We start from the raw sequence: 57,671 nt of genomic DNA on the forward strand, positions 1-57,671 counted from the left end.
GGCACAATGTAGTCGAACGCAGTCTTGCGTTGGTGATCGCCGCCCTGCTGTTATATGTGCCGGCCAACTTTTTACCCATCATGCAACTCAATCTGCTTGGGCAGTCCTCCCAGGACACCGTCTGGAGTGGCGTAGTGGGTCTGTTCGATACCGGCATGCAAGGCGTCTCGGTAGTCGTGTTCCTGTGCAGCATGGGCATTCCGTTACTCAAGTTGCTTTGTCAGTTGGCTGTGCTGCTGACCATTCGCCTGGACGTTGGCCGTAGCTACGGTTTGTTGCTGTACCGCATTTATCACCATCTACGGGACTGGGGAATGCTCGAGGTCTACCTCATGGGCGTGCTGGTGGCCATCGTCAAGTTGGCAGACATGGCAGCCATCACCGTAGGCCTTGGCTTGGTGTGTTTCATCAGTTTGTTGCTGGTCCAGGTCTGGCTGGAGGTGGTGATGTCACCGCATCAGATCTGGCAGGCGTTATCAGGAGAAGATGCCCATGCGGGCGATTGATGCCGGCATTCTGGTTTGTACGGAATGCCATGAATTGAATCGGCAGGACGCTGAGGCCGACAAACAAACCTGTACTCGCTGCGGCGCGCTGATCCATCCCCGTCGCCCGAACAGCTTGATGCGAACCTGGGCATTGTTGATCACGGCCGCGATTCTTTATATCCCGGCCAATATGCTGCCGATCATGACCATCAACTCACTGGGCCAGGGCGCCCCGAGCACCATCATGGCCGGCGTCATCGAGTTGGTTCACCACGGCATGATTCCTATCGCCTCCGTGGTGTTCATCGCCAGTATCCTTGTGCCGACCTTCAAGCTGGTGGGCATCGCTTTGTTATTGTTTTCCGTGCAGCGGCACCAGCCCATGTCGGCGCGGCAGCGCATTCTTATGTACCGTTTCATCGAGTTCATTGGTCGTTGGTCGATGCTGGATATATTCGTGATCGCCATTCTGGTGGCGGTGGTGAATTTTGGGCGGCTCGCCAGTGTCGAAGCCGGTCTCGGCGCGATTGCTTTCGCCAGCGTAGTGATTTTGACAATGATTGCCGCAGTAACCTTCGATCCCCGACTGATTTGGGATAACACGGAGTCGGATAACGACCATGACTGATTTGCCTACCGCTAAAACCCGACCGGCCTCGAACTGGTCAGCCATCTGGGTCTTGCCGCTGATCGCATTGATCATCGGCGGCTGGCTCGGCTGGCGGGCTTATACCGAGACCGGAATCGAGATCACTGTGCGCTTTGAGAGTGGTGAAGGCATCCAGGTCAACAAAACCGAAGTCGTCTACAAAGGGATGACGGTCGGTAAGGTGACGGCGCTCACACTCGATGACGAAGGCAGTTCCAAGGGCGTGGTCGCGACGGTCGAGATGAACAAGGACGTCGATCAGTATCTCAAGACCGGCACACGTTTCTGGCTGGTCAAGCCGAGCGTGAGCCTGGCTGGGATCACCGGTTTGGAAACCCTGGTGTCGGGTAACTATGTGGCGATCAACCCGGGTGAGGGGGAGTCGACCCGTAAATTCAAGGCCCTGGCCGAAGAGCCGCCGCTGTCGGACGCCAAACCGGGTTTGCACCTGACCCTCAAGGCTGACCGACTGGGTTCGCTGAACCGCGGCAGCCCGGTGTTCTACAAACAGATCCAGGTCGGCCAGGTGAAAAGTTACCTGCTGTCCGAGGATCAGAGCAAAGTCGAGGTCAAAGTCTTCATCGAGCCGACCTATGCCAGCCTGGTTCGTAAACACACGCGTTTCTGGAATGCCAGCGGCATCAGCATCGATGCCAACCTGTCGGGTGTGAAAGTGCGCAGCGAGTCCCTGGCCAGCATCGTGGCCGGCGGTATTGCATTCGCCACACCGGAAAGCCGCAAGGACAGTCCTCCAACGGATCCGAGCCTGCCGTTTCGTCTCTACGAAGACTTTGATGCGGCCGCTGCGGGAATCCGGGTGAAAGTCAAACTCAGCGACTTCGAGGGATTGCAGGCCGGGCGTACGCCGGTGATGTACAAAGGCATCCAGGTCGGCAGCCTGAAGAACCTCAAGGTCGATCCGGACCTGGCCAGCGCGACGGCTGAATTGACCCTGGACCCCTTGGCCGAAGATTACCTAGTCACCGGCACACAGTTCTGGGTCGTCAAGCCATCGATCTCCCTGGCAGGTATCACCGGCCTGGAAGCGTTGGTCAAGGGTAACTACATTGCCATACGTCCAGGCGATAAGGGCGGTGCGCCGCAACGGGAGTTCGAAGCCAGGGCGAAGGCACCGCCACTGGACTTGCGCTCGCCGGGGCTGCACCTGGTCTTGCTGACCGAAAACCTCGGATCGCTGGAGGTCGGCAGTCCGATTCTCTATAAGCAGGTCAAGGTCGGCTCGGTGCAGAGCTATCAGTTCTCCCGCAAGAAAAAGCAATTGATCATCGGTGTGCACATCGAGAAGGAATATGAAGGGCTGGTCAACGGTTCGACGCGATTCTGGAACGCCAGTGGCATTACCCTCACCGGTGGTTTGACAGGCGGGATCCAGGTCAAGAGTGAGTCCTTGCAAAGCCTGATGGCCGGTGGCATTTCCTTCGAGACGCCAGAACCCAATGTGCCGTTGAAAAGGCGCGTTCCACGGTTCCGTCTGTTTGAAGACCGCGAAGCCGCACAGCAGAGGGGCACGGTCGTGACGATCAAGGTCGACCGCGCCGATGGCTTGCGCAACGGTACGCCGATCCGTTTCAAAGGGCTGGATGTGGGCAAGATCGAAGAGGTCGATCTCAGCGCCGACATGCAATCGGTGTTGCTCACTGCGCGTATCACCGAAGTGCCGGAGCGTATCGCCCGGGTCGGGTCTCAGTTCTGGGTGGTCAAGCCTGAGTTGGGGTTGATGAAGACCTCCAACCTGGAGACGCTGGTCACAGGCCAATACATTGAAGTGCAGCCTTCGGCGAAAAACCTCGGGCCACAAAAAAGCTTCGTGGCCTTGGCCAACCCACCGGAAAGCGCTATACCCGAAGCGGGTCTGAGCCTGGTGCTGAGTGCGGCCCGCCGTGGTTCGTTGAAGATCGGCGTGCCGGTCACCTATCGTGAGATCACGGTGGGCAAGGTCACCGGTTATGAACTGGGCCAGACGGCGGACCGGGTGTTGATCCATATCCTGATCGAGCCCAAATATGCGCCACTGGTGCGCAGCGGCACACGCTTCTGGAACAGCAGTGGCTTCGGTTTGGACTTCGGTCTGTTCAAGGGTGCGACGGTGCGAACCGAGTCGCTTGAAACGCTGATCCAGGGCGGTATCGCGTTCGCAACGCCGGACGGTGAACGTATGGGCAATCCGGCCCGAGCGGAGCAGACCTTCCCGTTGTTCGATAAGTTTGAAGACGAATGGCTGACCTGGGCGCCGAAGATCAGTCTTGGCAAGTAGTTGTGGCGCTATCGCGAGCAAGCTCGCTCCCACAGGGATGCAGGATCGTTCATCCAGAAGCAGTCCAATGTGGGAGCGAGCTTGCTCGCGATGAGGCCATCCGTTGCACTGAAGACTAAAAACTGGAGCAATAAAAAAAGGCCGCGGTCCAAATGGACCGCGGCCTTTTTCATGCCCGGCTATTCACTTCACACCGGATCCAGCTCCGGCTCGTCGGCCTGCACATTCACCGTGGCCTTCACCGCATCGTGACGACGGATGTATTTCCAGTCCGCTTCGTCGATGTAGATGCCGTTCGGGCCGCTGCCGCCTTCCAGGTCGATGGCGACACTGGCGCAGACTTGCGGTTTCACACTGGCGAGGATCGGCACGAAGCCCAGTTGCAGGCTGGTTTCCAGCAGTGCCGCCTGGTTTTTCTCGTCGATGTCCGCCGCTTCGTCCAGGTAGTAAGGCAGGCGCACGCGGCCGGCTTGTTCGCGGTCCATCAGGTGCAGCAACAAGTACATGTTGGTCAGTGCCTTGATGGTCATGGTGGTGCCGTTGGACGCCGCGCCGTCGATGTCGGTGTGGATCACGGGTTGGCCGTTGACCTTGGTGATTTCGAACGCCAGTTCGAACAGGTCCTTGAGGCCGAGCTGGTTGTGATTCGCCGCCACCAGCCGCGCCAGGTACTCCTTGGCTTCTTCGTTCTTGTTGTCCTGCTCGGCGCTCTGGCTGAGGTCGAACACCGACAGCGTCTCGCCTTCCTCGTACTGGCCAGCGCTGTGGATGATCTGGTCGATGTGCTTGAGCGCTTCCTTGTTCGGCGCCAGGACGATGCGGAAGCTCTGCAGGTTGGACACCTGGCGCTTGTTGATCTCGCGGTTGAACAGCGCCAGTTGATGCTCGAGGCTGTCGTAGTCGCTGCGGATGTTGCGCAGGGTCCGAGCGATGTCGGTCACGGCCGCACGGCGCGCCTTGCCCAGGGTCAGGGCCTCGTCGGTGCGGTGGGCATAGGCGTTGATCAGCAGTTGCAGGCGCCGCTCCATGTCATCTTCGCTGTCGAACTTGGCCACGCCCTTGAGGCGCACCTGGGCATACAACGCTTCGATCTGGCCATCGACCCGCAGCAGCCCTTGCCAGCTGTCCTGGTAGTCGTTGAGCAGCGGCAGCAGGTTGTCCATGGAATCGTCGACCGGGTCCATGAACGGCGTGCCGAACGGCAGGTCCGCCGGGAGCAATTGACGACGGCGCAGGGCGTCGTCGAGGGTGCGTTGCTTGGCTTCCATGTCGGCGATCTGTCGGCCCACCAGTTGCAACTTGGCGGACAATTGCTGGACGCGTTCGGTGAAGGCATCGCTGGAGCGCTTGAGTTCGTCCTGGGCGGCTTCCATCTGCGCCAGTTGCTCGAGCTTCTCGCCTTCCTCGGCGCTCAGGGTCTGGCTGCGACGGAAGTCTTCCAAGGCTTTTTGCGCATCCAGTACCTGCTGGTACAGCGCCTCGGTCTGGGTCTTGCTCGCGGCGCGGTCGGCGGCCACGGCTTGCTGGGTCTTGAGCTGCTTGAGTTCTTTTTCCAGACGCTCCTTCTGGTCCCGCAGCGCGGCACGGTCGGCCAGGGCTTGCAGGGCGGGCGGCTCGATGTGGGACAGGTCGATGGACAGCCCCGGCACTTCGAAGCGCTCACCCTTGAAGCCGTCGAGGATCAGCTCCATGGATTTGACCCAATCGCCGTTCTCGTCCAGCGCGATGCCGTGTTCGCCCAGGGGCAGGCTGAACAGGGCGCTGTTGAACAAACGCATCAGGCGTTCGACATCTTGCTGCGAGAACTCCTCTCGCAGGCGGGCGTAGCTGTTGTTGTCGGCGTGATCGAGTTGCTGCTTGACCGACTTCAGGCGTTTTTCCAGGTCCCGCAGGCGCTCTTCCAGGTCTTCGGCGCTGAATTGCCGGGACTGGGCCAGGGCGCCGGCCAGTTCGTCGTGGGCGTCCTTGGCGGCGAGTAGTTGCTGTTCCAGGACCTTGACGTCATCCACCAGGGCAAAGCGATGCTTGAGCACCGACAGCTCGCCGAGCCAGCGCTGGATGCCGCTGATTTCCCGTTCCAGGCGCATCAGCTCCTGGGTGCCACCGCGCTGGTCGTTCTGCAGCGAGTCCTGCTCGTTGCGGTAGTGTTCGGCCTGGATAGTCAGCTCTTCCTTGCGCGCACTGGCGTAGTCCGACCAGGTGCCCAGCAACGAATCGAGCAATGGCGAGAGGCGATGCAATTTGCCGCGCAGGACATCGCGCTGCTTCACGCCATTGGCCAGGGCTTCCACCAGCGGGCCGGCGGCCACGAGGGAGTTGTAGTCCTGTTCCATGCGGCGTACGTCGCGGAAGGCTTCTTCGCACGCGGCGATGTAGTCCACGCTGCCGGAACGCAGGCTGTGCTCGAACGCATCGAGGAACAATTGCTTGAGCTTGGCCGCGGTGATTTCCCGCATGTGCAGCAGGTTGATGAACAGGGCACGGAAGGTCTTGAGGCTTTGTTCGCTGGTGGAACGCAGCGGGATCAGCGTCAGGTCCAGCGGGATCGAGGTGTGACCACCCACCAGCAGGCGTCGCAGTTCATCCGGCTTGAGTTCGTAGGCTTTCAGGCCTTCGCGCTCCAGGTTGGTGAACAGCTCTTTCTGCCGCAGGCAGGTGTCATTTTTCTGATAGTGGGCCAGGTCCAGTTTACCGGCATAGGCAAAGAACTGGTGCCCGAAACCGCCGCCGGGACCGCGACCGACCACGCCAATGACGTGCGGGCCGTGGGGCAGGGCGACTTCCACCAGGATGTAGCTGGTGTCCGAGGCGAAGTAGAAACGCCGGGACTGCTCCAGGCTGTACTTGCCGAAGCTCATGTCCGACATGCGCGCCAGGATCGGGAACTGCAAGGCGTTGATCGAGGCGGATTTACCCAGGTTGTTCGCACCGTAAACCGACAGCGGTTCTTCCAGCGGGAACAAGCCAAGGCTGTAGCCGGCGGTGTTCAAAAGGGCAAAGCGGCGGATGCCGTAGCGTTCCTTGCTCATGCGTCGGTCTCCTGTTCTTCGGCAATGGCGCGGGCCAGGGCGTCTTCTTCGCTTTCACCTTCGAATTCGCTGAGGTCCAGCGGATCATCGGTCTGCAGCAGTTTTTCGTCGCTGTCTTCGTCGATCAATACCGGTACTGGCAACGGCAGCACGCTGTGCAGGCTGGCGGCCAGGTCGCGGTCCTGCTGGACCGACAGGCAAACGTCGAGGAAGCGGTGCATCGGCGGCAGGAAGCGGTACACGCCGTTTTCTTCGCTGGCAAAACCCAGTTGGGTCATGCGACGCATGATTTTTTCTTCCAGCTCTTCCTGGGTCTGTACTTCGGCCTGGATGAACAGGTCGCGGTATTTTTCCAGCAGCGAAGGCAGCTCATCGCGGCCCAGGCTGCCGCCGTCGAGCACGGCAATCGGGTCGCGGCCCTGGTCGGCCAGGTGCTCGACCAGGATGAAGGTGAACAGGGCCAGGCGCTGGGCGGTCTTGTTCACCGCCGCGGCGGCCAGGTCCGGCACGAAGTAGTAGAAGCCACGGGTGTCGCACACCAGCTCGAAGCCCAGGGCCTTGAACAGCGTGCGGTACTGGTCCTGGAAGTTCGACAGCTGGGCGTACAGCTCCGGGTCGCGGCGGCTGACGTGGTAACCCTTGAACAGCTCGCGGAAGATCGGCGCCAGCTGGGACAGTTCGGATAGATCAAGATGCATGGGGGATGCTCGCAGAATCCTCGGCGGCGGTGTCGCCGGCCGAGAGCAGGGCGAAGGAGCGCAGGCTGACCTGATGCTCGTGAGTGTGGTAGTCGCGGCGCTCCAGGCGCTCGCGCTTGAAGCGTTTTTCCCGCGACAGGCGCGAGAACCAGTACAGCAATTCGTCGGTGGCGCCGTCCGGTTCCTGTTCCAGCAGCCAGGTCATCAGGTCCGGCATCGGCAGGGCGTCTTCGCAACGCTCGACCATCTCGCGCACGGTGCGTGGCGCACGCGGTGCTTCGCCACCCTTGTGGGTCTTGTGGGACTTGGGGAAGCGCGCCGGTTTCGGTTCGAAGCGGGCCAGGGCATAGACATAGGCTTCGACCTGGCTGGCACTGCCCAGGAAGGTGCTTTGCGGCCGGGTGAACAGCGGCATGGCGGCTTGTGGCACGGCGTCGATGCCTTTGCGGCGAATGGCGGCCAGGGCCAGTGCGGCGCCACGGGTCACGGCGTTGTGGCGGCGGGCTTCTTCGCGCAATGGCAGCAGCAGTTCGCGGGCATGGCGCAAGGTCAGCTGGGCGCTGGTCTGCATCTCGAGGATGCGCGCGTGGGTGCGCAGCAGCATGTCGTCGTCCACCAGGTGCCCGAGGCGCTGCTGTTCGGTGAGCATGCGCAACAGCACGTTCTCGACCTTGCGTACGCCTTGCTCGAAGGCGCCGTCGGCGTTCACCAATTGGATCATCGGCTCGACGTATTCGTCCCAGGTCGCCAACACTTCGGCGTAGCGTTGACGTAGCGGGATCTGTCGGTCGCTGGTCTTGGCCCGTTCGGCCACGGCCACCAGGGCCTGTTCGTCGTTGGCGAGTTTCTTGAGGACGTCGCGCACGCGCATGTCCAGCAGGCGCAACTGGCGGGCCAGGTCGTTGCCGTCGCGAATGTCGAAGGCGTCCTGGATGTAACCGGCCAGGCGCTCGAGGTGGCGCAGGTAGGCTTCGATTTCCAGGCACAGGCCCAGGCGGTGTTCGCGGCGCAGGTAGGCGAGGAAGTCGTGGATCTGGGCGTTGAGCTCGAAGCGGTTCGGGCTTTTCGCCACCGGTACGAGGATGTCCAGGCGGATCCACACGTCCAGCAGGTTGGTGATGTCCTGGGGCGTGCTGTCCAGTTGTTGGGCGGCCAGCTGTGAACGCAATTCGTTGAGGCTCAGGGTGCCCTGGTCGAAGTGCTCGCACAAAGGTTCCAGCAATGCCCAGTGTTCAGCGAGGGCGCGCAAGACGCGCTTGGGTTCGATCATCGCAATGGCCGTCGGGTTGGCAATTAAAAGCGGCGATTGTACTGCATCGAGCCGGTTGCGATTCACCCCTTGGACGGACTGTCGTTCGCTATCGATCAACAATTGCTCCAACAGGGAAGCGATCCGCGGCGAAGGGCGGTAGAATCGCTTCCACTTTCAGTTATCCACAAGTGGCCGACCCTTGCTTATCGAGTCCCGTCGCCGCGCCTATCTGACCGCCATGCAGGTGGTCAACTGGCTGCCGCGTACCGAATTGCCGTTCGCCGCCCCGTCGCGGCCCGAGCTGTTGGAAGCGCCCGAGCCCGAGTACATCGCGCCGGCCGTGACGGCGCCTGTGGCCAAGACAGTCGCCGAGCCGCCCGCGCCAGCCCCCGAGCGACCAAAAATCGAAGTGCCGCGCCCGAGCCTGGCCTCGACCCGCACCAATGCCAAGCCGGTGGAAGAGGTGGTCGAGGCGCCGCCCAAGGCTCCCTACGTCGCCCCACCGCGTTTCGCCCTGCAACTGCTGCGGGCCGGGCGTTGCCTGCTGTTGGTGGAGTTGCCCACGGGCGAGCCGTTCCAAAGCCGCGATCCGGCCTATTTGCTGCTCAAGGACATGCTGCGTGCCGCCGGTCTGCCGGACAGTCCGCAAATCATCGGCGAGCCGGTGCGTTGGCCGTTGTTGTCACGGGGCACCATGGGCCAGGGGCCGGAAGCGGCGCGGGATTTCGTCCAGGGCTTCGTTTCGGCTCGGCTCGAAGACGAGCCCTGCGTGTGCCTGTGGCTGATCGGCCTGCCGGCGGTGAAGTTTGCCGGTGAAGCGGATGCCGAAGCGTTCAATCGCGAACTGCAGGTCGAAGGCTTGGGCTCGGCCTGGGCATTGCCCGGGTTGGAACTGTTAATGGAGACGCCACAGCGCAAGGCTGATGTCTGGAAAGCCATGCGCCGGCTGATGGCGCGCTGGAAAGAATCGAATGAGTGACGCTGTATCGTTCCGCCCGATGACCGAGGCGGACCTCGACGCTGTACTGAAAATCGAATACGCGGCCTACAGCCACCCCTGGACCCGCGGGATATTTCTCGACGGGTTGGGCAAATACCAGATCTGGCTGATGTTCGAAGGCCAGCAGCAAGTGGGCCATGGCGTGGTGCAGATCATCCTGGATGAGGCGCACTTGCTCAACATTACCGTCAAACCGGAAAACCAGGGCCGTGGCCTGGGGTTGCGCCTGTTGGAGCACCTCATGTCCATCGCCTACAAGGCCGAGGCCCGGGAATGTTTCCTGGAGGTGCGCGACAGCAACCGCACGGCGTTCCGCTTGTATGAGCGCTATGGCTTCAACGAAGTGGGCCGACGTCGGGATTACTACCCGGCGGTGGGGGGCCGTGAGGATGCGGTGGTCATGGCGTGCACCTTGGTGGACTGACGCGCCGTGACCCCATGTGGGAGTGAGCTTGCTCGCGAAGACGGCGGTATATTCGACATCAATGCAAACTGATCCACCGCTATCGCGAGCGAGCTCGCTCCCACAGGGGCTTGGCGGTGTGCATCAAGTTTGTGATCAACACAAAACCATGTGGGAGCTTGCTCGCGAAGACGGCGGTACATTCGACATCGATGCAAACTGATCCACCGCCATCGCGAGCAAGCTCGCTCCCACAGGGGCTTGGCGGTGTGCATCAAGTTTGTGATCAACACAAAACCATGTGGGAGCGAGCTTGCTCGCGATGGCGATTGCCGGGTCAACGCTTGCCATCCAACGGGTCGATATCGGCCATCTCCGCTTCGTCCAGCCCATCGCCTCCACCGATGTCATTTTCGTGCACGATGCTCAGGTCCCAGTCAGCCCGTTCGTCGTCGCCGGCCTCAAAGGCATCCCGGGCGCCGTCTTCGTGGATGAGGGTTTCCGGGCTCATGTCGTCATCGGTCGGTTCGTGATCATCCGTCGAGGCGCCTGTCATGCCCGCTGCACGCACGCGTTCACGAGGCATCAGTTGTTCGCGTTCGTCTGGCGGCAATTCGTCGCCGATTTTCGCGCTGGGCTGCTCGTCGTCGAACTCCAACTCATGCATCGAGCCCATGCGATCTTCATTGTCGTCGATGGGTTCCGGTTGCGTCGCATCGAAAGGGCGTCGTGAATCATTCATGGCATTTCCTCATACTGTGGGCCTTACTGGTGTCGACCGACAGCGCAGCCAGGAATTCCAATGCATCGCCGACGTGACCTCGACCGGCGCTCGTCTGTCACAGTTGCGCACTCTCTATCGAGGCTAGACAGCATGAACGAATTACAAGATCTGATTGATAACAACGCGCGCTGGGCCGATGCGATCAAGCAGGAGGATCCTGACTTTTTCGCCAAGCTGGCTCGTCAGCAAACCCCGGAGTACCTGTGGATCGGCTGTTCCGATGCGCGGGTGCCGGCCAACGAGATCGTCGGCATGCTGCCGGGCGATCTGTTCGTGCACCGCAATGTGGCCAACGTGGTGCTGCACACCGACCTCAACTGCCTGTCGGTGATCCAGTACGCAGTGGACGTGCTCAAGGTCAAACACATCCTGGTCACCGGCCATTACGGCTGTGGCGGCGTGCGTGCCTCGATGCAGGACCGCCAACTGGGCCTGATCGACGGCTGGCTGCGCTCGATTCGCGACCTGTACTACGAGCATCGCGATGCGTTGGGCCAGTTACCGACCGAAGAAGAACGGGTCGACCGCCTGTGCGAACTCAACGTGATCCAGCAGGTAGCCAACGTCGGCCATACCAGCATCGTGCAGAACGCCTGGCACCGTGGGCAGAAACTGTCGATTCATGGCTGCATCTACGGCATCAAGGACGGACGCTGGAAGAGCCTGGACACCACGATCAGCGGTTTCGAGCAATTGCCGCCGCAGTATCGGCTGCGTCCGGTCGGCGCGCCCTGACGCCGGCTCTTCAGTCGCGGTGACACTGACGACGCCAGTGCCGTAGAAATGTCATTCCCTGCTCATTGGGCGGTTCGTCATAGCCGGTAATCCAGCCATGACAGTTGTACGAACCGCACCGGCAGGCGAATTGGCGATACAGTTTCTGTTCGGTACTGGCGTAGTCCATCGTCAGGCAGTCGCCTTCATCGATACGGGCCAGTGACCACAGCCACAGTTCGCTCATGTCGAGGAATACATTCGGGTTGCAGGAGTGCAGCAGCAATCCGGCGAAGCGTGGGTCATACATGTGCACGTCCGGCAGGATCTGCAACGTGTGCAGGCGCCGTCGGCTCACCAGCAACCCCGACACCCTGCACATCCTCGTCATGGGCGCGAAGGACTTGCGGGCGATGATGCCGTGGCCGCGCCCGTCGGTCGTCTGGTGCACTTCAAAATCGTGCACAGAGGGGTAGCCCAGGCGGGTGCTGAGTTGTTTTTCCGGATAGATGCAGTCCCGGTGTTGGGAACAGGTGTCATCGCGGATGAACAGGCTCATGACAGTCCTTGTCGGTGATAGACACTCGACTTGCTGGCGCCGGCGATCCTGCCGACGGTCGTTGAAAAAGCTTTTGATAGCTTCGCCCAAGTCCAGGGCCGTATCTACTGTCGAGTCTGACAGGAGCCAAAAGCGCTTTCCCGTGTCAGCGCAAGCTTACGCGGGAAGGCGCCTCAAGGTTTACACCGCCTCGGCAGGCAGCGGCATGGGCACTTTAAGTTGCGGAAGTTGCGACTTGATCGCTGGCGTTTCGCATTTTTTCGCTGCATCTGCCTCGCTCAGCTTGCGCACCGAGGTGTAGAACAATTCGCAGGTCTTTTCCTTTTGCGTGACCTGCCAGGTCTGCGTGCACTGGTTCAGCAGGGTGCTCGGGTCGGTGCCCGGCTTGCTGCCCATGCCGGCTTGCCAGCAGGCGGCGCTCAGGTCCTGGCCCATGACTTTCAAGCCGGCGGCATCGGCCTTGGCTTCGTCACCGTCGTAGTTTTCCTTGTCAGCGGCATACCAGATATAGCTCGGGTGGTTGGAGCCCAGGACCGGGACCTTGACCCCCGCGGTCGGCGTGATGGTCGCCAGGCCGAGCACGCCAACGGTCTGGCCGTACTGGGTCTTGATCCAGTTCCGAACGGGTGCTCCGAAGGCCACCATTGGCAATGCGGCGCCGCTGGCGGTTTGGGTGACCTGTGTGACCATGGTGGTCTGGTAATCGTTGAAGTAGCTGTAGAGCCCCTCCAATGTGCTGCCAGCATTGGACGGCGCTGCGATGGGCGCGATGTCGATGATGGTCTGGTAGGCCGGCGTCTGTTCAACGGCAATGCCGTTGACGGTCAGCAGCGTGGCCCAGCGATCAGTGGTCGCCGACTCCAGGTAATCCTGGGCCTGGGTCAGGGAGTAATCCGGCGGGAAGTGCAGCAACTCGACACTCTTGCGGTTTTCCAGGGCCATGCCCAGCGGCAGGAACAGGTACCAGTTGTAGGACCATTTCTTGTCGCTGTTGAGTTTCGAGGCACCGTTGTACGCCAGGTCCCCGGCGTCGAGCAGCGCCTTCAGCGGTTGGCCGTAGTTCTTGGGCACGCCGTCGATGCTGGCATAGACCTTATCGTTGTCGATGTTGACCTGGACCTTGGCGGTGTCGTAGCCGTCGCGCTGCACACTTTGGGTCAGGTAATGCTGGACGGTCTGCTCCAGGGTCCAGTCGCGAAAACAAATGACGTTGCAGTTGTTGGGGTAGGCAAAGAGGCGGGTGACGCGCTCGGTGCTGCCCAGCTGTACGTCGATCTTGGTGACGTCGGCGGCGTGGACGGTGGCGCTCAGGGTAAGGGCGGCAAGAGGGAGTACTGCGAGTTTGAACATGCTCAGATCCTTTTCAGCGTGAGGGACCCTCAAAAGCAGGGCGTATCCATACTGAAACAGACCGAGCCGAAGAAGAAGTGGGCCGATGGAAATATCGGCCCTTTTTTATGGCTTTATGGCATCACTGGCGGCAAATAACTCAAGGTCGTCCCCAGCGCCCACAGCAGCGCCAGCACCAGTGGTGTATGCACCAGCAACTGCACGAAGGAAAAACCGATCAAGTCCCTCGCCTTCAGCCCCAATACCCCCAACAGCGGCAGCATGTAGAACGGATTGATGAGGTTGGGCAGCGCTTCGGCGGCGTTGTAGATCTGCACGGCCCAGCCCAGGTGATAGTTCAGGTCGTTGGCCACCTGCATGACGTAGGGCGCTTCGATGATCCACTTGCCGCCGCCGGAAGGAATGAAAAAGCCCAGCACCGCCGAATAGACGCCCATCAGCAAGGCGTAGGTGTCATGGGAGGCGATCTGGACGAAAAAGGTCGAGATATGGTGGGCCAGGGTCTGGGCATCGCTGCCCTTGACCGTGGTCAGCAGCGCGGCGATCGAGCCGTACAACGGGAACTGGATCAACACGCCCGTGGTGGTCGGCACCGCGCGGGCCACGGCGTCGAGGAAGCTGCGCGGCCGCCAGTGCAGCAAGGCGCCCAGCATGATGAACAGGAAGTTATAAGTGTTGAGCCCGGAAATGGCACTGATCGCAGGCTTGGTCGAAAACTCGTGGAACAGCCAGCCGGCGGCCAGCAGTACGAGGGCGATGGTCAGCAGCGGACTGTGCTCCAGCCATTCTCCGGGGCGGGTACGGGGCTGCAACGCGGGCATGCTGAAACTCGGGTCGATCCCGCAGGCGGCGGCGTCACGGGCGCTGTTGGGGCCGGGAGCGGTGGCGTAGGCGACAATCAACGAGATCACGATCAGCGCCAGCAGCATCACGCCAGACTGCCAGAGGAAAATCGTCTGGGTGAACGGAATGACGCCGGTAATCGACAGGATCGAAGGTGGCAGGCTGGCCGGGTTGGCCTGCAGTTGCGCCGCCGACGAAGACAACCCCAGCGCCCACACCGCGCCCAGGCCCAGGTAGGCGGCGGCACCGGCGGCGCGGTAATCCATCTTCAGGTCGGTGCGGCGGGCGAGGGCACGCACCAGCAAGCCGCCAAACACCAACGACAGTCCCCAGTTGAGCAACGACGCGACCATGGAAATCAGTGCCACCCACGCCACCGCGGAGCGACCGTTGGTCGGAATGCGCGCCAGGCGATCGATCAATTTGACGGCGGGCGGCGAGCTGGCAACCACGTAACCGCCAATCACCACGAAGGCCATTTGCATGGTGAATGGGATCAGGCTCCAGAAGCCGTCGCCGAACGCCATGGCCGCTGCCGTGGGCGTGGCGCCGATGAATTGCGTCGCCACGGCGACCACCAGCACCGCCAGTGCGGCGAAGACCCAGGAGTCGGGGAACCAGCGCTCGGCGAAACTGGAACAGCGCAAGGCGAAGCGGGCGGAACGGCTGTCTTCGATGTCAGTGGTCACGGCAATTACCTCGTTTTTATGGTTATGGGGTATTGATGGCGGCAAGGCTCAAAGGTCAGGGCAACAGTAGAACAATCCAGTGACCGTGGAAGGCTTATCGGGTTCGAGGTCACCCGGGAATATTTTCAATGGGGCTCGCGGCGCTCTTTAGAAAAAAAATGCCGGGCCGATGGCAAGAGAACAGCCTACTAATTCTTCTGCTGTTCCTGGAGCTGCCCATGTTCAACAACCGCCTGAAGCAGGAGCTACTGGCTCTTCGCCAAGAACTGTCCAGCCTTATGCAAGTCAAGGAAAGCCTGGACCGTGAAATGCTTGGTCTCACCCTGGATGCCGATGGAAGGATTCAATCGGTCAATCAGAATTTCCTCGACGATATGAACTACAAGAGCCAGGACCTGATCGGCCGGTCTATGGATGAGTTGGTTCCCGCGTATTTGAAATCCAATGAATTCCAGGCTCGCTTCAAGGCGGCGCTGACCCGTGGCGAACACTTCTCCGGTGCCGTGCGCTTGCTGCGGGGCAATGGCCAGGAGGCCTGGCTGCGTTCGATCCTCCAGCCTGTACGGAATGCCGACGGGCGGATCCGCTTTTTTTCGATGTATTCCAATGACCTGACCCGCACCATCGAGGGTTCCCGTGAACATGAAAACCTCATCGGTGCGTTGGTGCGTTCAACGGCGGTGATCGAGTTCGATCTGGGCGGTCACGTACTGACGGCCAACGAGCGCTTCCTCAGTGCCATGGGCTATAACCTCGCGCAGATCAAGGGCAAGCATCACCGCATGTTTTGTGAGCCCGAGGAATACAACAGCGCGGAATATCAACAATTCTGGAAGCGGCTGAACAGTGGCGAGTTCGTGGCCGGGCGCTTCAAGCGCGTCGACAGCAACGGCCGCGAGGTCTGGCTGGAAGCCTCCTACAACCCGGTGCTCGATGCCAACGAGCGACTGTACAAAGTGGTCAAGTTCGCCACCAACATCACGGACCAGGTCAACCAGGAAAAAGCCGTCGCCGAAGCGGCCAACATTGCCTACAGCACCTCGTTGCAGACCGACAACAGCGCCCAGCGCGGCACGACTGTGGTGACCCAGGCCGTGGACGTGATGCGCGACCTGGCCCGGCACATGCAAACTGCTGGCGAAGGCATCGAGGCGTTGAACGAGCAATCCCAGGTGATCGGTACCATCGTCAAGACCATCAGTGGCATCGCCGAACAGACCAACCTGCTGGCGCTCAACGCCGCCATCGAAGCGGCCCGGGCCGGCGAGCAAGGACGGGGCTTTGCGGTGGTGGCCGATGAGGTGCGCCAACTGGCATCGCGTACCAGCCAGGCGACCGAGGAAATCGTCGGCGTGGTCCGCCAGAACCAGGACATGGCCCGCAACGCCGTGGCGTTGATGACCGACGGCCAGCACCAGGCCGAACATGGCCTGGCCCTGGCCGCCGAGGCGGGGACGGTGATCGTCGAGATCCAGGACGGGGCGAAGAAGGTGGTCGATGCCGTGAGCCAGTTTGCCAATCAGTTGTCCACGTAGAGAGAGTATTATTGTTTTTTACATATTAATTATTGTTTTGCGATAATTTAATGGCTATGTTTTGGGCTCCCTTATTCTATTGGAGCCTCACATGCACTCGAATCGTCTTGCGCTGTACAGCCAGCGGATGGCCGCCGTCACCCTTGTTTTCATGGTCGCGATGATGGTCGTCAACGCCGTGGCCTGGCTGTACCCTGAAGCGGCCTCCCGATACGGCCTGGGGTTTGCCCTGACCGAGCGGCAGCTGTCGAGCTTGCCTGAAGAGACGATGCGCTTGACGGGGTGGCAGCGCCTGGGCGGGATACTGTTGACGAGCATTCCCTTGCTGGCCCTGGCGGTCGGGCTCACCAACTTGCGCAGGCTCTTCAAGCACTACGCCCAAGGGCAATACTTTTCCACTGCAGCAGCGGTTTACCTGGGAAATGCGGGGCGCGCGGTGGCGTTGTGGGTGCTGCTGGACTTCATCTGCGAGCCGTTTCTCAGCCTGCTGGTGACGATCAATGCGCCGGTCGGCCAGCGATTGCTGACCTTCAGTATTACCGCACCGTCTTTCGTCGCTTTATTTCTTGCCGCCTGTATTGCGATCATTGCCCGGATATTGTCCCAGGCCAGTGAAATCGATTCAGAAAACAGAACATTCGTTTGAGATCCCCATGCCCATCGTTATTCAACTCGATGTGATGCTGGCCCTGCGCAAGGTCAAATCCAAGGACCTTGCTGCTGCAATCGGCATTACTGAAGCCAACCTTTCCTTGTTGAAACAAGGAAAGGTCAAGGGCATACGCCTGGCGACCCTTGAAGCCATCTGCAGCTATCTGCACTGTCAGCCCGCGGATCTGCTGGTCTATCAACCGCAGGGCGAGGGCGATCAGTCGCCCAGCGCTTGACCCTCGCGCCTTGGATCCGCACCGCCGGCCAACGAGGTTTTCCCTTGCGCGTCACGCACCCGGACAATCGCCTGGGTGCCGCTGTTCATGTCGATCTCGCTCACCTCATGGCCTTTGTCTTTCAGCGCCTGGATCAGTGCCGGGCTGAACTGTCCTTTCTCCAGTTCGGTTGGGCCGTTGCGGCTGCCGAAGTTGGGAAGGTTGATGGCGGTTTGCGGGTCGAGGTCCCAATCCAACAGGCCAATCATTGACTTGGCGACGTATTCGATGATCTGGGAGCCGCCGGGGGAGCCGACAGCGGCCACCAGTTCTCCCCGACGGTCGAAGATCAGCGTCGGTGCCATGGACGAGCGTGGGCGCTTGCCCGGTTCGACGCGGTTGGCGACTTTTTGCCCATTTTCTTCGGGGATGAACGAGAAATCGGTCATCTGGTTGTTGAGCATGAAGCCCTGGACCATCAAGTGTGAGCCGAACGCCGATTCCACGGTCGTGGTCATGGACACGGCGCCACCCTGGTCATCCACGGCCACCACTTGCGAGGTGGAAATACGCAGGGGTGAACGGTCCGGGGCGTAGGCCACCTGGATGCCCGGTGGTGTCCCGGGCTTGGCGACGCCCATGCTACGAGGGCCGATCAGGCTGGCGCGGCTGGCCAGGTAGCCGGCATCGACCAAGCCTTTGAGCGGCACGGCGACAAAATTGGGGTCGGCAATGTATTGGGCGCGGTCAGCATAGGCCAGGCGCTCGGCTTCGGCGATCAGGTGCACCGCTTCGGGGGTGGGTTCAATGCCGGCAGGCTTGGCGGTCTTGACCGGTTTCAAAGGCGCGAGGGCCGCGTGGCTGTCGCGCTGTTCCAGGGCTTGCAACGTCCCGAGGATCTGCGCCACGGCAACCCCGCCCGAAGACGGTGGTGGCATGCCGCAGACTTGCCAGCGCTTGTAGTCGGTGCACAACGCTGGTCGCTCCCGTGCGGTGTAGCCTTGGAGGTCATTGAGCGAAAGGCTGCCGGGGTTGGCGTGGTTTTGTACCTTGGCGACGATCTCCTCGGCGATCGGGCCTTTGTACAGCGCATCGGGGCCTTCGTTGGCGATGCGCTTGAGCACGCCGGCCAAGGCTGGATTCTTCAGCACCGTGCCAACCGCCTTCGGGCTGCCATCGGCATTGAGAAAGTAGGCGGCCATGTCTGGCGAGCCCGGCAAGGACGGGTCGGTAGCGATCAACGTGTGTAGGCGGGGTGAAATCGCAAAGCCTTGTTCCGCCAGCGTGATGGCTGGCTCGAACAGCGTCGCCCATTTGAGGCGGCCATGTTTGCGATGGGCCAGTTCCAGCCCACGCAACACCCCCGGTGTCCCCACGGAGCGACCGCCGATCTGGGCGGCGGTAAATGGCATGGGTTTGCCGTCGGCTTGCAGGAAAAGTCTTTCGGTGGCGCCAGCCGGTGCCGTTTCGCGCCCGTCGTAGGTGCGCACGGCCTTGCCATCCCACAGCACAATGAACGCACCGCCACCGATGCCGGAGGATTGCGGCTCCACCAGGGTCAGCACGGCCTGCATCGCGATGGCCGCGTCGATGGCCGAGCCGCCGCGCCGCAACATCTCGCGCCCGGCCTCGGCCGCCAAAGGATTGGCCGCTGCGGCCATGTGCTTCTCGGCGTAGCGGGTCTGCAGATCGGTGCGGAAGCCGGAAATGACCTCCGGTGGGGCGGGCAATGCCGGTGTCGCTGTGGAGGAGGGTGGCGCCTTACAGGCCGCGAGTGTTAGAGCGACAGCCAGCAGCGAAACGGCTGACAGGCGATGAAAATTCGGTTTGAGGTCTGTAGGCACGTGTCGCTCCATCCGTGGTGTGGAATATAGAGAACGACTGTAGCGATGGGAGGTGTAGGGCGCAAACCAGAAGCCGAATTGTTCACGCGCCATTCCCAGTCTTGGGGGCTCGACAGTGCATTTGCCACGCCGCAGTGTGGCGTGGCATCCAGGGCCGATGGGCCTAAGGGGCGGGCGTCAGTGTCAGGGTGCCTTGGGTATGCCGGGCCACGTCCGTCGATGAAAGGTACAAGGCCTGGTACTCGCCGCGCATGAAGGGCAGGACCTGATCCTCATAGTGGCTGTTGAACGGAACGCCGCTCTGGCCCACCGGGAGTATGCCGAGGGCTTTGTCCGGCGTGGCCAGGTCGATGACCCGTCGCGTCGAGGGACCGTAGGTGACCGACCAGGGCGCCGGACTCAGCGGTGCGGAGAAGTTGTTCGGCACTTCGTGGCTCCCGGGGGCCGGGTAAGGGCCTGCGTTGAGCAGCGGTGCCAGCCATTTCTGGCTGCCAAGCGGATGCGCCTGCGTCAGTTGATGCACCTTGCCCCATTGCCACTGCGTGGCGTCGTCACCCAGGGTGGCCCGCAGATGGGCGATGCTGGTGTTCCAGGCACGAACGATCACGTCGGCCCGGGTCTGCACGTCCGGTTGTGTCCTGTCCTTCCACCAGGGCGAGTACTCGTCGGCGACCAGACGCGGCAGTGCAGCGTCTATTACGCGGGTGCTCAACAGGTTCTGGAACATCATATCGCCCAGCTCATCGTGCAGGGCGCCATAGCTCAGGTCATAAAGGAACTGTGTGAACAGCGTGGCGTCGATCGAGTCCAGCGGGTAGTCGCCCTGCCACTGCGCAAGCTTCTCCAGCCACTGGCGTTGACGCGGGTCGGCAATCGCCGCGCGCAGGATCGGCAACACCGGTTGCAACACACGTTGGGCATAGCCGGTCTGGGTGTCGAGTTGCAGCCGGGTGCTTTTTTCGATGTTCCACTGATCGTCCCGGTCCAGTTGTCGGGTCAGGCGTCGACCTCGGTCGGGCAGGTTGTAATAACCGGGTATCGCCATGCCATCTGGCGAGACGGGCTGGGCGTTGGCGGAGACGATGTAGCCCCTGGCCGGGTTTTCTTCATGCGGGTTGGCGCTGAACGGGTAGTAGCCGTCCTTGTCGGCGTCGGGGGTGCTGCCGTCGAGAATGAAATCCGCGGTGACCTGGGACGGGCGCCTGGGCAATCGCGCAGCCGCCCACCAGGCGATGTCGCCTTGGGCATTGGCGTACACCACGTTGAGTCCCGGGGCCTTGATCAGTGACGCCGCCGTGCGAGCCTTGTCCAGCGTGTTGGCGCGGTTGAGCTGATAAAAGGCATCCACCACCGGGTTATCGCCGTCCAGGTACGACCACCAGAGGGCGATGGGCCGGCCAGGGGCATTGTCGCCCAGCGCATCATTGATGATCGGGCCGTGGGGGGAGCGGCGCAGGCGCAGCATGACCGGTTCGGCATCACGCACCTCGATACTCTGCTGTTCTTCCTGCATGGCGACCCAACGGCCCTGGTACCAGACTTCATCGGGGTTGTCGGGATTGGTGGTTTCGCCAATCAAGTCAATGTCATCGTTCTGGAACATCGTGAGGGTCCAGGCGAAGTCGTTGCTGTGCCCCAGCAAGGCGAACGGCACGAGGCTTTCGTAATCGCCGTAGAGTTCGAAACCGGGGGCGTTGAGGTGGGCTTCGTACCACACCGATGGTACGGAAAAACGGATATGCGGGTCACCCGCCAACAACGGCTTGCCGCTTTGCGTGCGCCGGCCCGAGACAACCCAGGCGTTGCTGCCCTCCATCTGCGGTAGCCCGGAATGGTTCACGGCCTGTTCGCTGAGCTGCGCCAGCGCCGCCATCGATTGCCAGTCGGTGGCGTTCAGTGCCTGGCTGCCAAGGGCGCCTCTTGGGTCCCAACTGCGATCGAAAATGGCCAGGTAGGGCGCCCCCAGCGTGTCCTTGACGTAGGTCAGCATGGGTTCGGTACGAAACGCAGCGGCGAAGCTGTAGGCCATGTAGCCGACCACGCTGTAGACGTCCTGGGCGGTGAACGGCCTCTTCTCAATACCGAGCAAGTCGAACTCTACAGGGCGTGGATTTTCCATCTGATAGGCGTTGATACCGTCCAGGTACGCCTGCAACGCCTGCCAGGTCGCGCTCTGGTGATCGGCATGCGCCACCTGCCAGTCTGCTTGTTCACGGATACGCAGGGTGCGGAACAGTCTGTCGGTGGGCAGCAGCTTGCTGCCCAGTACGGCGGCCAGTTCACCGCGGGCCAGGCGCCGGAGCATTTCCATCTGGAACAGGCGGTCCTGGGCATGCACGTAGCCCAAGGCTCGGTATGCGTCGGGCTCGTTGCCGGCAGTGATATGCGGTACGCCACGCTCATCGAACCGCACCTCGACTGGCGACTGTAGTCCAGGCAGGCTGGCCAGCCCCTGTCGCTGCGGTTGCTTGCCATAGAGGTAGATGGCGATCACGGTAACGCCGATCAGCAGCGCCGCCGCAACGAAGACGCCGATGCGCTTGAGCATGCGTGGTTTTGCAAGGGGCGTGGGGGGCAGGGGGACGTTGAGGGCGGTCATTGCACACCCAGCCTTTGGCGAGCGTGGCGCAACCGTTGCAGCAGGTTGAGCAAGGGGCCGGTCATGACTGTGGTGACCACGGTCATGATGACAAAAAGGGTAAAGAGCTCTTTGCCGATAATCCCCAGGTCGAGGCCGATTTTCAGTACCACCAGTTCCATAAGGCCCCTGGCGTTCATCAATACGCCGATGTCAATGGCGACCGGTGTCGAATAACCGGCGAAGCGGGCGCCCAATGCACCGCCCAACAGTTTGCCGGCGATTGCCACCAGCAGCACCAGGCCTAGCAGGCTTACACCGACGGCCGAAAACGTCGCAGCGGTGGTGTTGAGCCCGGCGAGGGCGAAGAAGCCGGGCATCAGCACGATGACCGCAATATGCTCCACTCGCTCGACCAGCATGTTCAGCAGCCGTTGGTCTCGCGGCAGGCACGCGCCGAACAGAAAAGCCCCGAACACGGCATGAACTTGCAGCCATTCGGTGATGCTGCCGTACACCAGCGCACCACACACAAGTACCGCGAGCAGGGTCAAGGTACGCCTGCCCTCAAGGTGGGCTATCCAGCGCCTCAACAAGGGACGTACGCACCAGAATGACGCGCCGCACAAGGCTGCCAGGCCACACAATCGCAGAGCCAACTCCTGCCATTGACGGTCCAATTGCAAACTCATCGCGGTGATCGCCAGCAACACCCAGGCACAGACATCACTCACGGCGGCAGCCATCAGCGAGAGCGCACCAACCTCACTGTCGAGCATCCGTCGCTCCTTCAGAATGCGCGCCAGGACCGGGAACGCGGTGACCGAAAACAGCGTTGCAATGAACAGGTTGAAGCCTAAGTGGGGGACGCCGGCAGGTGCGAAGGTACTGTAGAGAAGAGGGGCGATCGCAACGCCCAGAATGAAGGGCAGGGCAATGCTGCAGCCGGCGATCAGCAGCACTTTGCCATGGGCATAGGGGGCGTGCTGTTCAGGCATACGGAACTCGGCGCCGACGACAAACATGAACAGCAGAATACCGAGGTCGCTGAGCACCTTTAATTGTGTAACAGCGTCGCCCTTAAATAGTGCGTGGTGGAAGTCGGGAAAGAAAAAACCAAGTACTAAAGGGCCCAATACAAACCCGGCGATCATCTCGCCAACCACTTCTGGCTGCCCTAGTCTTTTTAGAAAGGCACCTGCAACCTTGGCCGTTAATATTATAAAAACGATTTGCAAGAAGAGCATGGGGTTACCTTGTCCGAGAATTGAGGGTACGCCGCCACCGGGCTCTATATAACGTGCTGGCAGTAGGCAGAGGATGTTAGCGGAGCGCGTAGGGATAAAAAAACTATCAGATCTGGTAGTATTTTTTGATGAGATGAACCTGTTAGATTTTCCTCGCTTCGTTGTTGTGCGGCTTGTTAGTCGTGCCCGACTCATGTTTGCCGATAATTCAGAAGGTCGATTATGAAAGACGCGATATTTACGATCATTCATCAAGCCCTGATTGAAGTTAATGCCACGCGTAAAGAGAAGATCGATTTGCAGAATATCGATACGTTGGCGCTTTATGGTACTACCGGGGTGTTCGATTCCATGCAATTGGTCAGCTTTCTGGCTGCGGTAGAAGAAGGCCTGGACGACGAACTGGATATTGAAATCTCGTTGACGTCGGAAAAAGCGGTGTCACAGACCGTCAGCCCGTTCAGCAGCGTTGCCTGTTTGATTGATTTCATTATCGCCGAGCAGCAGGTTCCTCAACTGGCCTCTGCCTGAATGAACGCCACGCAGGGAGCATCGACGTGAACGTGACGGTCCGTAAAGCGCTGAGCAGTGACATGTACCCGGTGTGCAAGCTGTTGCGCGAGTCCACCTTGAACTCCAACTGGATAGGCGTAAATGTGCGCAAGCGCATGTTTGCCGATATCTGGTCCGGGGGAGAGGACTACTTCGGCTATGTGATGCTCGACGGCGACGTGGTGGTGGGTTTTCTCGGTTTGCTGTTTACCACCCAGCCCTGCAACGGGCAGCAGCGCTTCTGCGAATTGCATAGTTGGTATGTACAGGTCGAGTACCGCAAGGAAAGCCTGAAGCTGTTGTTGCCGGTACTGTCGATGCGCAAGGTCACGCTGCTCAACTATACGCCCACGCCGGATGTGTACGAGATCAGCAAGAAGTTCGGCTTTATCGACCTGGAAACCGAGCTGGTGCTGATGTACCCCTTCCCCAATCCGCTGAAAATACGTCGGCGCTATCGCCTGGAAACCGATATCCATCGAGTCGCGGGCTGGCTGAGCGAGCAGGAAAGCGTGGTCTTCCGAGATCACGCGGGGGTCGAGTGTCGGCACCTGATGATCGTCGATTCAGTGACCGGCGAGTCCTGCTACCTGATAGTCAAGCGCATGACCCGGCGCTGGTTCGAGCCGATCGGTCGGGTACTGTTCATCGGCAACCCGCAGTTGTTTGCACGCAGTCTCGACAGTTGGCGATTGTCCTTATGCCTGCAAATGCGCGTTCAGTGCCTGGTGAGTAATGCGGCGGAACTGGCAGGGTATCCCCTGAGCGGTGTGCGGTTGATCAAGCGCGAAGTCCCGTCACTGGTAAAACCTGCTTCTGGCAGTTTGGCAAATGCACCGATAAAGCCGCTGTACAGCCTGCCGCTACTCATCGGATATAAGTTGCATTGATATGATTATATTGTTGACCGGTACCCGCAAAGGCGTTGGTAAAGAAGCGGCGCTGTATTTTCTGGAACAGGGCCACGTCGTCATTGGTTGCAGTCGCGGTGAAGGTTCAATTGAACATGAGCGCTACACGCACTTCTGTCTGGATTTGAATGACGCCAGTGCGGTCAGGAAAATGATCAAGCATATTCGCTTGAGTCATGCGCAACTGGATGTGCTGATCAATAACGCCGGTGAAGCCAATATGGCGCCTTTTCAGTTGACGCCTGCCGAGACGGTCCAGGGTTTATTTGCGAGCAATGTATTTGGCTTGATGAATGTTACCCGCGAAGCCGTCAAGTTAATGCAGAAGAACGAGCATCCGGGTGTCATCGTGAATATATCTACCGTGGCGACCCATTGGGCCATTCCAGGCCAATCGATATATGCCGCCAGCAAAGCCGCTGTCGAACAGCTGACCCGAACGTTGAGCAAGGAACTTTCGGTTTTTGGCATTCGCATCAATAACCTGGTGTTACCGCTGTACCGAAGCTCTTTGACCCGCACACTTCCTCAAGAGATCAGACAGAAGATGATTGAGCGCCAGACGATAGCCAGGCCCTGTGTGTTTACCGACCTGATCGGACCCTTGACGTTTCTTATCTCCAGCCAGTCGGCTTTTGTGACGGGTGAAACCCTCAGCCTGGGAGGTGTGCAATGAGCCGCGATGCCTTGCTGGCAACGCTGGCTGAACCGGGGCAGCGCGTGGCGCTGTTGCACGGCGAGCAGCAGTGCACCTACAGCGATCTGCATGCCAAGGTGCAGCAGTGCCTGGCCTGGCTGGTCGACCACGGCGTCAAACCGGGGGATGCGGTCATCCTCAACAGTGACTACAGCGTGTCTGGCGTCGCTGCGCTGCTGGCCTTGTACCTGAACCGCAATATTGTGGCGCCGCTGGTCGATCTCAGTGAGCGTTCCCTGCAAACCCTGCAAGGTGCCGCCCGGTGTCAGCATCGGATCGAGATCGTCGACGATGCCTGGGTGCATCACTCGCTGGCACAACCGGTCGCCGACGAAAGCCCTGAGTACTACAGCGCGCTGCGGGAGAAGGGGCGCTCAGGCCTGGTGTTGTTGAGCAGCGGCAGTACCGGCGCGCCCAAGGCGATCCTGCATGACCTGGATGACCTGATCGACACCAAGCTGGGCAAAGAGCGCAAGAAGCCCCTTTCGATCCTGATGTTCCTGTTGTTCGACCACATCGGCGGCTTGAACTCCTTGCTCAACACGCTGGCGGTGGGCGGGTGCGCGGTGATGCCGGTCGATCGGGCCCCCGAATCGATCTGCGCGCTGGTGGCGCGGCATGGGGTGAAGGTGCTGCCGGTCAGCCCTACCTTCCTTAACCTGATCCTGATGGGGCGGCATCACGAACAGCATGACCTGTCCTCGGTACGGCTGATCACCTATGGCACTGAAAGCATGCAGCAAAGCCTGCTCAAACGGGTCCAGCAGGCGTTCCCCAAGGCCAAGATGCTGCAAACATTCGGCACCAGTGAAACGGGTATCAGCGCTACGGTCAGCCAGTCCTCGGCCAGCACCTTTTTCAAGCTGGCCGATGCGAACACTCAGTACCGCATTGTCGATGGCGAGTTGCAGCTCAAGACCCGCAGCCAGTTTGTCGGCTACCTGAACCAGGACACCGATAACGTCACCGAAGATGGCTGGTTCCGTACCGGTGATCTGGTGGAGCAGAACGAAGAGGGTTATCTGCGGATCCAGGGACGGCAAAAGGAGCTGATCAACGTCGGGGGGCTTAAGGTGCTACCCACCGAAATCGAAGACGTGATGCTGCGCAGCTCGCTGATCGACGACTGCGTGGTCTACGGCGTGCCGAATGCGATCACTGGCCAGGCTGTACACATGGATGTCATGGCCGCAGGCGTGGAGAGCAAGAAGGCCCTCAAACAGCATGTGCTCGAGCATCTGGGCAGTTGCCTGGAAGCCTACAAGTTGCCCGTCAAAGTCAACAAGGTCGATGAAATCGCTTTTTCCAATCGGTTCAAGAAGACCCGGGCGGTGCTCTCATGAGCGATATCGTGATCCTCGGCGCCGGGCGCTTCGCGCTGGAACTGGCGACCTACCTGCAAGACATCGAGCCGTTGGCAGTGGTGCGTCACCTGATCGTGCCGGATGAGGCCGGGGGTGATGCCGCCCCTGCCGCGCCGTGGCCCGCCCAAGGCCTGGACCCGCGTTATCGCTACGTGCTGGGGGTGGCCGATATTGCCTTGCGCCAGCAACTGATCGACGCGTACTTCAGCGATGGCCGCTTGTTGGCGCCCAACTTCATCCACCCCAGCGTCCGTCATCGGTTGGACCTGCGCACCAGCCGCGGCAATGTCATCGCCGCCGATTGCCACGTGGGTGTCAACACCCGGATCGGTTCCTGGAACATGATCAATTACCACTGCAGCGTGGGCCACCATTCGCAGTTGGGCGACAACAACTTCCTGTCACCGCATTTCAATGCCGGTAACAGCGTGACCCTCGGTAATCGCTGCTTCATCGGGCTCAGTACCGTGGTCACGCCCCAGACGGTGATTGAAGACGATGTGACGATCCAGGCCGGTTGCACCCTCAGCGAGTGCATCCCGGCGCATTCGCACTGCACATCCACGGCCCGCCAGAAAATCCTTCAACTGGTCTAAAGGAGTAGTACCCGCATGAACAAGTCTGCACACGTCATTATCATGGGTGGTGGTCCTGCTGGCAGTATCGCAGCGTTGACCTTGCAAAAACTCGGGCACCAGGTGACGGTGTTCGAAAAAGAGAAGTTCCCGCGCTACCGCGTAGGCGAATCTTTCTTGCCGGGCACGTTGTCGATCCTGCACCGCCTCGGGCTGAGTGAAAAGATTGCGCAGGCCGGCTACGTGCTCAAGCCTTCCGCCACCTTCCTGTGGGGCAAGACCGAAGCGCCGTGGACCTTCTCGTTCAGCACGCCCAAGACCGAAGACTGGGTGTTCGACCACGCCATCCAGGTTCTGCGCTCGGACTTTGACCAGATGCTGCTCGACACCTGCCGTGAGCGCGGTGTGCGCGTGTTCGAGGAGGCGGCCGTCATTGATGTGGATGCCGAGCAGGCCGACAAAGTCAGTGTAACGGTACGGCACAAGGACGAGACCAGCGAATTCACGGCCGACTACCTGATCGACGCTTCAGGCAGCAATAGCCCGCTGGTGCGCAAGCTGGATCTGCGTGAGTACGATGAGTTCTACAAAAGCGTGGCCTTGTGGTCGTACTTCAAGACCCCGGACCCGTTCAAGAACGACCTCAATGGCACCACTTTCTCGATCACTTTCGAAGATGGCTGGATCTGGATGATCCCGCTCAAGGACGGTATCTACAGCGTGGGTACTATTGTCGACCAGAGCAAGCTGGCCGATATCAAGGCCATGGGGCTCAATGCTTTTTATGACAAGACCCTGGCCAAGAGCGAGCGAGCCCTGTCGATCCTCAACGGTGTGGAGCGTTGCGAGGATGTGAAGCTGGTGCGTGACTGGTCCTACGAAACCAAATACTTCTCCCGCAACCGCTTTTTCCTGTGCGGCGATTCGGCCTGCTTCACCGACCCATTGTTCTCCCAGGGGGTGCACCTGGCCTCGCAGTCGGCGGTCAGCGCAGCCAGCAGCATTGACTACCTGATGCAGCATCCGGAGCAGAACGAAAAGGTCCACGCCTGGTACAACCGCAGCTACAGCGAGACCTACAACCAGTACCACGAGTTTCTGGCGTCCTTCTACACGTTTGCCTCGTTCACTGAGCCGGAATCCGAGTTCTGGACCAAGCGTCGCATCAGCGAGTCGGCCGACGAACGTTTGAAGCGCAAGGAGTGGTTCGAGCAATTGGTCAACGGGGAAAAACAGAACCGCCCGCAGATTGGCGACTTCAAGGACCGCGCATCGACCATGATTGCCATCGGCCGGCACCAGCGCAATGAGTTGACCGACGAGTTCATGGATGCCGAGCTTAACCCGGCTCGCGTGCGCTGGATCTCCGACTTGACCAAACAGTTGAACCGCATCGCCAGCTTCAACTGGTTGGGCGACCGGGTCGAGACCGCCGACTATTTCAAGATCGAGCCCCTGAGCTTCAAGCTGAGCCTCAAGCGGATCCTGTCCAACGGGGCCGGCAAGGACATGACCAAGTACACCGTGAGCGAAGCCCTGGTGCAACTGTTCAAGGACCTCTACGAGCAGAAATTCGGCTACAAGGAGTTGATGGTGCGCCTCAACGAAGTGGGGGAGGTGAACTCCTCGCAGTTCGTGATCCGGCTGATGGAGGCCGGCTTGCTCGATGGTTTCGACAAGCATGGGCAACGAGTGCTGGTGCAGGATCGCCTGCGCTTCGATGGGGTAGGTGTCGAATATGAAGTATGACGAGGGGTTCAGTTGGCTTTTCCTGGCGGGCGTCGGCAACTCCGGTGATACCCACTGGCAGCGGCATTGGAACACCGAGCATCCCGATTCATTGTGGCTGGAGCACCGTGACTGGGATAACCCGGACTGCGAGGAGTGGGTCGCGGATTTGCAGGCGCTGTTGTCCGGGCAGCAGCGACCGGTGGTCGTGGTCGCCCATAGCCTGGGGTGCCTGTTGCTCCTGGAGTGGGCGGTGCGACATCGCTCGGACCTGATGCGCGGCGCGTTTCTGGTCGCGGTGCCGGACCCCAATGGCAAGCAGTTTCCGGAGCAGGCCCGTGGCTTCCGACCGGCCGACCAACTGAGCGTCGACTTTCCGGTCACGGTGATCACCAGCCAGAACGACCCCTACGGGGACCTGGATTACGTGCAGCGCAGCGCCCGCCAGTTGGGTTGCGGTTGCACCAACCTGGGCGAGCTGGGCCACATCAATGGGAAGTCGCAGTTGGGGTACTGGGATCAGGGCTACAACCTTTTGCAATCCTTTGCCCGGTCACTGAGTCACTGAGTGACGATTGAACACAGGCTGCCACGGCGGCCTGTATTTCTTTAAGCCATCAGGACGATGCTATGTCAGCTAATGCCGTGTCTGTGCTGCCGGGCGATGAGCTTGGCGCCGCATTATCGCCATCGGTTCGAGGGGTTGCGCAGGGGCAGTGCCACCGTATCCCGGTGCATGCCCGATTTGAAGGGCACAGTGTGCCGGCCACGTTGGCGGTCCGGGACGAGGCGCATTGCGTGCTTGAAGTGCCGGCCGGTCTCTACAGTGCCAACCCCGAGCCTTTCACCGTGACGCTGTGTTTCCAGCAGTGCCTGCATCGCCCGCAAGTGCCGGTGAACATGCAGGGACGGTGGTCAGGCAATGACCGACCCTGCCTGGAACTGGTGAGCTGCGGCTCCAGGCCGGCGTACTTGAATGAGCGCGATCGCGCCGACGCGTCACTCAGGGCGGCGGCGCGAAGCCCCATACTGTTCAATCGTCGCCTGACCGTACAATTGCATTACCTCAGCCCGCTCAACGGCGTGTTCGAGGTACTGGACCGAGATGTAGTGATCGTGCCGGGCATGGATCTGGAACTGCAGTTCAACTGTCCCTGGAGTGGCCTGGCCATGGTGCGTGTGCAGGTCCTGGGGCGTTTCGAGGACCAGGGCCGCTTCCTCTGTCATTTCCGGGTGCTGGACAAACCCTCGAGCACCGCGGTGGCGTTGATGCTGCTGTGCCAGCGTCGGCACTTCTCCTTCGACAGCCTGCCCGTGGCGCTACGCAAGAGTCCGGCCATCGATCGCCTGATCCATGTCGCGATTATCGAAGGGACCGGCGCCATGGACGATTTGCTGACGTGCCGCCTGGCTGCCAATCGTCACTACGGTCGGCTGGAGGACGTGCAGGATCCGCGAGTCTTGTGGGATGAATGGGACCCGTACGCCATCCAGGTCTGCGCGCGGCTGGGCAATAAATGTGTGGGGGCGGGGCGTGTCGTCGTCAACAGCGGCTATCGTGAGCGCTGCGAGATCGAGATGTCGACGCCCTTGCCTCAATGGTTGTGGGCGGGGGGCTTTGTCGAGATGTCCCGGGTCGCCATTTTGCCCGAGTACGCCGGGCATCACGTGATGCTGGCACTGCTGCGCGAACTGGGCAGGATTACCCTGCATTTGCAGAGCCGGTACATCGTGCTGGACGCCATCGATATCCTGGTGCCGATCTACACCCGACTAGGGGCGCAATGCCTGCCGATCAGCAAAAAACACCCCTACAGCGGTGAAACCGTGCGCGTGATGTATTTCGACGTTGGCCGTCTTCTGAGCCGTCTCGACTGGCATTTGCCCCAGTGGCTGTTTGTTTTCGGTCCGACCATCGGGCACAGCGTGCATCGCCAGCACATTAGCCAGCTGGCCGCTCAATTCCGGGTGTCGGCCACGGGAATACGGGTCAAGCGGGGGATCGCGCGTGCGCTCAAGAAACTCATGGGTTAACCCTTCGGTCGTGAGGCTTGTCAGCTCCACCGCGTCGGCCACCCTGTACGCCGGTTGGGTGGCATTCTGCGCCCGTCAGTTACCCTGGATGGCCATGGCGCAATCGGCCTTGGCGCAGTGGCTGCTCAGTTTCGCGGCTACTTTCGCGTTCTCGGCCTTTATCAGCCGCCGGATCGGCCGCAGCCCGCACCAGGCCGTGGCGGTGCGAGTGGCCGCTTGGGCGATGGTGATCTATGCGGCTGTGCTGCTGAGCGTGCACACGATGATCGGCACGCCGGACCCGGTGCTGACCCTGCTCCCGGTATTGGGCCTGGCGGGAGCCTATGCTTTGTTCTATGCCCGGTTGCAGGTCCGTCACAATGCCCGTGAACAATCTGCATGAGCGCGTTGCAGTTGGTTGTCTTCCCGGTCCATGCACAGGCTGATGCCGCTTGGCATGCCGTGCTGGATGCACAGCAGATGCGCCACGCCGCGACCTTGGGCGAGCGCCAGCGAGTTCGTTACCTCAACGCACGCATTGCCCTGCGCCTGACGGTGGCCGGGCTTGTGCAGTGCGATCCGCAACGAGTGGTGATCGAACAGCAGGCCTCGGGGCAATTGCGCATTTGTACCCATCCCCGGCTATTCGCCAGTGTGACTTATGCACAGCGCCTGGGCCTGCTGGCCGTAGGGTCGTCCCGTGTGGGCCTTGATTACGAGGACGGTGCCGCCCCGGTCTTCTGGCGCAGTGCTGTACGTCGATACTTTTGCGAGAGTGAGCGTCGCTGGCTCCAGAGTCGCGATGAGGGGACGCGGGAAGCCGACTTTGTGTGGTTGTGGACCCGGCGCGAGAGTCTGCTCAAATACCGGGGGAGTGGGATACGCGGTGATACGCGGTGCTTATGTCGCCCCGAAGATGCCGCCCCTTCCCAGCGCAGTTTCAGCCTGGCCGGAGGGGTCGGCACACTCACCGGTGAGGTGCTTACAGCCGATCTGTTGCCTTCACGGTTGGCCCTGTGCGGTGAGTGGTCGCCAGAACTCGATTTCAGCTGGCACCAGGCGCCTGGCCGGATGCCTTGCTGTGTCAGATCTGAATGAGGTGCATCGACAGGGCCTGGACAACGGCGGCGCTACGCGTCGTCACGCTGAACTTTCGGCGGATATTCTTGAAGTGATAGTCCACGTTGGCTTCCGAACAGCAGCAGATATTCGAGATCTCCCAACTGGTCTTGCCAAAGGCACTCCAGCGCAGTATTTCCTTTTCACGCCGGGTCAGCTTGACCTGGGTGACGGGTGCTGGCGGAACCATCAAGGCCAGGGCGGCTTGCAGGGCTGCGTCCCTGAGCATCGATAGCGTACCCATGTGGTGCCTGATCATCGCTTGCGCCTGATCAGCGTCGCGTGCCTGGAGATTGAGGCCCAATGTCCCGAACTGGCCTTGCGGGCCGTGCAGGGCGAAGGTGACGCCATGCTCCAGGCCGTGCGCCACGGCCAGCGCTCGCAGGCTGTGTTGTTGCGGTGAGCTGTACAGTCGCTCGGCCCAGACGATGGGCGTGACGTTATGCATGCAGTGCAACATGACCGGGTCGATCCTGACATAGCCTGCCTGTTCGTAGGCCTCATGCCAGGCTTGTGGGTAATCGCCAATAACCAGCTCGCTGCGTTCCCGTGCGTTTCTGTCTGGTTTGAGGCGCAGTTCATAGCGGCCAAAGCCCAGTTGCAGAACCGGTTCTTTCAAGCGATCGAACAGATCGCTGCTGGTCGAGATGCCGGGGCCGTCCAGAAGAAACTCAAGCGCTTGCGATAACATCATTCATTTCCTTTTCAATGATTGCCGGCTCAGCTCGCAGGATGCGGATCAACGGTTCATCAGCCAGATCGAAGCCGCGACCAACAGACCTCCAAGGCATTGCCAAACGGAGAGTTGGATATCCAGTACGGCCCAGGACAGCAGCACCGCGAACATTGGCGCCAGGAACAGCCAGCCACTGGTGCTGGTAGCGTCTGCCTGTTTCAGCGCGACGAACCACAGCCCGAACGAGCCGGTCGAGGCCGGTATGGCCAGCCAGGCAAACCAGCCCCACTGCTGGATCGAGAGGTGATCGGGCCAGTGTTCGCCGGCCAGGAGGGCGCAGGCGAGTGCCCCCAGGGCGCCGATGAACAGTTGCCAGAAACTCAAGGTCCACGTGCCGACCGCCACCGGGTTGCGCTTGATGATCAGTGTCGCGGTGGCCCAACTGACGGCGGCGCCCAAACCCAGCGTCACGCCGATCCAGGCGCCAGGCTGTGGGTCTTTTGCAACGTCAGCGCCAATGGCCAGCGCTACGCCGACCAAGCCTGTAACCAGGCCCAACAGGCGGTTGGCCTTGAGCGGTTGCGCGAAGAACAGTCGGTTGCCTACCGCGACCCACACGGGGTTGGTGAAAAGCAGGATCGCGGCCGTGGAGGCCGAGACGGTGCGCATTGCCAGGAACAGCAGGCTCATCACGGCCGTCGTCTGGGTAAGGCCGATGATGGCGATCACCAGCACCTGCCGGGCGTCCAAGTGGCGTGGGAGCAGGTTGGCACGCCAGGAACCACCTTGCATGAATACCAACGGCAAGGTTGCCAGCGCGGCCAGGAAGAACCGCCAGCCCACCAGCATCAAGGGATCGAATCCCTGCTCGAGCAATATCTTGCCCGACACGAAGCTTGAGCCCATCAGAAATGTGGACGCCAGGATCGTGACAGCGAAACCCAGTCGGCTATGGAGGCCCGTCGCCTCGCCAGCCACTGACAGGGCCATCAGCGGATCTCGATCCGCAGCGGCAGGGCCCGGCTCGGTAACAGGGGGGCGATGCGCCATTGGCCCAAGCGTTTGATGGTTTCCTGTGGCGCCGGCGCCAACGCAAGCTGCAGCACCCCGGTACCGTCGATCAGCGCTTTGCCCGCGCTCAACCTGAGGCTCTGGCTTTGCTCCAGGAGTATGTCGCGACCTTCCCAGCTCACCCAATGACTGCCGCTCAGGGCGTAAGCAATGATGTCCTGGCGCAAGTGCAACGACATCAGCTCGGTCGGGCGAAGATAGATGTAGACCCAGTCCGGCTCGCCGTCGGATGACCCCTGGGAATTGGCACTGAAAGAGACCGTTAACGTACGCACCTTGGTCTTCCTTCTGAAAAAGTCATTGGAAAATACATCTGCGCTTACATTAAATGGCCGGTTTCGGTAAAAACATCAGTAATTTCTTGAAGTAATTGTTAGCGGGGCTTACATGTCGGCGATCCCTCCCCTCAGTTGTCTGCGCAGTTTCGAAGCTGTCAGCCGCTTGTCCAGTGTCACCTTGGCGGCGACGGAGCTGCACGTCACTCATTCGGCGGTCAGCCAGCAGCTCAAGGTGCTGGAAGAGATGCTGGGTGTGACACTGTTCGTGCGCGAGGGACGTACCTTGCGCATCACTGAAGACGGTCGGTTGTACTCGTTGCAGGTGCGTGAGTCGTTGAAGAACATCGCCGATGCGACTCGCCAGGTTAAAGCGCAACCCAAGGCTTCGGAGCTGGTGGTGGCGGTCATGCCTTCCTTCGGCTTCTCCTGGCTGCTGCCGCGCATCGGTCGATTCCAGGCGCGTTACCCGCATATCACGGTGCGTCTGCAGGCCAGTCTCACCGTGACCAATCTGGCGCAGGAGGCGGTGGACGTCAGCGTGCGCATGGGGCGGGGCGACTGGGAGCAGGTGGAAAAACAGCTGTTGTTTCACGACGAAATGATCGTTGTCGCTTCCCCGGGCTTCAATGGCGGACAGCTACCGCATACGCCGGCGCAGATCGTCGCGAGCCCGATCATTTTCACCATGGACTCCTGGCAACCCTGGTGCGAGGCGGCGGGGCTGGACACCGAGGTCACGCGCAAGGGGCTGTGCAGCAACGATTCGAATCTGGTGCTGGAGGCCGTGCGACTCAAGCAGGGTATCGCGCTGGTGCGTCGCAGCCTGGTGCATGACGCCATCGGGCGGGGTGAACTGGTGCAGTTGAGCGAGCATGCGGTGCCGTATGCCTACCCGTATTGGCTACTGCTGCCGGACCGCGAGCGCGTCGAGGCCAAGCGGCAGCAGTTTGCCGAATGGCTGGGTGAGGAGGTTGCGTCGTATCTGCGAGAGCTCAGCCAGGTACGTCGACTGTCGGTCTGCTGAGCGATCCTTTTTTCGAGGCATAAAAAAACGGCCTATCTTTCGATAGGCCGTTTTTAGTACTTGGTGGCTACACAGGGACTTGAACCCCGGACCCCAGCATTATGAATGCTATGCTCTAACCAACTGAGCTATGTAGCCAAGTGGCGCGCATTATTCGCCGGTAACGAAGATGTGTCAAGCGTAAATCTGAAATATTTCTCTGCGCTTTCAACCGCTTAACAATCCCCGCCGCAAATCCCTGTCAGTTGAGCTGAAATCTCCCTGTGTTGGCACTCAAGGCCTTGCTTCCCTGGCTCAGGGTATCCGCCGCCACGTTCACGGCCCGTGCGCCTTCGAGCAAGCGCATGGCCGCCTGGTCGACCTGCTGGATATTGCCGCTGACCTCGTCGGCGGTGCTGGCTTGTTCATCCACGGCGGTGGCGATTTGCGCCAAGGTGTCGGTGACACTTTGCACGGCGCTGGCAATTTCTCCCAGCCGTTCGCCCAGGCCGGTGACGGCCTGGGCGTCGGTCTGGGCCTGGCCGCAGGCGGCTTCCATCAGGCTGACCGCTTCGTTGACCGTGGCACGCAGGCTGTCGACGGTGCCGGCAATCTGTTGCGTGGAGGACTGGGTGCGTTGCGACAGGCTGCGGACCTCATCGGCCACCACGGCGAAACCACGGCCCTGTTCCCCGGCGCGAGCCGCTTCGATGGCGGCATTGAGGGCCAGAAGATTGGTCTGCTCGGCCACGCCACGAATGGTATCGACCACCAGTTGGATCTGCTGCCCTTGTTCGCTGACGCGTCCCAGTGCGGCGGCGGTTTCGTTGAGTCGCTGGTTGAGCTGCTGGATGCTCGCCGTGGTGCGCTGGCTGTCGCGACTGCTGTCGGCGGCGATGCGGCGGGTCTGCTGGGCACTATCGGAGGCCTGTTCACAACTCTTGGCCACGCCCTGGGAGGTGGCGGCCAGTTGCGTCGCGGCGGCGGCGATCTGGCTGATCTGCATCTGCTGGGCCTCGACTTCTCCCAGGGCGCCGCTGGAGTGGGTATTGAGGGTGCGCACGGCATTGCTCAACTGCAACGTCTCGTGGTCCACCCCCAGCAGGCTGTTGCGCAACTGCACCACGGCGACATTGAGAGCGGTGCTGATGGCCGCCAGTTCATCGCGCCCTTGCACCGGCACTTGCAGGCTGAGATTGCCGTCGCGCAGGGCCTCGGCCAGCAGGGTGATGCCGCTGGCGCTGCGCCGGATCGACGCTTGCAGGCACACAAAAAGATACAGCGCCGCCAGCAGCAGGCAGCCCAGCACCGTCGCTACCAGGGTGAACTGGCGAATCGCCGAACCGTGGTAGTGATCCAGCCGCGTATCCAGTGCCACCAGTGATTGTTGCCGCAGGGTCGCCAGGTCGGTGAGGAGGGCGTCCATGTGTTTTTCGAAGTCTTCCGGCTTCAGGTTGATGGCGCCACCGAACACGCCGTCATCCAGCACTTTCAGGCCGGCGTCCAAGTGCTTGAGGCTGCCTTGGAATTGTCCGGCCCAGGTTTGCAGATCGCTGGGCAGGCGGGTTTCCAGCAATGCGCCGGTCTTGACCAGTTGGTCCCGGGCATCACCGATACGGCTGCGCAGGTCCCGCAGTTGCAGGCGACTCTGCAGCGTGAACTGCCCCGACACCACGGAGGCCTGGCCAACGCTGGCCAGCCGGCCGACCCGTTCGATCAGGTCCGGTGTCTGCTGGGTCGAAATCTGGGTCAGCAGGTAGGTTTCCAGCCAGGAGGCGAGGGTCAGGCGGTTGTCCATGACCATTTGTTCGCGCAAGGCTTGCAGGGCGCTGAGGGCCGCGGTGAAACGGTCGTAGCCGTCCGGCCACCAACCCACGCTGCCCAGGCTCTTGGAGTCCAGACCGTTGAGGCTGGTTTGCAGGGTTTGATAGCGGGCGAGGGTATCGGGTTCGACTCCTTCGGTTTGCAGGGTATTGGCCAGGTCACTGGCGGCTTGGTTGAGGGCGGGTTGCACCGCTTCGTACGCCGCCATGGCGGCCAGCGTCGCGGGTGTCGGCTGCCGATTGGTCTCGGTGGCGCGCCAGCGGGCGGCGCGGTTGCGCTGGGCGGTGAGCAGGTTGTCGAGATTATCCAGGGCCAGCAATTGGCGAACCCCGGCGCGTTCTCCGGAAATCAGGCTGAGCTTGTCGCGATAGTCCTGGCCGATCAGCCACAGGCTGCCCATGAGCGGCAGGATAAAAAGCAGGAACAGCAATTGGAATTTGCGGGCGAAGCCGAAACGCCCCAACAACCTGATTCCCGGTGATAGAAAAGCCTGCATGCCCATACTCCCCTGGATACCCCTGCACTGTTTTTGTGCGTTTTTTACACAGTGCTAAAACGGGTGCCCTTTTAAAAGGCCTCGAAAGTTTGTCCAAATCGGCTTGATAGGCCAGCTCTGTAGCGAAACTTCCCATTCTCGGTCTCCTTTGTAAGGAGCCGCGTTATAGCTCATTAACAAGGCAAGATTCAGACCATGGCGTTGGGCTATCACTTTGGAATTCGACAAATTTTTCAAGGTCGATAGCAAGCTAAGGGGATAGCCTTGTCGCACCGAAAAATGGCACATTGACGCACCTGCCCATGTGCACCCTCTGTCGTATGGAAACTCCCATGGCTATCAGCAATACCCAAGCCGCCACCCCATCCGTTGCCGCCCCGGCGCAAAGCAGCCCGTTGGTCATGCGCATCATCGGCGCCGTGGCGCTGGCGCACCTGATCAACGATTTGATTCAGGCCGTGCTGCCCTCGATCTACCCGATGCTCAAGGACAGCTATGGCCTGACCTTCACCCAGGTTGGCCTGATCACCCTGACGTTCCAGTTGACCGCATCTTTGTTGCAGCCCTGGGTCGGCTATCACACGGATCGCCATCCCAAGCCCTGGCTGCTGCCGGCCGGGACGGTGTGCACGTTGATCGGCATTGTGATGATGTCCATGGTCGGCAGTTTTGCCTTGATCCTATTGGCGGCGGCATTGATCGGTATCGGCTCGTCGACCTTCCACCCGGAAGCATCGCGGGTGGCACGACTGGCTTCGGGTGGGCGCTACGGGCTGGCGCAATCGACGTTCCAGGTGGGCGGTAACGCCGGCTCTGCCTTCGGCCCGCTGCTGGCGGCGGCGATCATCATTCCCTACGGGCAAGGCAATGTGGCCTGGTTCGGGTTGTTCGCCCTGTTTGCGCTGTTCGTGCTGTACCGCATCAGCCGCTGGTACGCCAACCACTTGAACCTGTTCAAGCTCAAGCAAGGCCAGGCGGCCACCCATGGCCTATCCAAGGGGCGGGTCTTGAGCGCGCTGGTGGTGCTGGGGCTGCTGGTGTTTTCCAAGTACTTCTACATGGCCAGTTTTACCAGCTACTTCACGTTCTATCTGATCGAGAAGTTCGACCTGTCGGTGGCCTCTTCGCAGTTGTATCTGTTCCTGTTCCTCGGCGCAGTGGCGGCGGGGACCTTTTTTGGCGGACCGATTGGCGACAGGATCGGGCGCAAGGCGGTGATCTGGTTCTCGATCCTCGGTGTGGCGCCGTTCACCCTGATTCTGCCTCACGTCGACCTGCTGTGGACCAGCATCCTCAGCGTGGTCATCGGCTTCATCCTCGCTTCGGCGTTCTCGGCCATCGTCGTGTACGCCCAGGAACTGGTGCCGGGCAATGTCGGGATGATCGCCGGCGTGTTCTTCGGGCTGATGTTTGGCTTCGGCGGGATTGGCGCCGCGCTGCTGGGGCATCTGGCGGACATCCGTGGCATTGAGTACGTGTATTGGTTGTGCTCGTTCTTGCCGTTACTCGGGGTGTTGGCGATTTTCTTGCCGAGGACTAAAAAAGTCTGATCCGCCTCCAGATAGCCGTTGAGTTTCATGCTGAAAAATCTTTTGATCAGAACGGTGACCGCCGCCATGGGTAAGCGTAAACGCAAGACACTGCCGAAGGATTTCGGTCAGTTGCTGGAACAGGCCTCGTTTGCCGAGCTGGTCGCCGTGTTCGAGGCGTGCGAGCTTGAAGCCACTGGCGGCTACAGCAAAAGCACCGCGCTGGGCTTTTACAACTGTCCCGACGCACTGGCCCGCTGGCTGGTGGAGCAGGGCGCCGATATCAATGCCCGTGACACTTACCAACGAACGCCCCTGCACCATCGCAGTTCGAGTTGGATCGGGGGTATCGATCTGCTGCTGGATTTGGGCGCCGATATCGAGGCGCAGGATTATCAGGGCTACACGCCGTTGCATGCCGCGGCCAACAGCCACAAAGCCGAGGCCATCGCGGCCCTGATCCGCCGTGGCGCCAATGTCGATGCCAAGAGTCGACAGGGGCACGGTGTCCTGCATATTGCCCTGGCCACTACCCGCAATGCCGATATCGAAGCCACCGCGAAAATCGCCCAGACGCTGCTGGCGGCAGGGCTGCAATGCGATGACGGTATGCTCGCTGAAGTGCAGCGCATCGGCCGTGAATTCGAATTTCACCGGGCCTCTTTCAACCCGGACTACCTCGAAGCAACGGACGCTGCCTTGACCCGTCTCTATCGCCTTTTCGACGTCGCGCCCGTTGCTTCTCGCAAGGTTCACGACGGTCAGGTCGCCATCGTCGTGACGGCCAGTGGCTGGCCAGACCAGCATCAGCAATTGTGGGAGCTGCTGGTGCCATCCTCAGGCGCCGCAGCGACGGCGCAGGGTGAGGTGATCCGCATCAGTGGCCGTATCTCCCGAGAGATTCACCACAACGGATCGGCCAACTGGGACGCCGATTTCAAAGCGATGTTGGTGGCTCTGGTTGACCATCTGGGCAGCGCCGTGCCCTTGCCTGAGGCCGACCTCGCTGAAGCCCGGGCGATGGCTGCTGTTTTGCGGGGTGGCAACGATAACGCCGAGCAGACTGATCGTCTCTGTGAGTTGGCCGTGCATTGGGTGATCGCCAACCCGCAGCCGGTGCCATTGGCGGCGCCTTCCTACAGCAGGTGACGCGACGGCGCGTCCCGCCCCTTCAGGAGCGAATAGCCCGGCGTGATACCTCGTGCGTCGGTGTTGAATTACGACCAAAGTACTGTTTTGTATAACGCCTAAGTTCGATTTTGTACAAAAGTCGGTCGTGTTAATTTGTGGCTGTGGTTATTGGTCTGAATGGATTCTGCGAGATTATTCAAGAGTGACCCCAGGGTTACTGGAAAAGCAGGGATCGTGCATTCTTTCCACCTATCGCCCTTATTGCCCTGGCACTTAAGGCCTTCGGTTCTTGATTTGAATACCTCTAGCTGCTTTTCAGGTGGATAGAGCGGATTTACGCCCCAACCTGCCACGATTCAAATACTTATAAAGCGCTGCATCGCTGTGCCCTTTCAAGGCGATTGCCTTGTGGACAGCGTAAACAGCCGTGATCGATTGTTATTTGCCGCGTCGTGCACAAGTTAAAGGCCGTCGTCTTTAGCGTTGGCAATAAATAGAATCAGGTAGGGGATGATATGAAGTTCAAGTCATTGCAGGCACGCATTTGTGTCACGGCAGGCATTTGCCTGTTTGTTTCATCCATCAGCCTGGTTGTCTACGGGCTCTTTACCGCTCGGACCAATGAGCAATACGTCGCTTCCGAAGTCTCGGCGCTGGTTGAAAAGTCAACGATCCGGGAAATCCAGAACCTCGCCGAGTCCCGTGCCAATGCCATCCAGGCCAAGTTGCAGAATGCGCTGGACGCCGCCCGCACCATGGCCAACACCTTTGCCGCCAGCAAGGCCGCGCAAAGTCCCTTGGCGTTGGGGCGTGAGCAGATCAACAGCGTATTGCTCAGCGTCCTCAAGGATAACCCGGACTTCAACGGCACCTACTCCTGCTGGGAACCCAATGCGTTGGACGGCCAGGATCCGGCGTTCCGTAACGCTACCGACGGCAATAATCCCCTGACGGGACGCTTCACGCCTTACTGGACTCGCAGCGCCGACGGTCATGTCGCGGTGCAGCCATTGGTCGAGTATGACTCCCCGGATCGTCATCCCAACGGCGTGCCCAAGGGCGGCTGGTACAGCGGCCCGCGCGACACCCTGAAGGAGAGTGTGCTCGATCCCATTCCCTATGTGGTCCAGGGCAAGAACGTCTGGCTGACCACCCTGTCGGTGCCAATCGTGGCCAACGGCAAGTTCTACGGTGTGGTCGGGGCTGACTTCGATATCGCCTTTATCCAGAAACTCAGCGAACAGATGTCTGCCGAACTCTACGGCGGCAAAGGCACGGTTTCGATCTTGAGTAACCAGGGCTTGGTGGTCGCGGACAGCCAGCGCACCGACCTGATCGGGCAATCCATCAAGGCTCTGTTGCCTGAGTCTTGGGAAAAAGTGCTCAGCGATATCCAGGGCGGTCGGGGTGACGGCCAGCTCAATCCGCAAACCCAGAATATCGAAGTGCTGATGCCCATTGCCCTCGGTCGCACGGGCAAGCCCTGGGCGGTGTTGATTCGTTTGCCCAAGGCCGTGGTCATGGCCCAGGCCATCGCCCTGGAGCAGGAGTTGCAAGCGCGCAGTATCAGCAACAGCATCTGGCAAGTGTCGGTAGGGCTGGGCATTTCCCTGTTGGCGTTGGTCGCCCTCTGGTTCGCCACGGCGAAAATCGTCGGGCCGATTCGTGAGGCCGCGGCGTTGGCCGCCAACATCAGCCTGGGCGATTTCTCGCGCCGCCTGGTGCAGCAATCCGAGGATGAAGTCGGGCAACTGTCTGCCGCACTCAATGACATGTCCGAAAGCCTGCAGCGGCAGGTGAGGGTGGCCGAGCGTATTTCCGAAGGTGATCTGGACCTGGAGGTCCGCTTGTCTTCGCCCCACGATACCCTTGGCAAGTCACTGGAGAAGATGGTCAGCAACCTGAACCAGCTGATTTCCGAGGTGCAGACCAGCGCCACCCAGATTACCGGCAGCTCGGCGCAGGTCACCGACCTGAGCCAGTCGTTGTCCGATGGTGCGTCGAACTCCGCGTCGTCCATTACCGAAATCAGCGCGGTGATGACGCAGATGGCTGCGCAGACCCGGGACAACGCCGCCAACGCCAAGAAAGCCGATGAGCAATCCCAGGCCTCGCGCGCCGATGCGGGGGAGAGCGATAAATTGATGAGCGAGCTGATTGCCGCGATGGCTGAAATCGACAACTCGGGCAAGGACATCACCGCGATCATCACCACCATCGACAACATTGCCGCTCAAACCAATCTGTTGGCCCTGAACGCGGCGATCGAAGCCGCCCGGGCGGGTGAGCTTGGGCGCGGTTTTGCCGTCGTCGCCGACGAAGTGCGCAGCCTGGCCGCCCGCAGCGCCGAGGCCGCCCAACAGACGGCCGCGTTGATCGCTGATTCCTCGAGCAAGACCCAGCGCGGCATGATCATCGCCGGCCGGACCGCCGAATCGCTGAAAAACATCGTCCACGGAACCAGCGCGGTTTCCAACCTGGTTTCGCTGATCTACCAGGCCTCCAGCGAGCAGGCTTCGGGTTTGCAGCAGGCCAGCATCGGCTTGGAGCAGATCGATGAAGTGACGCAGAAAAACCAGTCCAACTCGCAAGAGTGCGCGGTGGCGGCCAAGGATCTTTCGGAGCGGGCCTCACTGATGCAGCGTGTGCTGGGACGTTTCAAAGTCAAAAGGGGTGGGCTAAAGCACAAGACTTCCGATTGAAAAAGCGGATAATGGCCGCCTATTTTTTGCTCGTGATGCTGGTAATCCCGTATGGAAATCAAGGTCAACTTTCTCGACAACCTTCGACTTGAAGCCAAGTTTGATGACTTTACGGTGGTGGCCGATCAACCTATCCGCTACAAGGGCGACGGCTCGGCCCCCGGGCCGTTCGATTACTTCCTGGCTTCGTCGGCGTTGTGCGCGGCTTACTTTGTGAAGTTGTATTGCCAGACACGCAATATTCCCACCGATAACATTCGCCTGTCGCAGAACAATATTGTCGATCCGGAAAATCGCTACAACCAGATCTTCAAGATCCAGGTCGAGCTGCCGGCGGATATCAGCGACAAAGACCGCCAAGGCATTTTGCGTTCCATCGACCGTTGCACGGTGAAGAAGGTCGTGCAAGCCGGGCCTGAGTTTGTCATTGAAGAGGTGGAAAACCTCGACGCCGATGCCCAGGCGTTGCTGATGCCCAATTCGGTTTCCCAAGCCGGCACCTATATCGCCGGCAAGGACCTGCCGCTGGAGCAGACCATCGCCAATATGTCGGGTATTTTGGCCGACCTGGGCATGAAGATCGAGATCGCTTCGTGGCGCAATATCGTGCCCAATGTGTGGTCGCTGCATATTCGCGATGCCCACTCGCCGATGTGTTTTACCAATGGCAAGGGCGCGACCAAAGAGAGCGCACTGGCGTCGGCGTTGGGCGAGTTTATCGAGCGACTGAACTGCAATTTTTTCTACAACGATCAGTTCTGGGGCGAAGACATCGCCAACGCGGCGTTTGTGCATTACCCGGACGAGCGCTGGTTCAAGCCTGGCCGTAAAGATGCGCTGCCGGCGGAAATCCTCGACGCGTACTGCCTGAACATCTACAACCGCGACGGCGAGCTGCGTGGCTCCCACCTGATCGATACCAACTCGGGTAATGAAGAGCGCGGCATCTGCTCGCTGCCGTACGTGCGCCAGTCGGACGGCGAGGTGGTGTATTTTCCGTCCAATCTGATTGAAAACGTGTTCCTGAGCAACGGCATGAGCGCCGGTAACACGCTGGCCGAAGCTCAGGTGCAATGCCTGTCGGAAATTTTCGAGCGCGCGGTCAAACGCGAGATCATCGAAGGTGAATTCGCACTGCCGGATGTACCGGCCAACGTGCTGGCGAAGTACCCGGGAATCATGGCCGGTATTCAGGCGCTGGAAGAGCAGGGGTTCCCCGTCCTGGTGAAGGATGCCTCCCTGGGGGGCGAATTCCCGGTGATGTGCGTCACGTTGATGAACCCGCGTACCGGCGGTGTGTTTGCCTCGTTCGGCGCACACCCGAGCCTGGAAGTGGCGCTGGAGCGCAGCCTGACCGAATTGTTGCAGGGCCGCAGTTTCGAAGGTCTCAACGACTTGCCCCAGCCGACGTTCGAAGGTCATGCGGTGACCGAGCCGAATAACTTCGTCGAGCACTTCATCGACTCCAGCGGCGTGGTGTCGTGGCGCTTCTTCAGTGCCAAGTCAGATTACGAATTCGTGGAGTGGGACTTCTCCGGCCAGGGTGAAAACTCGAATGCCGAGGAAGCCGCGACCTTGTTCGGCATTCTCGAAGGCATGGGCAAGCAAGTGTACATGGCGGTCTACGAGCATATCGGCGCGAAAGCGTGCCGTATCCTGGTGCCGGGCTATTCGGAAATCTATCCCGTGGACGATCTGATCTGGGATAACACCAACAAAGCGCTGTTTTTCCGCGCCGACATCCTGAACCTGCATCGCCTGGACGAAGACGAACTGCAAGCGCTGGTCGAGCGTCTGGTGGAAAGCGAGCTGGACGACTACACCGACATCACCACCTTGATCGGCATCGAGTTCGATGACAACACGGCTTGGGGCCAGTTGACGATCCTGGAGTTGAAGCTGCTGATCTATCTGGCCTTGCAGCAGTTCGAAGAGGCGAAGGAAGCGGTGGAAACCTTCCTGCAGTACAACGACAACACGGTTGAGCGCGGGTTGTTCTACCAGGCCGTGAATGTGGTGCTGGAGATGAAGCTGGACGAAGACCTGGAACTGGAAGACTACGAGGCCAATTTCCGTCGGATGTTTGGCAACGAGCGGATGGATGCGGCGATCGGCTCGGTGGACGGCAGCGTGCGCTTCCATGGCTTGACGCCGACCAGCATGAAGCTGGAGGGTCTCGATAGACACCTGCGCCTGATCGACAGCTACAAAAAACTGCACGCGGCGCGGGCCAATGTGTCGGCTTTATCTTCGGGGCTCGCCCCGTCGCTTGGCTAAACTCAGCGCTTGCATAGGGTTCGGTTTTTTCCGAACCCCGAGACTCAGTCAAACGGAACGAAAGCGCAGGATCTGCGCGCCGTCGAAAGGGTCGATCAGGTAATGGGCGTGCACGCCGAACGTATCCTGCAAGCGTTGCGGGGTCAGCACCTCAAGAGGTTTGCCGAGGGCCACCAGCCGGCCCCGTTCCAGTACCGCCAGGCGATCACAGGTTAACGCCTGGTTCAGGTCGTGCAGGGCGATGACCGTCGTGACGGGTAGCGCTTGCACGACTTTCAGGATGGCGAGCTGATGCTGGATATCCAGGTGATTGGTGGGTTCGTCCAGCAAGAGAATCTGCGGGCGTTGGGCCAGGGCCCGAGCGATGTGAACGCGTTGACGTTCACCGCCGGACAGACTGTGCCAGGTGCGGTTTTTCAAGTGCGCCGCATCGACGTCCCACAGCGCCTGCTGGACGATGGCGGCGTCTTCGTTTGACCACGGACTCAAGGCTGATAGCCACGGCGTTCGGCCCAAGGCAACGGCGTCGAACACGCTGATCGCATCCAGTGTGTCGGCCTGTTGCTCAACCACGGCCAGGGTCTGCGCGACGGTTCGCCGTGCCAGCGTCTTGAGGGGCTGGTTGTTGAGGCGAATGTCGCCCCGACTGGGGGCGCGCACGCCCGCCAGCAGTTTGAGCAGTGTGGATTTTCCCGAACCGTTGGGCCCGACGAGGCCCAGGGTTTCGCCCCGACGGATGTCCAAGTGGATATCGTGCAACAACTCGGCGTCCCGCACCTGGAACCCTAGGGCGGAACAACTCAGCACGGATTCGCCGATGACAGAGGTGACGGCATTCATCGGGCATTTCTCCGACCGATCAGGATCAACGCGAACACCGGAGCACCCACCAGTGCAGTGATGACGCCGACCGGGATGACTTGGCCTTTGATCAGTGTTCGCGAGAAGACATCGGCGGCGATCAGGAACACCGCGCCACCCAACGCACTCGCTGGCAACAGGCGCGCATGCCGGGTACCCAGCAACAAACGCACGGCATGGGGAATGACCAACCCGACGAAACCGATGGAGCCCACAATCGACACCATCACCGCTGTCACCAGTGCCGCGCAGCTGATCAGCAGAAATTGCACCCGGCGTACCGGAATGCCGAGGGAGGCGGCCGAGTCGGCGCCAAAGGTAAAGGCGTCCAGCGCCCGCCGGTGCCACAGGCACACCGCAAGACCGATCAATGCCACGGGCACCGACAGCCACACCGACGGCCAACGGACCCCACTGAGATTTCCCAGCAACCAGAACATGATGCCGCGCGCTTGTTCGGAGCTGGCGGACTTGGTAATCAGAAACGCGGTGAGCGCATTGAACAACTGCGAACCGGCAATCCCGGCCAGGATGATCTGCCCGGTGCCAGCGGGTGAGCGGCTGGCACGGGCCAGCAAAACGACCACGGCGAACGCGGCAACGGCCCCGGCGAAGGCCCCGACCGACAACGAAATCAGCCCCGCCCCAATGCCCAGCAGCGCCACCAGTACCGCGCCTGTCGAGGCGCCGGCGGAGATGCCGAGCAGGTAAGGATCGGCCAACGGGTTGCGCAACAGCGATTGCAAGATCACCCCGCAGGTCGCCAGGCCCGCACCGCAGGCCGCCGCCACCAGCGCACGGGTCAGCCGGTAGTTCCAGACGATGCCTTCGTCTATCGGGTCGAGGGCATAACCTGCGGCCCACAGTTTGTTGGCCAGCACCTGGAACACCACACTCGGCTCGATACTCGTCTCACCGATGGCCACGCCGGCAATCACTGCCAGGAGCAGCGCCGCCAACGCCAGCAACGTTCGAATCAGCGTCGGAATCATTTCGGCAGGTCGTAGCCGCTGATGGCCGTCGCCAGGGTTTCCAGGCCGTCGAACATTCTGATGCTCGCTTGCATGGCCATCGCATCGAGAATGATGATGCGGTTGTTTTTCACCGCGTCCATATTGCGGGTCACCGGGTCACTGCGCAGGAATTGCAGCTTCTTTTCATGGTCATCAGCCGGAAAACGTCGGCGATCCATGCGGGCAATGACCAGGAAGGTCGGGTTGGCCTTGGCGATGGTTTCCCAGCCGACGGTCGGCCATTCCTCATCGGATTCGACCACGTTGCGCACGCCCAGGGTACTGAGCATGAAGTCAGGAATGCCCTTGTGCCCGGCCACATAGGGATCGATGTCCAGACTGGCGCTGGAGAACCAGAACAGCGCACTCGTCTGCTTCAGATCCTTGGCCTGCACCGTGGCGATAGACTTCGCCAGGCTGGCCTTGAGTTGGGCGTTCAACTGCTGGCCACGCTCCTGTACGTCGAAGATTTCAGCCAACTGGCTGATGCTCTTGTAGATGCTGTCGATGCGAAACGCCTCCAGCCGCGTGCCGTCCGCACCGACCAGATTATCCTTGGCTTCGCAATCGGAGGGCATCAGGTAGGTCGGGATCTTCAGTTCGTGAAACTGCTGGCGGGTACCGACCACGCCTTGCGGTCCGACCATCCATTCCAGTTCCACCGCCACCAGTTGCGGGCGTTTGCCGATCACCGCCTCGAAGCTCGGCTCGTTATCGGCCAGGCGTTCGATCTTGTCGTTCTGCGCCTTGTATTTCATCTGCACATCGTTGAACCAGAGCGAAGTGCCGACCACCTTGTCGCTCAACCCCATGGCATAGAGCATTTCAGTGCCGGCCTGGCCGATGGTCACGGCGCGACTGGGCGATTGCTCGAAAGTCAGCGTGCTGCCGCAGTTCTCGAGGGTCAGGGGATAGTGAGTTGGAGCCGCGTGGGCGAGGCTCGGCAGACCCAGGGCGATGACAAGGGGGGCAAGGCGGGGCAGCAGCATGACGCAAACTCCAGTTGACCGTACACGGAGCAGGGGACGGACTGGAAAACACATCATCGAACGCTGCCGCTGAAGCACTGAAGTGCCGATCGGCCCAGTGACGCGCAACGCAAGGATGCCCTTCCCGGACACCCCGCCGGTTAGTGATTGACTTGGCCGGCAGGTCTCCTGACTGATGCGTCATCGCCTGGCTCCAGCCTTCCCGGGGTGATCCCAGTGGCCATTGAGGAGCAGGCTCAGCACCTACAGTTGCGGGGGCAGTTCCGTTTGATGCCATGCGAGGCATCTCGGATTCCCTATTAGTCCCGTGGGGGAACCGGCGATCGGCATGGTAGTCGATCAGGGTGTTTATCACCACTCGCCACTGAGAGGTCTTCTCCTGGCGTCGTACGATTGCGGGAATGATTTTCCGGAGGTGCGGCATAGCGCCGCTTCTTGCTATTCTGGTCGCCCTCTTCATGGACGAACACTGAGACAAACCATGGCTAACTACACCCCGTCACACATCGGGAAGATATTGCTGGGCCTGCTGTTTGCCCTGATTGGTATCGGTTTGTTGAGCATTGCCATCAATCTCACGCTTGAGCGACGCGAGTTTCTCGACCGCGCACAGACCGCCGATGGCATCGTCAGCCACTTGAATGCCGGTGGTTCGCATCCTGAGATCGCCTTCACCACGAGCAGTGGTGAAAAAATCTCCTACCCCCAGGGCGGCTTCATTTTCGGCTATCAGCAGGGTCAGCCGGTGCGGGTGCATTACCTGCCCGAGCAGCCGGCCAACAGCGCCATCGTCGATGACTTGGCCGCGCTGTGGGGCACTTCCGGGGTCCTGGGTCTTATTGGTCTGGTGTTCACGCTGGTCGGTCTGGCAAAAGCTATCCGTCAGCGCGGTCGCGGTGCGGTTCATTCACATAAAGGACTTTAACGTATGAGCTACAACATCCCGATCCCGGTCAATGAAAGTCGCTGGCAGTATCAGACCGCCAGCGGCGGCGGCCTGACCGTGGTCATGGTGGCGGGCAGCGGCGGTTCGATCATCCTGCGTTCGCCCGAGGGCGAGGACATCAGCTACCGCTACGGCGGCGTCGGAGTCGGTGCCGGATTTGGCGCGCGGCTGCCGCGTTTCGGCAAGATCAATATCCAGATCAAGGGCAAGGGTGTGGCTGCGGCCGGCGCGGCGGAGGCGTTTCCCAGCACCGGCAAGGTGTTTGTCAGCGATGCCTTGGTCGCTCGCGACCTGACCAGTGACGACATCACCGGACCTTGCATGTACACCGAAGTAGGGGTGGGCCTGGGAATCGGCGGCTCGGCCACGGCGCTGTTGTTCGGGCTTGATCCCAAGTTGCTGGCGTTGTCGATGGCACTGAATTCCAACCCGGCGACCTCGCTCATCGCTTCCACCCTGGTCAACCAGCGGCTGGCGAAGTCGGCCAAGGGGGCGGTGGTCATGGCCGGTATAAACGCTGGCCTGCAGGCCGGTGGCGGCGCTGCGATTTACATAGGCTATCTGTTCTAGTCGGATTGTGGAGTAATGCCACGGCTATCCCGGCATGCATGCCGGGATGCCCACTCCACAATGCCTGCGTTCGGCCAGCGTGGTTAACGGGGCGCCCCAGATCAAGATCAAAAGCGAGGCGGCCTGACAGCCGGCCTGGCTCTCCCGCTCGTACACCTGTCAGATCTGTGGGAGCAAAGCTTGCTCGCGAGGCGGCCTTATAGCCGACCTGGCTCTTCCGGTCCTAGTGCGATCCCATTGTGGGAGCGAGCTTGCTCGCGAAGACGGCGGTACATCCAACGCTGATGCAAGCTGATCCACCGCTATCGCGAGCAAGCTTTGCTCCCACAGGGATTTGCAGTGGCCGAAAATCTGTAGATCGTCACCGACCCAATGTGTGCGAGCTTGCTCTCGAAGGCGAGGGCACATTCAACGCAGATGCAAGCTGATCCACTGCTATCGCGAGCAAGCTTTGCTCCCACAGGGATTTGCAGTGGCCGAAAATCTGTAGATCGTCACCGACCCAATGTGTGCGAGCTTGCTCTCGAAGGCGAGGGCACATTCAACGCAGATGCAAGCTGATCCACTGCTATCGCGAGCAAGCTTTGCTCCCACAGGGATTTGCAGTGGCCGCAAATCTGTAGATCGTTCCCGATCCAGTGTGGGAGCGAGCTTGCTCGCGATGACGGTGGTTCAGTTACATAAATGCCGGAGGGAGGGCATGCCGAGCCCTAGCGAGGCACCGAGTGGCGGCCACACTGAATGGATTCTGGAAATCGAGGCATGCATCAGGTCCAGTCATGCACATCACTGGAAGGTGATTTCGTGACCAGTTGCAGACGAAGCGCGCAGTGTACGCAGCCCTGTAAACACTATCAGCACCATGGCCAGGCCCGCGACAATCGCGACGCCGAACCCAGCCTGGGCGCCACAGGCGTCGATGACCAAGCCCGCCAATACGCCGCCGAGCGCTACGCCAATGCTGACGCCGGTCGACATCCACGTAAACCCTTCGGTGATCCTGGAAGGCGGAACAATCATCGTACCGAGATTCATGATGATGACCATCGTTGGCGCAAACGACATGCCTGCCAAAAATAGCATTCCGGAAAGGACATAGACGTTCGGTGAAAGAATGGGCAACACAGCAGTGACCGCCGTTACCAGCGAGCCGATAAAAAACTGCTGATCAATCGGCCTGGAAGCCCTTAAGGCGCCGAACGTCAGGCCAGCGATCAGTGAGCCGAGGGCATAGGTTGCCAGGATGAAGCTGGCAGACGCCGGCCAGCCCTGTGCGTTGGCGAAGGCGACAACCGCCACGTCAACGGATCCTCCAATGACGCCCATCGCCAACAGTGCCAGCACGATGGTAGGAACGCCGGGGATAAGCAAGGCCGACCCTGTACTCCTCGCCGTGCCCACGACCACCTTCGGTTCCGTCTGCCGCTGCATGAGAAACGCCGTCACGCCGACTATCAACAACAAGACCGCAGCAAGGGGCCCGGCTTGGGCGAAAAAACTGATGCTCAAACCAATGGCAAGTGGTGGGCCGATGACAAAGGCCAGTTCAGTTATAACGGTATCCAGGGAAAAGGCTGTGTGTAGCTGTGGCTTGCCACGGAAAAGTTGTATCCAGCGTGCCCTTATCATGGCGGGCATGCTTGGCATCGTGCCCGCCAATGCCGCGAGAATGAACAGCAATGTGACCGGAGCGCTCATATACACGGCAATGATCAGCGCGAGCAGCATACTGGTGCTGAAGGCCGCCAAAGGCGGCAGAACCCGGCGTTGCCCCCGCCGGTCGACAAGTTTCGATACTTGCGGACCGATAAGCGCAGTCGCCAGGGTATAAGTACCGGCGACCGCGCCTGCCAGCCAATAAAGTCCTGTCTGCTGCACCAGCATGGTGATGATGCCAATGCCGATCATTGCCTGTGGCAGACGGGCAATGGCGCTCGTAATCACTAGCCCGATGGCGCCCGGGGCGGAGAAAAGTTCGCGGTAGGGGTTTGCCATGATGCTTCCTTTATCATGTGACACTGATGAATAACCCGCTGCCTGTGACACAAACTGATGGGACGGCAAACCGGCGGCTGGTCATTTGAGCACGCCTGCGAATGGGCCGTTGCACGTTATTTGGGCAGGCCAGTTATTCAAGCAAACGAAGCCCAGGCGGAGGCGGGCGACGGATTGATATCGGACGGTTCTGGATTGCAATGAGATGCTCCAACGCAAAAGCCCCGCATCGCGGGGCGATAACGGGGCTTTTTGGATACTGCGTGGAGCGGCGTGGCGGGTTAGACGTTAAAGCGGAAGTGCATCACGTCGCCATCCTTGACGATGTATTCCTTGCCTTCCAGACGCCACTTGCCGGCTTCCTTGGCGCCCGCTTCGCCCTTGTACTGGATGAAATCCGAGTAGGCGATGACTTCGGCGCGGATGAAGCCTTTTTCGAAGTCAGTGTGGATCACACCGGCGGCTTGCGGTGCGGTGGCACCCACGCGGACGGTCCAGGCGCGCACTTCTTCGACACCGGCGGTGAAGTAGGTCTGCAGGTGGAGCATCTCGTAGCCGGCGCGGATCACGCGGTTCAGGCCAGGCTCTTCCAGGCCCAGGGCCTCGAGGAACATGTCTTTCTCTTCACCGTCGTCCAGCTCGGCGATTTCCGCTTCGATCTTGTTGCAGACCGGAACGACCATGGCGCCTTCTTCCTCGGCAATGGCCTTGACCACGTCCAGGTGCGGGTTGTTCTCGAAACCGTCTTCAGCGACGTTGGCGATGTACATGACCGGTTTGGTGGTCAACAGGTGGAAGCCCTTAATCACCAACTTCTCGTCGGTGCTCATGTTCTTCATCAGGCTGCGTGCAGGCTTGCCTTCGGTGAAGTGGGCGATCAATTGTTCCAGCAGGCCTTTCTGGACGACCGCGTCCTTGTCGCCGCCCTTGGCGTTGCGGGCAACTTTCTGCAGTTGTTTTTCGCAGCTGTCGAGGTCAGCGAAAATCAGTTCCAGGTCGATGATTTCGATGTCGCGTTTCGGGTCGACGCTGTTGGAGACGTGAATCACGTTCTCGTCTTCGAAGCAGCGCACCACGTGGGCGATTGCATCGGTTTCACGGATGTTGGCCAGGAACTTGTTGCCCAGGCCTTCGCCTTTCGACGCGCCAGCCACCAGGCCTGCGATGTCGACGAATTCCATGGTGGTCGGCAGGATGCGCTTGGGGTTGACGATAGCCGCCAAGGCTTCCAGGCGCGGATCGGGCATCGGCACGATGCCGCTGTTCGGCTCGATGGTGCAGAAGGGGAAGTTCTCGGCCGCGATACCGGATTTGGTCAGGGCGTTGAACAGGGTGGACTTGCCGACGTTAGGCAGGCCGACGATGCCGCAATTGAATCCCATGGTGTTTCCCCTCGGATAAGTGTCAGGCCTTCTGGCTGTGCAGGTTTTTCATCGCGCGGTTCCATTCACCGGCGAGGATATCCGGCAGCACGCCGAGGGCAAAGTCGATGCTGGCATCGAGTTTTTCCTGTTCGGCGCGAGGCGCACGACCCAGGACAAAGTTAGAAACCATACTGGCAACGCCCGGGTGGCCGATGCCAAGCCGCAGGCGGTGAAAGGTATTCTGATTACCCAGTTGCGCGATGATGTCGCGCAACCCGTTGTGACCGCCATGGCCGCCGCCTTGCTTGAGCTTGGCAACGCCCGGAGGCAGGTCGAGTTCGTCGTGGGCCACCAGGATTTCTTCAGGCTTGATGCGAAAGAAACCGGCCAATGCCGCCACGGCCTGGCCGCTGCGGTTCATGTAGGTGGTGGGGATCAACAGGCGAACATCCTGACCCTGGTGCGAGAAGCGCCCGGTCAGGCCGAAATACTTGCGATCGGCCGCGAGGCTGACGCCTTGTGCGTGCGCGATGCGCTCAACAAAAAGGGCCCCTGCGTTATGCCGGGTCTGTTCGTATTCAGCGCCTGGATTTCCCAGGCCAACGATCAGTTTAATGGCAGTCACGATAGGGGCCCTTCCTGGAGTGTGGATAACAATGTCGCAATCAGGCGGTGTTGCGACAGTGGACGAAAATGGCGGATTTACCGTTAAGTAAACTTCGCGTTCTCGCCCGCTGTCTCGCTACGTTCCAGTCCGCGATGTTTCCGGTCACTCCGGCGACAGAGTGAAATTACTCTGCAGCGCCTTCTTCAGTGGCTTCTGGAGCAACACGTGGAGCGTGGACGTTGGCAACAGCCTTGTCATCGCCGTGTGCCAGAGCAACAAACTCAACGCCTTTAGGAGCCTTGAGGTCGGACAGGTGAATGATCGTGCCGACTTCGGCGTCAGCCAGGTCGACTTCGATGAATTCAGGCAGGTCTTTCGGCAGGCAGGAAACTTCCAGCTCGGAAGTCACGTGCGAGATCTCGCCGCCTTTCTTGACCGGAGCAGCTTCGTTGATGAAGTGCACTGGAACAACAGCAGTCAGCTTCTGACCGGCAACAACGCGGACGAAGTCAGCGTGCATCACGTGGCCTTTGGCCGGGTGACGCTGCAGGGCTTTGATCACGACGTTTTGCTTGGTGCCGCCAACGTTCAGCTCGATGATGTGGCTGTAGGCCGCTTCGTTTTCGAGCAGTTTGGCAACTTCTTTGGCCAGCATGCTGATGGACTCAGGGGCTTTGTCGCCACCGTAGACTACAGCTGGAACCAGGCTTGCGAGACGACGCAGGCGGCGGCTCGCACCTTTCCCCAGGTCGGAACGCACTTCAGCATTCAGAGTAAAATCGTTCATGTTGTATCTCCAAAATAGCCATGACCGAGTGACGTTTGCGACCAGCGTCAGGCACGGTATGGGCAAAAAAGCCCCGCCCCGACAGGTGATGTCGGGGCGGGGCGCTTTTCGTCAACGAGATGTCCTGGGAAGGGCAGGGCCCTTAGCGGAACATCGCGCTGATCGATTCTTCATTGCTGATGCGGCGAACCGCTTCGGCAACCACCGGTGCGATATCCAGTTGACGGATACGCGCACAGGCTTGTGCTGCAGCGGACAGCGGAATGGTATTGGTCACCACCAGCTCGTCCAGCACGGAATTTTCAATGTTCTCGATTGCCCGACCGGACAGCACAGGGTGTGTGCAGTAGGCAAAGACCTTGGCAGCGCCATGCTCTTTCAGGGCCTTGGCCGCGTGGCACAGGGTGCCGGCGGTATCGACCATGTCATCGACCAGGATACAGGTGCGCCCTTCGACGTCGCCGATGATATGCATCACTTCGGAGTGATTGGCTTTCTCACGGCGTTTGTCGATGATACCCAGATCCACGCCCAGGGATTTGGCAACAGCACGTGCACGCACGACGCCGCCAATGTCCGGGGACACGATCATCAGGTTTTCGAAGCGCTGGTCTTCAATATCATCCACCAGGACGGGGGAGCCGTAGATGTTATCCACGGGAATATCGAAGAAACCCTGAATCTGGTCAGCATGCAGATCAACCGTGAGGACACGGTCGATGCCGACTACGGTGAGCATATCAGCCACGACTTTCGCGCTGATGGCCACACGTGCGGAACGCGGACGGCGATCCTGACGGGCATAACCAAAGTAAGGAATAACAGCAGTGATACGAGTAGCCGAGGAACGGCGGAAGGCATCAGCCATCACGACGAGTTCCATCAGGTTATCGTTGGTCGGAGCGCAAGTCGGCTGAATAATGAAGACGTCTTTACCGCGAACGTTTTCATTGATCTCGGCAGTGATTTCGCCGTCGGAAAATTTACCGACAGAAATGTCACCGAGAGGGATATGCAGCTGACGTACGACACGCCGAGCCAGATCGGGGTTGGCGTTCCCCGTAAAGACCATCATCTTGGACACGCGCAGTACCTGAAGGCTGAGGGTATACCTGGATGAGTATAGGAAAATGGCAGGGGCGGCTGGATTCGAACCAACGCATGGCAGGATCAAAACCTGCTGCCTTACCGCTTGGCGACGCCCCTGTATCTGTTGCTGCGAGTGCCCAGCACTCGATTCCTTTTAGAGCAGCTCTTGCAGCTTGCGATGCAACATCGAAACGTTGCTTCCTTTTGCTACAAACCCTGTAAGGGTCTCTGTAAGAAGGGCCGAGACTTTATCAGCTTCAGCTTTGCTTGGGAAGCCCCCAAACACACAACTTCCAGTTCCGGTGAGTTTTGCTTCGGTAAATTTACCTAACAAATTCAAAGCGTTACGAACATCTGGATAACGCCTTGCTACCACCGGTAAGCAGTCATTTCGACTGTTTCCCTTGGGAACGGGGCGCACTTTAATGGGAGGAGAGTTACGTGTCAACAGTGGATCTGAAAAAATTTCTGCTGTACTTACAGATACTTGCGGCACCAGCACCAAGTACCAGGGTTCCTCGGGTTCCACTGGGGTGAGTTTTTCCCCGACGCCCTCGGCGAAAGCGGCGTGGCCACGCACGAAAACCGGCACGTCGGCGCCCAGCGTCAGGCCCAGGGCAGCCAGGCGATCAATGTCCCAGCCAAGCTGCCACAAATGGTTGAGGCCCAACAAAGTCGTCGCCGCATTCGAGCTGCCGCCACCGATGCCGCCGCCCATGGGCAGGATTTTCTCGATCCAGATATCGATGCCCAGCGTACAACCGGATTGCGCCTGGAGTCGTTTCGCGGCCTTGACGATCAGGTTGCTGTCGTGGGGCACGCCTTCGAACTCGGTGTGCAGATGAATCACGCCGTCGTCGCGCACGGCGAAGGTGATGTCGTCGCCGTAGTCCAGGAACTGGAAGATCGTCTGCAACTCGTGGTAGCCGTCCGGACGACGGCCGAGGATGTGCAGCATCAGGTTGAGCTTGGCCGGGGAGGGCAGGGTCAGGCGTGCAGCGGTCATGTCATTGCCCCAGCTTGCGCGGCTGCCATTGCTTGATCACCAGCGTGACGTCGAGGTCGCTGCCGTGCAACTTGATGCGTTCTGGCAGCCAGTAGCCGTTCTGCTGGGCATAGCTGAGGTATTCGATCTGCCAGTCATCCTGTTCCAGGTTGGACAGGCGGCTGTCGGCATCGAGGGTCAGGCGACTTTTACTGTCCGGCGCTGGCAGCCCGCGGACCCACCAGGTCAGGTGGGAAACCGGCAGTTTCCAGCCCAGTTGCTCTTCCAGCAGCGCTTCGGGGCTCGGGGCCTCGTAGCGTCCCTGATTGGCGACTTCCAGGGAAACCTGGCCCGGCCGGCCAGTCAGGCGGGCCGCGCCGCGCCCCAGTGGGCCCGACAGGCGAATGTCGTAGTAGTCCTGGCGTTGCAGCCAGAACAGCGTGCCGCTGCCCGAGTCTTTCGGGGCGCGGATGCCGATCTTGCCGTCGATCTGCCAGCCGTCGAGGCCGCTCAGTTGTTGCTTGTGCTCGCGCCACTGGGCCTGGTTGCCCTGGCCCTGGACGGATTCACGGGCGCCGAAGCCCGCACAACCGGCGAGCAAGGCAATGAAGCTGAAAACGATGAGATGGCGCAAAAACATAATCTTAAAGGGTCTCGGATCCGGTCAGGCGTTTGATGGTGCTGCGCAAGATAGGGCTGTCCGGCTGATCCTTGAGGAATCGGCTCCAGATCTGCCGGGCTTCGCGTTGTTTGCCGTTGGCCCACAGGACCTCGCCCAGGTGAGCGGCGACTTCCTGGTCGGGAAAGCGCTCCAGGGCCTGGCGCAACAGGCGTTCGGCTTCGTCGAGATTGCCCAGGCGGAAATTCACCCAGCCAAGGCTGTCGAGTACCGCCGGGTCTTCCGGATTGATCTGGTGGGCCTGTTCGATCAGCAGCTTGGCTTCGTCATAGCGGGTGGTGCGATCCGACAAGGTGTAGCCCAGGGCATTGAGGGCCATGGCGTTGTCCGGGTCACGCTGGATGATCAGGCGCAGGTCCTTTTCCATCTGGGCCAGGTCATTGCGTTTTTCCGCCAGCATGGCGCGGGTATACAACAGGTTCAGATCGTCCGGGTACTGCTTCAAGGCTTGCTGCAGTACGTTCCAGGCCTTGTCGCCCTGATTGTTGGCCGACAGGGTTTCGGCTTCGATCAGGTACAACTGGATGCCGTAGTCCGGCTGGGAGTCGCGTTGTACCGCGAGGCGGCTCTGGGCATCGGCGGTCTTGCCATTGCTGATCAGGATATCGGCCTGGCGCAACTGCGCCGGCAGATAGTCGTTGCCCGGGCCGACCTGGGCGTACTCGATCAGTGCGCTCTCGGGGTCGTTGCGTTCCTCGGCGATGCGACCCAGGTTCAAATGGGCCGAGTCGACATGGCTTTCCCGGGCGATCAGGTCCTCCAGATAACCCTTGGCTTCTTCCCAGGCCTTGGCTTCCAGGCAGACCAGCGCCAGGGAATAGCGCAGCTCGTCGTCTTCCGGGTATTGCTGGACCAGGCTGGAGAACTCCACCTTGGCGTCGTCCATGCGGTTGTTTTCCACCAGCATGCGGGCGTAGGTGAGGCGCAGGCGTTTGTCGTCCGGGTACTTCTTGATGCTTTTTTCCAGCAGCGGCAAGGCTTCGTCGCCGCGATTCAAGCCTTGCAGCAGGCGGGCGCGCAGCAGGATCGGCGCCACT

49 protein-coding genes, 2 tRNA genes, 4 pseudogenes and 1 riboswitch (2 of these 56 running past the window's edge) are annotated in these 57,671 nt (G+C 60.4%); of the genes and pseudogenes, 28 read left to right on the top strand and 27 right to left on the bottom strand.

Features of this window, described 5'->3' with window-relative positions; all coding sequences use genetic code 11:
• The 3 genes in view from AO356_RS16245 to AO356_RS16255 are tightly spaced (each overlapping or abutting the next) and all read left to right on the top strand, a layout consistent with a single transcriptional unit that may run on beyond the window.
• Positions 1-506: the 3' portion of a paraquat-inducible protein A gene (locus AO356_RS16245; RefSeq protein ID WP_060740609.1), read on the top strand. 154 nt of this gene lie to the left of the window's left edge; only the last 506 of its 660 coding nucleotides appear in the window; its start codon lies off the left edge, out of view; its stop codon occupies positions 504-506.
• Positions 493-1,116, top strand: a complete 624-nt coding sequence (locus tag AO356_RS16250) for a paraquat-inducible protein A (protein ID WP_060740610.1) — start codon at positions 493-495, stop codon at positions 1,114-1,116. Before AO356_RS16245 ends, AO356_RS16250 begins: the two co-directional genes overlap by 14 nt.
• Positions 1,109-3,412, top strand: a complete 2,304-nt coding sequence (locus AO356_RS16255; RefSeq protein ID WP_060740611.1) for a PqiB family protein — start codon at positions 1,109-1,111, stop codon at positions 3,410-3,412. Before AO356_RS16250 ends, AO356_RS16255 begins: the two co-directional genes overlap by 8 nt.
• Before the next feature lie 188 nt (positions 3,413-3,600).
• Here the strand turns inward: AO356_RS16255 and mksF are convergent, their stop codons facing one another.
• From mksF to mksB, 3 genes are read right to left on the bottom strand one after another with little or no spacing between them, the layout of a single operon-like run.
• Entirely contained in the window at positions 3,601-6,441 is a 2,841-nt protein-coding gene (mksF, locus tag AO356_RS16260; protein ID WP_060740612.1) for an Mks condensin complex protein MksF, read from the bottom strand.
• The gene (mksE, locus tag AO356_RS16265) at positions 6,438-7,139 is read right to left on the bottom strand and encodes an Mks condensin complex protein MksE (protein ID WP_003205590.1); all 702 of its coding nucleotides are present in this window, start codon (positions 7,137-7,139) and stop codon (positions 6,438-6,440) included. Before mksE ends, mksF begins: the two co-directional genes overlap by 4 nt.
• On the bottom strand, positions 7,129-8,409 hold the full coding sequence (mksB, locus tag AO356_RS16270; protein ID WP_060743131.1) for an Mks condensin complex protein MksB: 1,281 nt from the start codon (positions 8,407-8,409) through the stop codon (positions 7,129-7,131). The genes mksE and mksB overlap by 11 nt, the downstream gene beginning before the upstream one ends.
• Positions 8,410-8,590: 181 nt before the next feature.
• Between mksB and AO356_RS16275 the strand changes: the two genes are divergently transcribed.
• Both AO356_RS16275 and rimI read left to right on the top strand, forming a co-directional pair.
• Positions 8,591-9,370 carry an energy transducer TonB gene (locus tag AO356_RS16275; RefSeq protein WP_081015369.1) on the top strand — a complete coding sequence of 260 codons (780 nt, stop codon included), beginning with the start codon at positions 8,591-8,593 and terminating at the stop codon, positions 9,368-9,370.
• Positions 9,363-9,815 carry a ribosomal protein S18-alanine N-acetyltransferase gene (gene rimI / locus AO356_RS16280; RefSeq protein WP_047229376.1) on the top strand — a complete coding sequence of 151 codons (453 nt, stop codon included), beginning with the start codon at positions 9,363-9,365 and terminating at the stop codon, positions 9,813-9,815. The genes AO356_RS16275 and rimI overlap by 8 nt, the downstream gene beginning before the upstream one ends.
• Positions 9,816-10,131: 316 nt before the next feature.
• On the opposite strand, the gene AO356_RS16285 is transcribed toward rimI, so the two are convergent.
• Positions 10,132-10,536, bottom strand: a complete 405-nt coding sequence (locus AO356_RS16285) for a hypothetical protein (RefSeq protein ID WP_060740614.1) — start codon at positions 10,534-10,536, stop codon at positions 10,132-10,134.
• A 132-nt stretch (positions 10,537-10,668) separates the two neighbouring features.
• Here AO356_RS16285 and can point away from each other — a divergent pair, with 132 nt between their 5' ends.
• Positions 10,669-11,313: a carbonate dehydratase gene (gene can, locus AO356_RS16290; protein WP_060740615.1), complete on the top strand. Its 645-nt coding sequence runs from the start codon at positions 10,669-10,671 to the stop codon at positions 11,311-11,313.
• A gap of 10 nt (positions 11,314-11,323) precedes the next feature.
• On the opposite strand, the gene AO356_RS16295 is transcribed toward can, so the two are convergent.
• From AO356_RS16295 to AO356_RS16305, 3 genes are all read right to left on the bottom strand, one after another.
• Positions 11,324-11,851 (bottom strand): hypothetical protein, encoded by a 528-nt coding sequence (locus AO356_RS16295; protein ID WP_060740616.1) that lies wholly within the window; start codon positions 11,849-11,851, stop codon positions 11,324-11,326.
• Positions 11,852-12,031: 180 nt separating this feature from the next.
• Complete coding sequence (locus AO356_RS16300) at positions 12,032-13,201, bottom strand: hypothetical protein (protein WP_060740617.1); 1,170 nt, start codon at positions 13,199-13,201, stop codon at positions 12,032-12,034.
• Between the two features lie 113 nt (positions 13,202-13,314).
• Entirely contained in the window at positions 13,315-14,733 is a 1,419-nt protein-coding gene (locus AO356_RS16305; RefSeq protein ID WP_024618910.1) for a short-chain fatty acid transporter, read from the bottom strand.
• Between the two features lie 374 nt (positions 14,734-15,107).
• Between AO356_RS16305 and AO356_RS33395 the strand changes: the two are divergent.
• From AO356_RS33395 to AO356_RS16320, 4 genes and pseudogenes are all read left to right on the top strand, one after another.
• Positions 15,108-15,680, top strand: a pseudogene (locus AO356_RS33395) (PAS domain-containing protein); the annotation flags it as partial.
• A 156-nt stretch (positions 15,681-15,836) separates the two neighbouring features.
• A pseudogene (locus tag AO356_RS33400) lies at positions 15,837-16,268 on the top strand (methyl-accepting chemotaxis protein); the annotation flags it as partial.
• A 91-nt stretch (positions 16,269-16,359) separates the two neighbouring features.
• On the top strand, positions 16,360-16,914 hold the full coding sequence (locus AO356_RS16315; RefSeq protein ID WP_060740619.1) for a DUF2975 domain-containing protein: 555 nt from the start codon (positions 16,360-16,362) through the stop codon (positions 16,912-16,914).
• Positions 16,915-16,921: 7 nt separating this feature from the next.
• A complete protein-coding gene (locus AO356_RS16320) occupies positions 16,922-17,155 on the top strand; it encodes a helix-turn-helix domain-containing protein (protein WP_060740620.1) in 234 nt (77 codons plus the stop codon).
• On the opposite strand, the gene ggt is transcribed toward AO356_RS16320, so the two are convergent.
• From ggt to AO356_RS16335, 3 genes are all read right to left on the bottom strand, one after another.
• Positions 17,137-18,978: a gamma-glutamyltransferase gene (gene ggt, locus AO356_RS16325; protein WP_237140756.1), complete on the bottom strand. Its 1,842-nt coding sequence runs from the start codon at positions 18,976-18,978 to the stop codon at positions 17,137-17,139. The genes AO356_RS16320 and ggt overlap by 19 nt on opposite strands.
• A gap of 163 nt (positions 18,979-19,141) precedes the next feature.
• On the bottom strand, positions 19,142-21,526 hold the full coding sequence (locus AO356_RS16330) for a penicillin acylase family protein (RefSeq protein ID WP_060740621.1): 2,385 nt from the start codon (positions 21,524-21,526) through the stop codon (positions 19,142-19,144).
• Between the two features lie 47 nt (positions 21,527-21,573).
• Positions 21,574-22,803 carry a cation:proton antiporter gene (locus tag AO356_RS16335; protein ID WP_060740622.1) on the bottom strand — a complete coding sequence of 410 codons (1,230 nt, stop codon included), beginning with the start codon at positions 22,801-22,803 and terminating at the stop codon, positions 21,574-21,576.
• Between the two features lie 222 nt (positions 22,804-23,025).
• On the opposite strand from AO356_RS16335, the gene AO356_RS16340 reads away from it, so the two are divergent.
• The 10 genes from AO356_RS16340 to AO356_RS16385 all read left to right on the top strand — a co-directional run bounded on the left by AO356_RS16340 (position 23,026) and on the right by AO356_RS16385 (position 31,741).
• Complete coding sequence (locus tag AO356_RS16340) at positions 23,026-23,334, top strand: hypothetical protein (protein ID WP_060740623.1); 309 nt, start codon at positions 23,026-23,028, stop codon at positions 23,332-23,334.
• Positions 23,335-23,360: 26 nt separating this feature from the next.
• A complete protein-coding gene (locus tag AO356_RS16345; protein WP_060740624.1) occupies positions 23,361-24,245 on the top strand; it encodes a hypothetical protein in 885 nt (294 codons plus the stop codon).
• A gap of 13 nt (positions 24,246-24,258) precedes the next feature.
• Positions 24,259-24,942 (top strand): SDR family NAD(P)-dependent oxidoreductase, encoded by a 684-nt coding sequence (locus AO356_RS16350; protein ID WP_203225754.1) that lies wholly within the window; start codon positions 24,259-24,261, stop codon positions 24,940-24,942.
• Complete coding sequence (locus tag AO356_RS16355; protein WP_060740626.1) at positions 24,939-26,306, top strand: ANL family adenylate-forming protein; 1,368 nt, start codon at positions 24,939-24,941, stop codon at positions 26,304-26,306. Before AO356_RS16350 ends, AO356_RS16355 begins: the two co-directional genes overlap by 4 nt.
• The gene (locus AO356_RS16360) at positions 26,303-26,923 is read left to right on the top strand and encodes a hypothetical protein (protein WP_060740627.1); all 621 of its coding nucleotides are present in this window, start codon (positions 26,303-26,305) and stop codon (positions 26,921-26,923) included. The genes AO356_RS16355 and AO356_RS16360 overlap by 4 nt, the downstream gene beginning before the upstream one ends.
• Before the next feature lie 15 nt (positions 26,924-26,938).
• On the top strand, positions 26,939-28,651 hold the full coding sequence (cmlS, locus tag AO356_RS16365) for a chloramphenicol-biosynthetic FADH2-dependent halogenase CmlS (protein WP_060740628.1): 1,713 nt from the start codon (positions 26,939-26,941) through the stop codon (positions 28,649-28,651).
• Entirely contained in the window at positions 28,641-29,198 is a 558-nt protein-coding gene (locus AO356_RS16370; RefSeq protein WP_060740629.1) for an RBBP9/YdeN family alpha/beta hydrolase, read from the top strand. Before cmlS ends, AO356_RS16370 begins: the two co-directional genes overlap by 11 nt.
• Before the next feature lie 62 nt (positions 29,199-29,260).
• Positions 29,261-30,664: a hypothetical protein gene (locus AO356_RS16375; RefSeq protein ID WP_152032425.1), complete on the top strand. Its 1,404-nt coding sequence runs from the start codon at positions 29,261-29,263 to the stop codon at positions 30,662-30,664.
• 10 nt (positions 30,665-30,674) lie between these two features.
• On the top strand, positions 30,675-31,046 hold the full coding sequence (locus tag AO356_RS16380) for a hypothetical protein (protein WP_152032426.1): 372 nt from the start codon (positions 30,675-30,677) through the stop codon (positions 31,044-31,046).
• A complete protein-coding gene (locus tag AO356_RS16385) occupies positions 31,043-31,741 on the top strand; it encodes a 4'-phosphopantetheinyl transferase family protein (RefSeq protein WP_060740632.1) in 699 nt (232 codons plus the stop codon). Before AO356_RS16380 ends, AO356_RS16385 begins: the two co-directional genes overlap by 4 nt.
• Here AO356_RS16385 and AO356_RS16390 read toward each other — a convergent pair.
• From AO356_RS16390 to AO356_RS16400, 3 genes are read right to left on the bottom strand one after another with little or no spacing between them, the layout of a single operon-like run.
• Positions 31,728-32,456 (bottom strand): helix-turn-helix transcriptional regulator, encoded by a 729-nt coding sequence (locus AO356_RS16390; protein WP_081015370.1) that lies wholly within the window; start codon positions 32,454-32,456, stop codon positions 31,728-31,730. The two genes, AO356_RS16385 and AO356_RS16390, sit on opposite strands and share 14 nt — an antisense overlap.
• Positions 32,457-32,501: 45 nt before the next feature.
• Positions 32,502-33,428, bottom strand: a complete 927-nt coding sequence (locus tag AO356_RS16395; RefSeq protein ID WP_060740634.1) for a DMT family transporter — start codon at positions 33,426-33,428, stop codon at positions 32,502-32,504.
• Positions 33,428-33,784, bottom strand: a complete 357-nt coding sequence (locus tag AO356_RS16400) for a hypothetical protein (protein WP_060740635.1) — start codon at positions 33,782-33,784, stop codon at positions 33,428-33,430. Before AO356_RS16400 ends, AO356_RS16395 begins: the two co-directional genes overlap by 1 nt.
• A 112-nt stretch (positions 33,785-33,896) precedes the next feature.
• On the opposite strand from AO356_RS16400, the gene AO356_RS16405 reads away from it, so the two are divergent.
• Complete coding sequence (locus tag AO356_RS16405) at positions 33,897-34,811, top strand: LysR substrate-binding domain-containing protein (protein WP_060740636.1); 915 nt, start codon at positions 33,897-33,899, stop codon at positions 34,809-34,811.
• 61 nt (positions 34,812-34,872) lie between these two features.
• Here the strand turns inward: AO356_RS16405 and AO356_RS16410 are convergent.
• Positions 34,873-34,949 (bottom strand) — tRNA-Met (locus tag AO356_RS16410).
• 103 nt (positions 34,950-35,052) lie between these two features.
• Complete coding sequence (locus AO356_RS16415; RefSeq protein ID WP_060740637.1) at positions 35,053-37,110, bottom strand: methyl-accepting chemotaxis protein; 2,058 nt, start codon at positions 37,108-37,110, stop codon at positions 35,053-35,055.
• Positions 37,111-37,442: 332 nt separating this feature from the next.
• Between AO356_RS16415 and AO356_RS16420 the strand changes: the two genes are divergently transcribed.
• The 5 genes and pseudogenes from AO356_RS16420 to AO356_RS16435 all read left to right on the top strand — a co-directional run bounded on the left by AO356_RS16420 (position 37,443) and on the right by AO356_RS16435 (position 44,749).
• Positions 37,443-38,660 carry an MFS transporter gene (locus AO356_RS16420; protein ID WP_060740638.1) on the top strand — a complete coding sequence of 406 codons (1,218 nt, stop codon included), beginning with the start codon at positions 37,443-37,445 and terminating at the stop codon, positions 38,658-38,660.
• A 66-nt stretch (positions 38,661-38,726) separates the two neighbouring features.
• Positions 38,727-39,788, top strand: coding sequence for an ankyrin repeat domain-containing protein (locus tag AO356_RS16425; RefSeq protein WP_060743133.1), 1,062 nt, complete (start codon positions 38,727-38,729; stop codon positions 39,786-39,788).
• Positions 39,789-40,525: 737 nt separating this feature from the next.
• A pseudogene (locus tag AO356_RS33405) lies at positions 40,526-41,500 on the top strand (PDC sensor domain-containing protein); the annotation flags it as partial.
• A 429-nt stretch (positions 41,501-41,929) separates the two neighbouring features.
• Positions 41,930-42,472: pseudogene (locus tag AO356_RS33410) on the top strand (methyl-accepting chemotaxis protein); the annotation flags it as partial.
• A gap of 51 nt (positions 42,473-42,523) precedes the next feature.
• On the top strand, positions 42,524-44,749 hold the full coding sequence (locus AO356_RS16435; protein ID WP_060740640.1) for an OsmC domain/YcaO domain-containing protein: 2,226 nt from the start codon (positions 42,524-42,526) through the stop codon (positions 44,747-44,749).
• A gap of 48 nt (positions 44,750-44,797) precedes the next feature.
• Here AO356_RS16435 and AO356_RS16440 read toward each other — a convergent pair whose 3' ends face one another.
• From AO356_RS16440 to AO356_RS16450, 3 genes are read right to left on the bottom strand one after another with little or no spacing between them, the layout of a single operon-like run.
• The gene (locus AO356_RS16440) at positions 44,798-45,589 is read right to left on the bottom strand and encodes an ABC transporter ATP-binding protein (protein WP_060740641.1); all 792 of its coding nucleotides are present in this window, start codon (positions 45,587-45,589) and stop codon (positions 44,798-44,800) included.
• Positions 45,586-46,602, bottom strand: a complete 1,017-nt coding sequence (locus AO356_RS16445; protein WP_060740642.1) for a FecCD family ABC transporter permease — start codon at positions 46,600-46,602, stop codon at positions 45,586-45,588. Before AO356_RS16445 ends, AO356_RS16440 begins: the two co-directional genes overlap by 4 nt.
• A complete protein-coding gene (locus AO356_RS16450; RefSeq protein ID WP_060740643.1) occupies positions 46,599-47,612 on the bottom strand; it encodes an ABC transporter substrate-binding protein in 1,014 nt (337 codons plus the stop codon). The genes AO356_RS16445 and AO356_RS16450 overlap by 4 nt, the downstream gene beginning before the upstream one ends.
• A 140-nt stretch (positions 47,613-47,752) precedes the next feature.
• Positions 47,753-47,948, bottom strand: a riboswitch (cobalamin riboswitch).
• Positions 47,949-48,093: 145 nt separating this feature from the next.
• On the opposite strand from AO356_RS16450, the gene AO356_RS16455 reads away from it, so the two are divergent.
• Both AO356_RS16455 and AO356_RS16460 read left to right on the top strand, forming a co-directional pair.
• Entirely contained in the window at positions 48,094-48,537 is a 444-nt protein-coding gene (locus tag AO356_RS16455) for a DUF3592 domain-containing protein (RefSeq protein ID WP_060740644.1), read from the top strand.
• A gap of 3 nt (positions 48,538-48,540) precedes the next feature.
• A complete protein-coding gene (locus AO356_RS16460) occupies positions 48,541-49,128 on the top strand; it encodes a hypothetical protein (RefSeq protein WP_060740645.1) in 588 nt (195 codons plus the stop codon).
• Positions 49,129-49,914: 786 nt separating this feature from the next.
• Here AO356_RS16460 and AO356_RS16465 read toward each other — a convergent pair.
• The 9 genes from AO356_RS16465 to AO356_RS16505 all read right to left on the bottom strand — a co-directional run.
• Complete coding sequence (locus AO356_RS16465; protein WP_060740646.1) at positions 49,915-51,123, bottom strand: MFS transporter; 1,209 nt, start codon at positions 51,121-51,123, stop codon at positions 49,915-49,917.
• Positions 51,124-51,404: 281 nt separating this feature from the next.
• Complete coding sequence (ychF, locus tag AO356_RS16470; protein WP_060740647.1) at positions 51,405-52,505, bottom strand: redox-regulated ATPase YchF; 1,101 nt, start codon at positions 52,503-52,505, stop codon at positions 51,405-51,407.
• 22 nt (positions 52,506-52,527) lie between these two features.
• On the bottom strand, positions 52,528-53,112 hold the full coding sequence (gene pth, locus AO356_RS16475; protein WP_003185374.1) for an aminoacyl-tRNA hydrolase: 585 nt from the start codon (positions 53,110-53,112) through the stop codon (positions 52,528-52,530).
• A gap of 166 nt (positions 53,113-53,278) precedes the next feature.
• Positions 53,279-53,881 (bottom strand): 50S ribosomal protein L25/general stress protein Ctc, encoded by a 603-nt coding sequence (locus tag AO356_RS16480; RefSeq protein WP_060740648.1) that lies wholly within the window; start codon positions 53,879-53,881, stop codon positions 53,279-53,281.
• A 142-nt stretch (positions 53,882-54,023) separates the two neighbouring features.
• Complete coding sequence (locus tag AO356_RS16485) at positions 54,024-54,965, bottom strand: ribose-phosphate pyrophosphokinase (protein ID WP_003171603.1); 942 nt, start codon at positions 54,963-54,965, stop codon at positions 54,024-54,026.
• A gap of 47 nt (positions 54,966-55,012) precedes the next feature.
• Positions 55,013-55,087: transfer RNA gene (locus tag AO356_RS16490), tRNA-Gln, on the bottom strand.
• Between the two features lie 37 nt (positions 55,088-55,124).
• Positions 55,125-55,976: a 4-(cytidine 5'-diphospho)-2-C-methyl-D-erythritol kinase gene (gene ispE, locus AO356_RS16495; RefSeq protein ID WP_060740649.1), complete on the bottom strand. Its 852-nt coding sequence runs from the start codon at positions 55,974-55,976 to the stop codon at positions 55,125-55,127.
• A gap of 1 nt (position 55,977) precedes the next feature.
• A complete protein-coding gene (lolB, locus tag AO356_RS16500; protein WP_060740650.1) occupies positions 55,978-56,595 on the bottom strand; it encodes a lipoprotein insertase outer membrane protein LolB in 618 nt (205 codons plus the stop codon).
• Between the two features lie 4 nt (positions 56,596-56,599).
• A protein-coding gene (locus AO356_RS16505) for a tetratricopeptide repeat protein (RefSeq protein WP_060740651.1) crosses the window boundary here: on the bottom strand, positions 56,600-57,671 show its 3' portion. Its footprint extends 653 nt past the window's final position; only the last 1,072 of its 1,725 coding nucleotides appear in the window; the start codon falls outside the window, past its right edge; its stop codon occupies positions 56,600-56,602.

Origin of the sequence: Pseudomonas fluorescens (assembly GCF_001307275.1) — a bacterium.
In the GTDB taxonomy this organism is placed as follows: domain Bacteria; phylum Pseudomonadota; class Gammaproteobacteria; order Pseudomonadales; family Pseudomonadaceae; genus Aquipseudomonas; species Aquipseudomonas fluorescens_AA.

Bases quoted from the DNA above. Each gene is read 5' to 3' on its own strand.
- AO356_RS16250 (WP_060740610.1), top strand. From the start codon at position 493: ATGCGGGCGATTGATGCCGGCATTCTGGTTTGTACGGAATGCCATGAA.
- AO356_RS16255 (WP_060740611.1), top strand. From the start codon at position 1,109: ATGACTGATTTGCCTACCGCTAAAACCCGACCGGCCTCGAACTGGTCA.
- mksF (WP_060740612.1), bottom strand. From the start codon at position 6,441: ATGAGCAAGGAACGCTACGGCATCCGCCGCTTTGCCCTTTTGAACACC.
- mksE (WP_003205590.1), bottom strand. From the start codon at position 7,139: ATGCATCTTGATCTATCCGAACTGTCCCAGCTGGCGCCGATCTTCCGC.
- mksB (WP_060743131.1), bottom strand. From the start codon at position 8,409: ATGATCGAACCCAAGCGCGTCTTGCGCGCCCTCGCTGAACACTGGGCA.
- rimI (WP_047229376.1), top strand. From the start codon at position 9,363: ATGAGTGACGCTGTATCGTTCCGCCCGATGACCGAGGCGGACCTCGAC.
- AO356_RS16285 (WP_060740614.1), bottom strand. From the start codon at position 10,536: ATGAATGATTCACGACGCCCTTTCGATGCGACGCAACCGGAACCCATC.
- can (WP_060740615.1), top strand. From the start codon at position 10,669: ATGAACGAATTACAAGATCTGATTGATAACAACGCGCGCTGGGCCGAT.
- AO356_RS16295 (WP_060740616.1), bottom strand. From the start codon at position 11,851: ATGAGCCTGTTCATCCGCGATGACACCTGTTCCCAACACCGGGACTGC.
- AO356_RS16300 (WP_060740617.1), bottom strand. From the start codon at position 13,201: ATGTTCAAACTCGCAGTACTCCCTCTTGCCGCCCTTACCCTGAGCGCC.
- AO356_RS16315 (WP_060740619.1), top strand. From the start codon at position 16,360: ATGCACTCGAATCGTCTTGCGCTGTACAGCCAGCGGATGGCCGCCGTC.
- AO356_RS16320 (WP_060740620.1), top strand. From the start codon at position 16,922: ATGCCCATCGTTATTCAACTCGATGTGATGCTGGCCCTGCGCAAGGTC.
- AO356_RS16330 (WP_060740621.1), bottom strand. From the start codon at position 21,526: ATGCTCAAGCGCATCGGCGTCTTCGTTGCGGCGGCGCTGCTGATCGGC.
- AO356_RS16335 (WP_060740622.1), bottom strand. From the start codon at position 22,803: ATGCTCTTCTTGCAAATCGTTTTTATAATATTAACGGCCAAGGTTGCA.
- AO356_RS16340 (WP_060740623.1), top strand. From the start codon at position 23,026: ATGAAAGACGCGATATTTACGATCATTCATCAAGCCCTGATTGAAGTT.
- AO356_RS16355 (WP_060740626.1), top strand. From the start codon at position 24,939: ATGAGCCGCGATGCCTTGCTGGCAACGCTGGCTGAACCGGGGCAGCGC.
- AO356_RS16360 (WP_060740627.1), top strand. From the start codon at position 26,303: ATGAGCGATATCGTGATCCTCGGCGCCGGGCGCTTCGCGCTGGAACTG.
- cmlS (WP_060740628.1), top strand. From the start codon at position 26,939: ATGAACAAGTCTGCACACGTCATTATCATGGGTGGTGGTCCTGCTGGC.
- AO356_RS16370 (WP_060740629.1), top strand. From the start codon at position 28,641: ATGAAGTATGACGAGGGGTTCAGTTGGCTTTTCCTGGCGGGCGTCGGC.
- AO356_RS16375 (WP_152032425.1), top strand. From the start codon at position 29,261: ATGTCAGCTAATGCCGTGTCTGTGCTGCCGGGCGATGAGCTTGGCGCC.
- AO356_RS16385 (WP_060740632.1), top strand. From the start codon at position 31,043: ATGAGCGCGTTGCAGTTGGTTGTCTTCCCGGTCCATGCACAGGCTGAT.
- AO356_RS16390 (WP_081015370.1), bottom strand. From the start codon at position 32,456: ATGATGTTATCGCAAGCGCTTGAGTTTCTTCTGGACGGCCCCGGCATC.
- AO356_RS16395 (WP_060740634.1), bottom strand. From the start codon at position 33,428: ATGGCCCTGTCAGTGGCTGGCGAGGCGACGGGCCTCCATAGCCGACTG.
- AO356_RS16405 (WP_060740636.1), top strand. From the start codon at position 33,897: ATGTCGGCGATCCCTCCCCTCAGTTGTCTGCGCAGTTTCGAAGCTGTC.
- AO356_RS16415 (WP_060740637.1), bottom strand. From the start codon at position 37,110: ATGCAGGCTTTTCTATCACCGGGAATCAGGTTGTTGGGGCGTTTCGGC.
- AO356_RS16420 (WP_060740638.1), top strand. From the start codon at position 37,443: ATGGCTATCAGCAATACCCAAGCCGCCACCCCATCCGTTGCCGCCCCG.
- AO356_RS16425 (WP_060743133.1), top strand. From the start codon at position 38,727: ATGGGTAAGCGTAAACGCAAGACACTGCCGAAGGATTTCGGTCAGTTG.
- AO356_RS16435 (WP_060740640.1), top strand. From the start codon at position 42,524: ATGGAAATCAAGGTCAACTTTCTCGACAACCTTCGACTTGAAGCCAAG.
- AO356_RS16440 (WP_060740641.1), bottom strand. From the start codon at position 45,589: ATGAATGCCGTCACCTCTGTCATCGGCGAATCCGTGCTGAGTTGTTCC.
- AO356_RS16445 (WP_060740642.1), bottom strand. From the start codon at position 46,602: ATGATTCCGACGCTGATTCGAACGTTGCTGGCGTTGGCGGCGCTGCTC.
- AO356_RS16450 (WP_060740643.1), bottom strand. From the start codon at position 47,612: ATGCTGCTGCCCCGCCTTGCCCCCCTTGTCATCGCCCTGGGTCTGCCG.
- AO356_RS16455 (WP_060740644.1), top strand. From the start codon at position 48,094: ATGGCTAACTACACCCCGTCACACATCGGGAAGATATTGCTGGGCCTG.
- AO356_RS16460 (WP_060740645.1), top strand. From the start codon at position 48,541: ATGAGCTACAACATCCCGATCCCGGTCAATGAAAGTCGCTGGCAGTAT.
- AO356_RS16465 (WP_060740646.1), bottom strand. From the start codon at position 51,123: ATGGCAAACCCCTACCGCGAACTTTTCTCCGCCCCGGGCGCCATCGGG.
- ychF (WP_060740647.1), bottom strand. From the start codon at position 52,505: ATGGGATTCAATTGCGGCATCGTCGGCCTGCCTAACGTCGGCAAGTCC.
- AO356_RS16480 (WP_060740648.1), bottom strand. From the start codon at position 53,881: ATGAACGATTTTACTCTGAATGCTGAAGTGCGTTCCGACCTGGGGAAA.
- ispE (WP_060740649.1), bottom strand. From the start codon at position 55,976: ATGACCGCTGCACGCCTGACCCTGCCCTCCCCGGCCAAGCTCAACCTG.
- lolB (WP_060740650.1), bottom strand. From the start codon at position 56,595: ATGTTTTTGCGCCATCTCATCGTTTTCAGCTTCATTGCCTTGCTCGCC.